Raw genomic sequence first — 57,671 nt, forward strand, 5'->3', positions numbered from 1 at the left:
CTGAAATACTTTCGATTTCGTTCGGGTCGATTTGTGAAAACTCACGTTCTATTCCGTCTACTAAAACCAGGGGCTTGGATTGTGAATCATTTAATGAACCGACGCCACGTACGTAGATGGCAGCAGCATCTTTACCTGGTTGTCCGGTAGTCTGTACGGAAGATACACCCGGCAATGATCCTGCGAGGAGGTTCGTGATACTTGTTGCCGGAGATTTGATCAGCTCTTTGTTGTCGATGGAGGAGACGGCACTGGTAAGCATGCGCTTGTCCTGATTACCGTAGGCGATAGCTACAACTTCCACTTCACCGAGGTTCTGTGCATCTTCTTTTAAGGAAACATTGATGATTGTTCTGTCTCCGACCACGATTTCCTGGGTTGCATACCCGATAAAGGAAATGTTCAATACGGATTTTTTGCTTGGGACGACGATCGTAAAGTTACCGTCAAAGTCTGTGATTGTCCCAATACTCGTGCCTTTCACAGTCACATTAGCTCCGGGAATGCCTTCTTTGAGTGTTTCATCCGTTACTCTACCCTTAATTGTGATACCTTCCGGGGGCAAGGCATACATCAACGGTATGAATAAAAGAAACGTAACAAAAAAGCAGAATCTTAAATTGAGCGCGTTTCTCATACTGTTTAATTTAATTAATAATGAAAGATGAATAATATGTTAAACTAATAATCTGCTTGATTTAAAGTAAGGTCAACACTTGATGTATTTGTTGGCTTTTAACAATGTTGCAAAGTTAGATGAGGTGTGGAAAACGGATGTGCAATATTCTCCAAATAAGGTGCACAAATAGCTATAAAACGGTTTGTGAGAGGGTGTACAGCCATTTATCTGAAATTGTTGGTAGGTAAGGAGGAAACGATTGGCAGAGTTAAATAGGCACTATTTTACTTTCCCCTAACGGGGTGAAAAGTATATAAGTATCTGCAACAATGCAACACTGCAACAATGTTACTGTATTTTATTGGTAAACAAATAGTTATAGTGTTGTAGATAGCTGTTGCAGATGGTAGTAGATGCCCTTTATCTGCAACAGGGTATAAACAACAAATATTACTTTGTAAATGCTTTATCCTATATATGATATGTAGGTTGCCTACATCGAAACGTCAGTTCCAAGGCTGGAAATTCCAGTTTCCCCATATGGAAACGCCAATTTCTATATAGGGATACTCCAGTTTCTCTGTATGGACTGACTGTGACATAAACGTAGATATAAACTTTTCTCTAATGAGAAAGCTTTCCTAAACTGCATGATGTATGTTGCAGATAAAGAGTATCTGCAACCATCTGAAACAGGTATCTGCAACGTCATAACGATCTATTTACTAATAACATACATCGATATTGTTGCAGCGTTGCAGATACTTGCACACTTTTCAACTTTATTGTTATGAGAAAATCGCACGAATCAACTCAATATAACTTTGAGTAATTGACGTTAATTTAGAACCGGAAACTCAATCCTCCCAAGAAATTGACTCCTTCTGTAGGATAGCCCCAATAATATTGATATTTCTTATTCAGCAGGTTATGTGCTTGCGCATAAACGGATACTCCTTTGAATATATTACAGCTGGCTCTGATATGCAAATCATTAATTGCGGTCATTTTTGCATATTCTTTCACTTCTTTGCGGCCGACATAATCATAACCCAGATTGATGTTAAGAGCGGAGATCGGATGAACGCGTACATTGAAAGACATTTCACTGACCGGTTTCACAGCCAACAGATATTTCTCTGTTTGGCTGTCCCAATTACGGTAAGTATATTTAGCTGATATTCCGAGGATATCTTTGTAATCGTAACTGATTTCACCGCCAAGATAGAGATTATTTGTATTATCTTGAGCAAAAGAAAGATAAGATATATTACCTGGGTCGAAACCTAAATAGGATAAGTCGTTCTTTAGATTCTGATAACCACCGAACACGTTGAACCAGAGTCCCGGATAAGGGCTTGCTTTGAATCCGATACTACCGTTGATTTGTTCGTAAGTATCATAAGGACGTTGTACGTATCCCAAAGTAGCAGTGGTATTTGCCTCCGGCAGTTCACCGTAAGGACAGATACTTTCTAATCTGCGGAAATCATTCAGTTGCTTACCGCCAGTTGCTTTGGCATAAACAATGTAGCTGTCAGAAAAGATATACTGTGCAGTAATATCGGGTGAGATACGGAAAGACTTGTCAAATCCGAAAGATAAATCTACATTGGCTCCGATATGTAACTTCCAGTCATCATTATCCAGTTCATAATATGGATTTAAAAGAAGTGTGGTGTAGTTCTTGAAATATTCATCTTCGGTAGCAACATCCTTTGTATATCCGCTGTAGAGAAGATTGTTCATTTCCAAAGCGATAGTTATCGATTGTTGGTCACCGATAGCTCCCGTGACATCACCTTTGGTACGTATGATTGTCTCCCTGATACCTGTATTGGCTTCAGATTCGTTGAACATGTTATGCTGACGTTCATACATCAACAGATTGGTTTCTGCATGGAAACGCAACGGAGCAGTTTCGTCAATGTGGTGAATTCCGGCATGGAAATCTCCGGATGTGAATTTCTGCTTGCTGTTTACGCTTTTCGGTTGGAAGTTGAAGTTGCTCAATCCGAAGTTCCCGGCAATATTTAAATCGAATTGATCGAATTGATGCGTATAATCCACATTAGCACGTGTGCGGTAGTAGAAAGCGTTCCATTTCTCTCCATCTGTGAAGGGAAGAGTTAGCTTACCATCCATTCCATCCATTTGGAAACGAACATTCAGCTTATCTTTCTTCGACAGGCGGAATAGATAATTACCCAGAACATCTAAATTGCCATAATTACCATATCCGGCACGTACATATCCCGGGGGAGTGCCGGGTTGAACTTCTTTGCCGGTATAGGGGCGCATCAGGCCTGCCGGAACGGAAGTGGCCGGAAAGAATGTGGTAGCATACTCTACCTCTTTCTTGCTCACTGTCGGTTCTTCTACTTTAGGCAGGACGTTTATTTTCGAAGCGTCCATAATGTCCGGGTTATATTCTTGTTCCACAACGACTGTGCGGGTCATTGTGGTATCTTTCGGTTGGGTGGTTTGGGCTTGAAGGGAGGATGGCATTGAGATTGCCAATGCGAGTCCTCCTATTATATAATGAGATCGTTTCATACTGTTTTTTTTTAATTCTCAATTCTCAACTTTCAATTTGCGAAGTCTGCTTTCAATCATGCTTTCAATATCGTCATTCCCTTGATAATTCTGTTGGAGGCTTAGCAGATATTGGCGTGCGTCCAGGTCTTTGCCTGTAGCATGATAAACGTCGGACAGAAGGACAAAGCTACGTGCCAGCCAATACGCATGTGGCGTACTCTGTTCTATATAGTTGAGCAGTTCTTTCTCTGCAGCGGCATACTCTTTGGCATCGTAGAGGGATTGTGCAACCTGATATTTCGCTTCGGCACCGTAAGGGTTACGTGTGTCTTTGGCCAGTTCACGATAGTCTTCCATTGCTTTTTTGTCAGCTTTTTGCTTGGCGTAGGCTTTAGCACGGTAATAAAGAGCTTCATTTCTTAGCTCCGGACTAAGTTTGGCCTCTGCAAGCAAGTCGGTAGCTGCATGGATGGTTTCTATATCATCTCGCAGCAGGAAGGCGCAACGCAGAATACCCGTTTCGGCAAGTTGGCGACGCTCTACGTTAGTTGCTTTCTCTTTCAGCATTTTGTAACTGGCCAATGCTTCCGTCCTATTCTGCTGGTTGAATTGTACTTCGGCACGCAAAATCAGTGCTTCTTCTGCAAACGGATTGTTAGGATATTCCAGCAACTTACCGGAATGGAGAAGAACCATATCGTAATTTTTCTGTTCGCTACCGATCAGGCAGAGGTAATAATGCGCATTCAAGCTGAAAGCACCTTCCGGAAAAGTCTGCAGGTATTTGTTGAGACTTGTTTTGGCTTCTTCCATTCTGCCTCGTGCATAAATCTTTTCTGCGGCGGCGTATGTAAGTGAGTCTTGTTCGTTAGCATCGAAGCGTATATGTCCCGGCATGGCATTGGCTAAAGCAGCAAATTCGTCGATGCGGTTGAGGTCTACATAAATAGATTTCAAGTCACGCATGGCAAGGCGGGCTTCTTCGCTGCCCGGATATTTCTCGATCACTTCCTTATAAGCTCCGATAGCCTGATTGTAGTCTCCTTTCTGATAGTACAATAATCCGATTTCTGCAGCGGCTTTCCGGCTGACAGGACTTTCGGGGTATTTGCTTAGCAGCTCTTTGAAAGAGGTAATGGCTTGATTGTTGTTATCCATCAAAACATAGGAACGCCCTTTCTCATAAATAGCATTTACGGTATATGGGGAAGCAGGGTACTTGCCTACCAGTCGGTTCAGCAAAGTAATCTTACCGGTATAGTCTTTCTGCAGACCGGATACAAGAGCCAGTTGATAGAAAGAATAATCGCCGGAAGAGGTATTCATCTGTTCGGCTTGCGAATAATAATGTTTGGCTTCTTCGAAATTACGTACATGCAGGTGGCAGTCACCAACACGATTGTAGGCATCGGCAAGTGCGGTTGCATTTTCACCTTTCTCCAGTTGAACGTATTTTTGGAAGTAATTGCTTGCTTGCGTATAGTCTTTCCGATGGAAAGCGATATAGCCCAAGTTATAATTGGCAAGCGCATACGTTTCGTTATTGGGTTGGGTGGTCAGTTGCAGATAAGCATTAAAATCACGTGCCGCTTCTACCATTCGGTTTAAACGGTAATAGGATTCTCCACACCAGTAGTAAGCGTCTGCCTTGGTCTGACGATTGTATTGTCCGATGGCAATGGATTGGTTCAGATATTTTAGAGCTTGTTCGAAGTCAGCGTTAGCGAAAGATTGAGTTCCCAATTGGAAAAGTATCTTCTGTTTGGCTTCCAATATTTGCGTACTTGGTTGGGCAATCCGGTCGATGGATTTCAAAGCCGCATCGTAGCTACGGGTATTCATGTAGACTTCCACCAGATAGCTGCTGACTTTTTCAGCATACGGAGAAGTCGGGAATTCATTCAGGAATTTCTCGAAGGCAGTGACGGATTCGCCGAAAGCGGAGAAGGAAGTCTCGTGCAGGCAAAGAGCGTAATTGTAAGCTGCCTGTTCCTTGATTTGCATATTGGCACTGGAGGCGGCTGCCTGTTCGAAAGCCATGCGGGCTTTGCTTTTTTCCGCCAGTTGCAGATAAGAAAGCCCCATGTGGAGGAATGCATTTTGAGTAAGGGCATCATTGGCGGTCGTGACTTTGCCTAATGTTTCGGCTGCTTTGGAATAGACTTTCGTCTGATAGTAGGAGAGCCCTAACATATAAAGAGCATCGCGACGGGAAGCCGAACGATTTTTGTTCAGGTAATTGTTGAATGCTTCTACAGCTTGGTGATATTGTCCGAAGTGGTAGTAGGCATCTCCCAGAATGCGGTACATCTCTGCGGCGTGCTCATTGTTCGGATAAGCCGACAGGTAGTTTTGTGCCACAATTTGTGCCTTGTCGTAGTTTTGAAGCTGTGTATAAATTTCGGCAATGTAGTAGGGGACAAGTGCCTTGTACTTCGAATCGTCCTGCAGTGGCAGGAAACCTTTCAGTGCTTCGTTATAACGCTTTTGCGTATAGCGGATATAAGAGAGATAATAATCACAGTCTTTGGCATATTGGGGACTGTTGGCACGTAATGTCTCAAACCAGATGGCTGCTTCTCGTAGGTTATCGGTTTTCAGATAACAGGTAGCCAATTGGTACGTGCAGTCGTCCCGTTCCTCATTACCCAGTAGACCGAGGTCGGCAGAATTGAAGAGTGCCAGTGCCTCATCGTATTTTCCTTCATAGAAATAGCAGGAGGCTAATAGTGCATAAATACGGTTGGCATAAGGGGTGTCAGGATAGCGGTCGAGATACTTGCGCAGGATTTCGATCCGGTTCTTGTCTTTCAGTTCATAAGCGGAACTGGCCAGCATGTATTCTGCGTCTTGAAGAAGGCTGGCGTCCGGCTTTTGTTTTACAAATGCTTTCAGTGCCGGCAGGGCGGCTGCATAATTTTTTCCCTGGAAAAGTTCTTTCCCTTCTTTGTAAAGGTTGGCGGTCGACGTGAACTTATCACTTGTCTGGGCAAATCCTATCATAGGCGTGCAGCAGATAGCCGCACAAATAAATCTGGTAATTTCTTTCTTCATAATCGGGTGTTTATGCAAAAGTACAGAATGAAAAGGGATATGTTTCTGTAGTTTGTTATATTTTAACGAATTATCTGCCAGATAAGAACTTTTTAAGTCCTCGCCGGATAGAATCCAGTCCGAAATCTTCCGGATGAATCTCGGAGAGAGGTAGGAAGAAAGAATCTGCTACATCATCCATGGCGGAGAAATGGCTCATGTCTTCTACAGTGCAGAGGAAAAACAGATCGAGAGTATGTACAGGAAAACCTGAATAGACATAAATATTGGGAAGTGTGAACTGATAAACGGCTTTTTTTATTTTCAACCCTGTTTCTTCCAGTACTTCGCGGGCAACACCTTCTTCACCAGTTTCATTCATATCGATGAATCCGCCGGGTAGGTCGAGAGTTCCTTGGGCCGGCTCTTTGGCACGTCGGCAGACAAGCAGTTCATTTTTCTCATTCAAGATGAATGCTACTGTGGCGGCAGAAGGATTGAAGTAATAGACAAAACCGCAATCTGCACATTTTTTAGATTTCTCGTTGTTGACCTCAAAATGAGAGGAACCGCATTCGGGGCAATATAGGAACTGGGTAAGAGGATGTTTCATGATCGTATATACTTTCCGGTTTTTGTTTATACTTGCAAAGTTATAAAATGCTTTTATTAATTTCATCTATCATAGCATAGAAATATTCGATTGGACTTTTTTTGCAAAGGCAGGGTTTCTGCCTTTATCTTTGCATCAAAACAAAAACAAAACGTTGTTTCTGATGTTATAAGTCGAATCAATTAATAACAATAAAAGCAATAAAGATTATGGAACCAATTTTAAATTCTCAACTTCCTGAATTCAGCGTTCAGGCTTTTCACAACGGAGCTTTCAAGACTGTAACCCACAATGACCTGAAAGGTAAATGGGCGATTTTGTTCTTCTATCCTGCCGACTTTACTTTTGTTTGTCCTACCGAATTGGTGGATATGGCTGAGAAGTACGATCAGTTCAAAGCGATGGGGGGAGAAATCTATTCGGTAAGTACTGATTCTCATTTCGTGCACAAAGCTTGGCATGATGCTTCTGAAAGTATTCGCAAGATTCGATATCCGATGTTGGCAGACCCGACTGGCTCTTTGAGCCGTGCACTGGGTGTATATATCGAAGAAGAGGGTATGGCTTATCGCGGTACATTCGTTGTCAATCCGGAAGGAAAGATAAAAGTGGTTGAACTGAATGATAACAATATTGGCCGTGATGCAAGTGAATTGCTTCGTAAGGTGGAAGCTGCACAGTTTGTAGCGACTCACGACGGAGAAGTTTGTCCGGCCAAATGGAAGAAGGGTGAGTCTACCTTGAAACCAAGCATCGACCTGGTAGGTAAGATTTGATAGATCTTGATAATGGTGATTATGGGAGGTCGGTAACGGAAGACGCTGCCGGCCTTTTTTTCTCAAAAAACGAAAGGAAAAAGATATGTTAGAATCTGCATTAAAAGAACAACTGAAGGGGATTTTTGCTGGGCTGGAGGCAAACTTTACTTTTGATATATCCGTATCATCCGGCCACGAAAACAAAACCGAACTGGTGGAACTGCTGGGAGATGTAGCGGATTGTTCCGATCACATCACTTGTGTTGTGAATGAAGGAGACGCGTTGACGTTTACTTTACTGAAGAATGGCAACCGTACCGGAATCACATTCCGTGGTATTCCTAACGGACATGAGTTCACATCGTTGCTTCTGGCTATCCTGAATCTGGATGGCAAAGGGAAAAACTTTCCCGATGAGGGCGTTTGCAACCGTGTGAAAGCACTGAAAGGACCGATACATCTGACCACTTATGTTTCGTTGACTTGTACGAACTGCCCTGACGTAGTGCAGGCTCTGAATGCAATGACCACGTTGAATCCGGCTATTACGCATGAAATGGTAGACGGCGCGCTTTATCAGGATGAAGTAGATGCTTTAAAGATACAGGGTGTGCCCTCTGTCTTTGCAGACGGTAAATTACTTCATGTAGGCCGTGGGGAGTTCGGTGAGTTGCTTGCCAAGTTGGAAGAACAATATGGCATTGACGAAACCAAAGCGAATGCAGAGGTGAAAGAATATGATGTGATTGTAGCCGGTGGAGGACCTGCAGGAGTATCGGCAGCCATTTATTCTGCCCGTAAAGGACTTCGTGTAGCTATCGTAGCCGAGCGTGTCGGTGGACAAGTGAAAGAGACGGTGGGCATTGAAAATCTAATTTCTGTTCCGGAAACGACAGGCAGCGAACTTGCTGATAACCTGAAAACACATCTCTTGCGTTATCCGGTGGATTTGCTGGAACATCGTAAAGTAGAAAAAGTGGAAGTGATTGGAAGACTAAAGCAAGTGACTACTTCTGTCGGCGAAAAGTTTTTGGCTCCGGTACTGATTATTGCAACCGGTGCAAGCTGGCGTAGGCTGAATGTTCCGGGAGAAGCCGAATATATCGGTCGTGGTGTTGCTTTCTGTCCTCACTGTGACGGTCCGTTTTATAAAGGAAAGCATGTAGCAGTAGTCGGTGGAGGAAATTCCGGCATTGAGGCAGCCATCGACTTGGCCGGTATCTGCTCCAAAGTGACTGTTTTTGAATTTATGGGTGAACTGAAAGCGGACAGTGTACTTCAAGAGCGACTTAAATCATTGCCAAATGTGGAAGTGTTTGTAAGTTCACAGACTACGGAAGTGATAGGAAATGGGGATAAGTTGACCGCCTTACGCATTAAAGACCGTCAAACGGGAGAAGAACGTTTGGTTGAGTTGGCTGGTGTATTTGTACAGATCGGGCTTTCTGCGAATAGCAGTGTATTCCGTGACATCGTGGAAACCAATCGTCCGGGCGAAATTCTGATTGATGCACATTGCCGTACGAATGTGACGGGTATCTATGCGGCCGGAGATGTGTCTACGGTTCCTTATAAGCAAATTATTATCTCTATGGGAGAAGGAGCGAAAGCTGCGCTTTCCGCCTTTGACGATAGAATGAAAGGAATTGTCTGATATATTCAATTATAAAAAGTACACAAACAAGACATTAGTGGGGCCGCGAAGGTATGAATCCATATCTTTGTGGCTTTTTATTCATCTTTGCTACCCTATTTTTTTCAGTACAAGCTTAGAATACGTTGAGACTGATGAGTTGCAATATCAATAATTATAATACATGTATTTAATTTTAATAAATAATCAGGCTAACCAAACAAAAAACATAGAAGAATGTTATATATCAGAATAGAAATATTAAGAATTAACAATGAGATTGAAAAGTAACAAAGTAGTGGGCGCTCTACTTTTGGGAGTTGCCTTCTTATTGACGTGTATACCTGCAACTGCACAGCAGAAACCGAACTGGATGAGACAGAGCGAAGCATCGCTGAACAAGAAACGCTCAAATGACGGGTATCGCCTCAAGGTATTCCATACACATGATGTGGATATGAATAAACTCCATGCCGGTCGATTGGCTGGACTATTGGCTTTTGTGGGTGAACAATACGGGGTCTCTACGAACGCCATGCGAGTAGATAGCCTGCGGATGGGAACCGATTCGGTAACTACCTACCGGATGACTTGGGAGAACCCGACCGGGGAATCTGTGGTATATGCCCGTAAGATAGATGAATATTGCGTGTATGAGGATTATGCCGACAACAGTTATGAGTTCGAATATTACCAACTCTACGCGGTGGCTGCGAATAACCGAACTCCAGATGTTTTTGATGAGTTTGAACTGACTCGGAGCTACAACGGTCGTGCCACGGCGCTTTCCATTATCCCCGGTATAGGACAATTATACAAGGGACAGAAAGCAAAGGGGTATACGTTACTTGCCTCTGAAGTGGCTTTGGTGACAAGTGCCATCGTTTTCAACATGAAGAGCCGTTACTGCTTCGACATGATGGATGAACAGCCGCAATTTAAAAACAGTTGGCAGAGTAAGGCTCGAGGCTGGCGAAACATGCGCAATATCAGCATCGGCTTGGCCGGCGGGCTGTATCTCTACAACCTCATTGATGCCGCTGTTTCCAAAGGTTCCGCCCGATTGGTTGTGAAGAAGCCCAAAGCTACGCAGGTGGCCTTGGTACCCATGGCAACAGAGGATGGAACGGGATTTTCATTGGTGCTCAAATTCTGATACCCTCCAACCGATGCCGGGAAAGAAAAAGATAGTGCGCTTATCCACCATACCTCTCTCCATGAATATCTTTTGCAGAGGATTGCTGACTGAGTTGGCAATGCGGTATGAAGTGGTGGCTGTCACCTCGCCGGGTGAGGGCTATGAACAAATAGCCCTTCGCGAGGGCGTACGTGCGGCTGCTGTATCCATGAAGCGCAACATTGCCCCGTTGCACGATATCATTGCGCTGTGGAAACTGTTTCGCCTATTCCGTGTCGAACGTCCGCAATTGGTGCACAGCATTACCCCGAAGGCGGGACTCCTGTCCATGGTGGCAGCGCGACTTGCCGGGGTTCCGGTACGAGTGCACACGTTCACCGGGTTATTGTTCCCGACCGCCAAAGGTGTGAAAAAACGACTGCTGCAACTGACGGATAAGCTGACTTGCGTATGCGCCACTGATGTGCATGCCGAAGGCGAGGGAGTGAGGAAAGATTTGCTGGATGCCAAAATCACCAAGAAATCCATACGCATTTTGGGGTACGGCAGCCTGCGGGGCATCGATCTAAACTTATACGACCGTACTCCCGATGTTCTGGCACAAGCAGCAACAATCCGTACTTCGTTGAATGTATCTCCGCAGGCTATCGTCTTTCTTTTTGTAGGTCGGCTGGTACCCGATAAGGGCATCGCCGAATTGGTGGACGCATTCTGTAGATTGCAAGCATTGCACCCCGAAACGCATTTGTTGTTGGTGGGAGGTGAAGAGACGCAAGGTCCTGCAATTGCCAACGAAACACGTAAGGAGATGGCACGGAACACCGGCATTCATCTCATACCATGGCAAGACGATGTGCGTGCATGGTATGCTGCTTCGGATATATTTGTCTTTCCGAGCCACCGTGAAGGCTTCCCTAATGCAGTGATAGAAGCGGGGGCGATGGGATTGCCGGCTATCGTGACAGACATCAATGGTTCACGAGAGATTATTACAACGGGAGAGAATGGAATCATATTGCCTGTGGCAAATACCGAAGCACTTCAACGGGCAATGCAAGAGTTAACGGAGAATGCAGCAATGAGAAATCAAATGGCCGGAAAGACGCGTTCACTTGTGGCATTGCGATACGACCAAGGCTATGTGCGTGGTTGTCTGAAATCATATTATGAGGAGGTATTGCCATGATTGCCCTGCTGATATACCTCAAACATCGCTTTCCCTTCTTGTGGCGGATGGTGGATGTCATCAACGGATTGCTTTTCGGATTGCGCTATGGTATGTTCCGATTTCAAGTCGCCCGCATATTGCAGGCCTATCACGCCACAGACTTTAGGCTCGCACCGCTTGAGGAAGCCGATTTAAGCACATTGCACGTTTTTTTGACCTCCCAACCGGAGGAGAGCCTGCGCTATTTTGCACCTCATCCGTTCGACTTGCACACCTTGAAGCGTTTGCATAGCAACCGTGCTTTCTTAATGATGAAAGCCATCGATAAGTCTACCGAACGTTTCGCAGGCTATTTCTTCTTGCGCGGTTTTTTCATCGGCAGAGCTTTTCATGGGCTGATTGTCGATGCGGCAATGCGGGGTAAAGGAATAGGTACGGCCATGTGGGGTGTGTCCGAGCAGATTTGCCGTGCTTGCGACATTGCCATGTATGCCACCATTTCTCGGCACAATCCGGCTTCGATCATATCGGCCGCAAGAGGTACTACGCTGAAACTGGAAAAGATATTGGCCGACGATTTCCTCTTGGTGAGATGTTTACCTCAAATGTCAAAGAACCATGAGTAAGCGTATGTTTGATATGGTATTTGCCGCTCTCGGGCTGGCGGTGCTGTGGCCCGTACTGCTTGTAGTGGCACTGCTTATTGCCGTGAAGATGCCGGGCGGACCGGTGCTGTTTCGGCAGAAACGGGTGGGACGGTACGGCGAGCTGTTCACTCTGGTGAAGTTCCGCACCATGCAGGTCAACTCCGGCAAGAATACCGTGAGCGTGGCCGGCGACAGGCGAATCACACCTTTAGGCAGGTTGTTGCGGAAACACAAGATAGATGAGCTGCCCGAATTGTGGAACGTACTCAGAGGCGACATGAGCTTTGTTGGTCCGCGTCCCGATGTGCCAGGGTATGCCGACCGCCTGCAAGGAGACGACCGGCGCATGTTGTTGCTCCGACCGGGAATCACCGGACCGGCCACATTGAAGTACCGCAACGAAGAAGAGCTACTCGCAGCACAAATCGACCCGAAACGATATAACGACGAGATACTGTGGCCCGACAAGGTGCGCATCAACCTCGACTATTTAAACAACCATTCACTCTGTGGTGACATAGAGATTATAATAAAAACTGTGATATGAAACATACCAAGATACATTTATGTCTCGCTCACATGAGCGGACAAGAGCAGCGGTTCATTCAAGAAGCGTTCGACACGAACTGGGTTACACCTCTCGGTCCCAGCGTCTCCGGATTTGAAGAATCCTTGGAGCACTTTTTGGGCGAAGAGAAGCATGTGACTGCCCTTATCTCAGGTACGGCAGCCATTCATTTGGCACTCCTGATGTTGGGGGTCGGGCCGGGCGATGAAGTCATTTGCCAAAGTTTTACCTTCTCGGCCTCTGCCAACCCCATCGTGTACCAAGGTGCCGCTCCTGTGTTCGTGGACAGTGAGCCCCACAGCTGGAACATGTCGCCCCAATTGCTTGAGGAGGCCATAGAGGATCGCATACGGGTAACCGGACGCAAGCCCAAAGCTTTGGTAGTGGTACACCTTTACGGTATGCCCGCAATGATGGACGAAATCACCGAAATAGCCCGCCGTTACGAAATCCCCATTGTGGAGGATGCTGCCGAAGCCATGGGAGCATCCTATAATGGCAGACAATGCGGCACAATGGGCGATTACGGCATACTGAGCTTCAATGGCAATAAAATGATAACCACCAGCGGTGGAGGAGCGTTGATATGTCCGTCGGAGGAGAGCAAGCTTCGCGCCCAATTCTATGCCACGCAGGCAAGGGAACCGTTTCCCTATTACCAGCACGAAAAGATAGGCTACAATTACAGAATGAGCAACATTTGTGCAGCCATAGGCAGAGGGCAAATGACCATTGTGGATCAGCATATAGCTCATCACCGTAGCTTGCATCAATTATACAGTGAGCTGCTTGCCGATGTTCCCGGAATAACGGTGCATCAGAATCCCACTTCCAAACAAAACAGCAACTACTGGCTGACAACGATACAAATTGATCCCGACAAAACGGGTACTGACTGTAACGCTGTACGTGAATATCTTGACACATGCGGGGTGGAAAGCAGACCGTTGTGGAAGCCCATGCACCTGCAACCGGTATTCGCAGGCGCGCCGACTTATGTCAATGGCATCAGCGAACACCTGTTTTTACAAGGACTCTGTCTACCCAGCGGCCCTTGTGTAAGCGAGGAAGACGCACGCTGCATCGTTGAAGCAATGGTACACTGCATAAAGAAATAACATCATCGAAATATACTTAATAATCAATTTTTACAAATTGTATCAACAATGAAACAAATTACTTTTGTACACAAAACTTGGGTGCTTTTACTCGGGATATTGGCGATATACGCTTTACCTGTCCAATCCCAAGAGAAGAAAGACGAGTTCTACAATCGGTATAAAGACTATCGCGAAGTACTCCGTGATACCGCCGACTATGTGGCACCGTTGGAGACACAAGTCCGAAGAGATTCAATTCTCGACCCCGTGCGGGTAGTGACAAACAAGTTCGGCAAGAACTGGTTCTTCTTTGCCACAGGAGGTCTGCATACTTTCCGCGGCGATTACTCTAATTGGGGCAAATTCAACGGGACGCTTTCGCCCGAATGGAGCGTTGGTATGGGTAAGTGGTTCACACCGGGTATAGGTCTGAAAATGGAGTTCATCCGTTCTCAATCCAAAGGTTACACTGCCTATACAAAGGGTGGATACTACGGATATGGCGACATTCTCAATGGGTCGAAAGGAGAATATCGCAAGATGAAAACCGGATGGTGGGACATCAGTGCCAGTGCCATCCTGAACCTTTCACGGCTCTTCCTCGGCTATGAGGGATACTACAGTCCCAAACGCATGAACCAATTCATGCTGAATGCCGGTATCGGTGGTGTGCACCACTTGGGGTATGAACATAGTCATGGTTCGGACAACGAATGGAGTGGACACTTGGAGCTTCAGTACAGCCGGTTCTTCAACAAAAAGAAACGGGTGTCGCTCGACATTAAAGCACGCGGACTGTTCTATCAGACCAACTTCGACCTTGAATACGGGCAAAACAATTATGCCGCACACAAATGGGACTTGAATGCCGGTATCCACGTAGGATTCACGCTGTATTTGGACAAGGCACGCTCCAACGGATGGGCACATGGACGCACACAACTCTACCAACGCGACTACCGCGAACGCAAGATTCTCGTGGTACGCGAACGCGAGAAGATGGTAGACTACGGAACCATGACGTTCTATGTGTTCTATCCCAACAACTACTCCGGACGCGATGACGCACCGCAAAATGCCACAGCAACAGTCAATGCTATCGACTATCTGGCGGGCGGTATATTCACGCAAAAGAAGTATGTCGATGACAAAGCAGTAGATACCCGCATGAATAAGGGGCTGGCACTCGAGGGCTTGTCAATAGCAGACCTGCCGACCGAAAACGCCGACAAGAACTTCGACATTAACTATGTGCCACGCGGTTACGAGATGTTGAAAGACCGACCCCTGTCTCTCAGTCTGAACACCGATGACATGAAGGCATTTCGGCAGAAAGCAGGGTTCTACTATGCACCTATCTTCGACGGGTTGCATGCATGGCAGTACCGCATCGATAATGCAACTCAGCGTCAGCAGTTGTTGAGCAGCGATAACTACATGGAAACTGCCAGCTTCGGATTGAATGCACACAACGGACTCGACATTATCCGCCGTCACATGAGTGTAGATGAAAAGGACGAATTGGTGAGTTTCGCCGATGTGTATGCAGCCATGAACTCAAACGAAGGATATATTGCACAATTTACCGATGCAGCCACCGTGGAACGCATCAAAGATATTTTGGAAAACGGATACATCACCATGATACAGGCAGAGGGCTTAGCAACCAGTCAGGACAACTATACGGGCGCAAATGCCGATCAAGTGGGTATCCAACGTAACTCGGCATTGTCGCAAAACCGTGCAAACACCGTGATTTCCTGGCTCAAGGGTAAGAAGCAGCTCAACGAGGTCGCTTCGCAGATATACCTTGTAAATAGGATGGACAACGGCATCAGCCCGGTAGAAGACAGAAGTACACGCGGTCTGGATGCCAAGTTGAACCGTTGTACCAAGATCCGCATTCACTACATGCTGAAGAGCGATAAATAAACCGTACTTCGAAGCGCATTCGTGCAACGACATAAGACCCCGTTTCCGATTCTTGTCCAAAATCGGGAATGGGGTCTTTCCTGATTTCATCATCGGCAATTCTCTTTCATATTAGGACATTCTGCAAGATTTAAATGAGAATGCCGTGATTGAGCAATCTATTTCAGTTACTTTTTGCACTTAGATTTTGAAACTTCACAAAAAACATCTATCTTTGCCCCGATTTTGATTATCTGTTTACATATACAAAACAAAACTTCATCTGAGGAGGCACGACACTGCTGACCCGTATTTCACACGTCCCGAACCGACTTGATCCGACGGGGCTTTTTATACAACAAAGACGAAGGTCGAACAACGTACGGACAGTGGCGCCATGACTCTTCAAACTTAGTAGGTTACATAGTATAACTGCTTGATATTCTTAATTTAGAGTTCAAATGCAGGATTAATTTTATTACACAAATCAAACAAATGATTTCCATAGCCACCGAAACAGCGGTCGCCCCCGACGGCCTCCTCTCTTCTGCCTCTCCGGTTGAGGACAAACAAAGACATTGGTATGTGATGCGCGATCTCAAACGTCCGAATGCCGCGCTTCCGGCTTACCGGCTGTTTCGCGAAAAACAAGTGGAAGTATTCACTCCGATGAAATGCTGTTTGCGTAACGTGGGCGGAAAAATGATACGTGAGCAGGCGCCTTTTATCCCCGACTTGCTTTTTGTATGCGGTACCCGCGAAGAGATTGATGCCATTGTCGATAAGAACCGTACCATCCAGTACCGCTATCTCAAGGGAGGATACAAGATACCGATGATGGTGCCCGGTGTCGAGATGGATCGTTTTATCCGTGCCGTAGGCGAGGCGGAATCGCCTCGTTATTATCTTCCCCAAGAGGTTACTCCTGATATGTTGCGTCGCAAGGTTCGTATCGTGGGCAGTCCGTTGGATGGCTACGAAGGACATCTGCTCAGCGTGCGCGGCTCGAAAAAGAAATACCTGCTCGTTGAGCTGCCGGGATTTTTTTTCGTCGCTGCAGAGGTATGTCCTGACTACATCGAATTACTGCCGCCTGTTGCCGGTCGGTGACAGGGTGTCCTTTTCCCGGAACAAGAATATACTCAACCACAATCAATCCTTTTTCAATCCGTTTAATTATGAAACGATATTCATGTTCGTCCATCCTGCAAACAGCGGCCATGGGCATACTTGTATTCTTATTGTCGGCTTGCGGCGCTTCGCACAACATCGTCTACATGCAGGACATCCAACCCGATGTCATGGTGGCGCTGCAAGAGAACAAACCCATCACCCTGCAACCCGGCGACAAGCTGCGCATCGTGGTGCACAGCCGCGACAACGAGTTGGCCCAGATGTTCAACCTCAACGGTGGCGCACAGAACCTCGGCGGCACGAACAACGCCTCCTATTACACCATCGACAAGGAGGGCAAGATAGACATGCCCATATTGGGGCTCATCAGCGCCGAGGGGCTGAGCCGGATGGATCTGGCGAACCTCATCAAGTACAGGCTGGTCTCCGGCAAGCTGGTGCGCGACCCCGTAGTGACGGTAGAGTTCAGCAACCTGAGCTTCTATGTGTTGGGCGAGGTCAACAAACCGGGACGCCACCTGATAGACCGCGACCGTGTCACCCTGCTCGAGGCATTGGCGGAGGCGGGCGACCTGTCCATCAACGGCAAACGCGACAATGTGCTTGTGCTGCGCACCGAAAACGACCAACAGATACCCTACCGGGTCGACCTCAGACAGGCATCGAACATTTACGCTTCGCCCGTCTATTACCTCAAGCAGAATGACATGATTTATGTGGAGCCCACCGAAGTACGCGCCAACCAGTCGAAGCTGAACGCCAACAGCGCACGCACGCCGGCTTTCTGGTTCTCCATCTTCTCTATGCTCACCTCCGTCATTTTGTTCATTACCAAATAATCCGCATCCGACATGGAAAGAAATATCCGGAACAACAGAGAGGGCGGAGCCGCCCGTCCTTCCGCCGCCGCATCGATGGGCGTGCAGATAAAGGATGTCATTTACCTCTGCCTGGGCAATTGGAAATGGTTCGCGCTCTCCCTGCTCATCACCCTCGGAGCGGCGGTCTATTACATCAAAAGCACGCCCGCCGTATACACCCGCACCCTCTCGATGCTGCTGAAAACGGGCAACAAGCAGAGCGTGTCCGAAGAGATGATGAACGAACTGGGCATGGGACAGACTCCCGTGAACATCACCAACGAAATACTGGCACTCAAAAGCAGCCAACTGCTGCTGGAGATTGTGAAACGCCTCCATTTAGATGTGGATTACGCGCACGACGGTTCTTTCCACAAACTGGTGGCGTATGGGACCGACCTGCCCGTGACCGTGAGCTTCCACGACTTGGGCGACAAGGAAACCGCCGCCTTGAAGCTCACGCTGAATGCCGACAGCACGGTGGCGGTGCGCGACATGAAACGCAACGGGAACCGCGTGGAGGGAGCGTTGACGATGAAGCTGGGGAGTACCGCGCAAACGCCTCTCGGCAAACTGACCGTGGCTCCCTCACCTTACTATAAACAGGGCGAGACGGACGAACTCGAAGTCGGCCGGATACCCGCCTCGAGCGTGGCGGGCGGAATGGGCGGACGATTGTCGGTATCGCTGCGCGACAAGAACTCCACCATCATCGACATCGCATACAAGGACTTATCCATTGCCCGTGCCGAAGACGTGCTCAACATGCTGGTGGCGGTGTACAACGAGAACTGGGTGAAGGACCGCAACCAACGCATGGTCAGCACCAACGAGTTCATCCGCGAGCGGTTGGGAGTCATCGAGCAGGAACTCAGCGGCGTGGAACAGGACATATCCGACTATAAGGCGGAGCACCTGATGCCCAATGTGGAGCAGATGGGAAGCATGGCTGTGGCGCAAATGAATTCCGCCGAGCAGCAGTCGCACGAACTGAGCAACCAGATCTATGCCATCCGATACGTGCGCGACTACCTCACCAACGGGCAACACGACAACCAACTGCTGCCCTCCAACTCGGGCATCAACAGCGCCAACATCGCCGGACAGATCAACGAGTACAACAGCATCATGCTGCAACGGAACAATCACCTCGCCAACTCCTCTTCGCAGAATCCCTTGGTCATCGACCTCACGCAGCACCTCAACACGCTCCGGGTCTCCATCGTGCAGTCGCTCGACAACGAGCAGGCGATGCTGCAAGCCAAGCAGCGAAGTGTGCAGGCGAATCGCAGTCAGGCTGTCGCCAAGATCGCTTCCAACCCGGGACAGGCGAAGTACCTGCTTTCGGTGGAACGCCAGCAGAAGGTCAAGGAGTCGCTTTACCTCTATCTGCTGCAAAAGCGGGAGGAGAACGAGCTGTCGCAGACCTTCACCGCCTACAACAGCCAGTTGCTGGAAGCCCCCCACGGCAGCATGGCTCCCACCGAGCCGGTGAGCCGCAACATCCTGGCCATTGCGTTCATGCTGGGGCTGGCGGTGCCCGGCGGTCTTCTCTTCCTGCGCGAATGGATGACTACCACCGTGCGGGGGCGCAAGGACCTGGAGCAGATGCGCACTCCTTTCGTCGGCGAGATACCGCTGGACGACTCCGATAAGAAAACACGCCGTAAAGGTGCCGGCTCATCGCCCCGGGTGCTCGTCATGGAGGAGAACCGCAACGCGATGAACGAGGCTTTCCGGGTGGTGCGCACCAACCTGGAGTTCATTCTCGGATTCGACAGCAGCCACAAGGTGGTGATGACGACCTCCATGCACCCGGGAAGCGGAAAGACTTTTACCACCGCCAACCTCTCGGCGGCCCTTGCCATCAAGGGGAAACGGGTGCTGATGATCGACCTCGACCTGCGCAAGGGGTCGCTCTCGCGTTATCTCGAGGGCAAGCACCGGGGCGTATCCAATTACCTGAGCGGTCAGGAGCCCGACTATCACACCCTTATCCGCCCGTTGGGACAGGTCGACATGCTGCCTTGCGGCACTCTTCCGCCCAACCCCACCGAGTTGCTTTTCGCGCCCCGTTTCGAGGAGCTGATGCGCCGGGCACGCGCCGAGTACGACTATGTGTTCATCGACTGTCCGCCGGCGGAAATCGTCGCCGATGCCGCCATCATCAGCCGGTATGTGGACCTGACGCTCTTCATTGTCCGCGCGCATAAGATGGAGCGGGTATTCCTGCCCGAAATAGACCGCTGGTATGAGGAGAAGAGATACAAGAATCTCTCCGTTTTGCTCAACGGAACAGAATCATTCGGCCGTTACGGCTATCACAAATACGGCTATCGCTACGGATACCAATATGGAGGATATGGAACAGGAAACAAAAAGTGAAAAGACAGCGCACGCCGGTTGGACCATCGAGATAAAGCCTCGCCGGCGTTGGTACGACATCGACCTGCGCGGGGTGTGGCGGTATCGCGACCTCTACCGCATGTACGTCAAACGAGACATTGCCGTATTCTACAAGCAGACCATTCTCGGGCCTTTATGGTTCTTGGTACAGCCCATGCTCACCACGGTGATCTACATGTTCGTGTTTGGCGGACTGGCGGGCATCTCGACCGACGGCATGCCCCAGCCCTTGTTCTACATGGCGGGCATCATGCTGTGGAATTATTTCAACTCGGTGTTCAACGAGTCGGCGGAGGTGTTCACGAAGAACGCCCATGTGTTCGGCAAGGTCTACTTTCCCCGCCTGGTCGTACCGTTGTCCGGCGCCACCTCCAACCTGCTGAAGCTCGGCATCCAGCTGTTGCTGTTTATCGCGCTCTACCTCTACTTCTGCTTCCGGGGAGCGGCGTTGCACCCGCGCGCCGAGCTGCTGCTGTTTCCCTACCTGGTGCTGCTCATCGCCCTGTCGGCGATGTCGTGGGGACTCATTGTCTCTACGCTTACCACGAAATACCGGGACCTCAACTTTTTGATCTCCTTCGGGGTGCAGCTCTTCATGTACGCCACGCCGGTCATCTACCCGCTGAGCGCCGCCCCCGAGAAATACCGCGCGCTCATCTCCTTCAACCCGCTGACCCCGGTATTCGAGGCGTTTAAATACGGCGCTTTGGGAACCGGCTCGTTCGATTGGGGCGGATTGGCCTACAGCACGGTGTTCACGCTCGCTTCGGTGTTCATCGCCGTGGTGGTGTTCAGCAAGGCAGAGCGCAACTTCATGGATACCATTTGAAAGAAAAAGAAACAACGATTATGGACAATACAGCCATTCAGTTCGACCGCGTGGGCAAGCTCTACCGCTTGGGATTGGTAGGCACGGGCACACTGAGCCACGACCTCAACCGCTGGTGGAAAACCACCGTCTTAGGCAAGGAAGACCCTTACCTGCGCATCGGAGAGTCGAACGACCGAAGCAAGAAAGGCTCATCCGACTACGTATGGGCGTTGAAAGACATCAGCTTCGATGTGCGTCAAGGCGATGTGGTGGGCATCATCGGCAAGAACGGAGCGGGCAAATCCACCCTGCTCAAAATCCTGTCGCGCGTCACGGCTCCCACATCGGGCGTCATCCGTGCCAGGGGACGCATCGCCTCGCTGCTCGAAGTGGGCACGGGCTTTCATCCCGAGCTCACGGGACGGGAGAATATCTACATGAACGGCTCCATCATGGGCATGACGCACGACGAGATCGGCCGCAAACTGGACGAGATAGTCGACTTCGCCGGTGTGGAGCGTTACATCGACACACCCGTAAAACGTTATTCCAGCGGCATGATTGTCCGCCTGGGATTCTCGGTGGCAGCCTTCCTCGAACCGGAAATCCTGGTGGTGGACGAGGTGTTGGCGGTGGGCGACGCGGAGTTCCAGAAGAAAGCCCTCGGCAAGATGCACGACGTATCGCAAGGCAGCGGACGCACGGTACTGTTTGTCAGCCATAACATGGCGGCGGTCAACAGCCTGTGCACGCACGGTGTGGTGTTGAGCAACGGGCGGGTCGATTTTATCGGAAAGACCGCGGCCGCCATCGAACATTATTTGGCAAGCAACAGGGTGCAGAGCGAGAAAACGATGAAAGAGCAAATCACCTTTGTCAAGCCGGGTATCCGCATCCATCAGATTTCGCTGAACGGCAGCGAAAGCGCGTCCGTACACATTGCCAGCGGGCAACGCGAGATAACCCTGCGCATCGAGGGCGAGACCGAAGAGGAGATGTGGGCCGAGGCGATGCTGATTCTGAAAACCCGCGACGAGGTACCCATGGCATCGTTTGCGGAGGGAGACTGTAAAGGTAGCGGACAAAAATTTGGAAAAGGCAGGTTTGTCATCGAACGCACCATCGAACTACCCAAATTCCTTTGCAGCGGCGACTTGGTTGCTGATATCCACCTGCATTACCCCATGTTGGAATGGCTGATGAAGGCCCCCGCCTGTGCCGAGATCCATTCCGACGGATATCAGGAAGGCATGGGAAAGCCCGTGCTACTGAAAGAGCAAGGATTCATGGGACTGGAACGGATAGACAGAACCGATTCCGGATTGCGATGAGAAGGTCCGATACCCTATATACACGGATTGAGCCTACTAACGATGATGCAAGTGCACGTCGTTCTATTTATTTTTCACGTACCGGTATGCAGAAGCGTATTTCCATCATCATTCCCATATACAACGTAGCATCGTATCTGAATGAGTGCCTGAACAGCGTTTATCACGGATACGATGCCGCCACCATGGAAATTATTTTGGTGAACGATGGCTCTACCGACGACTCTCTTGCCATCTGCAAGCGATATAAACAGCGGTATCCCGATACCATCCTCATCGACACGCCCAATGGAGGACTGAGCGCGGCACGCAATAAAGGTGTCGAGGCGGCCTCCGGACGGTATATTTATTTCTTGGATGGAGATGACTGGACTTCTGAGGATGCACTGCAACAGCTTTATGATTTTGCCGAGAAGTACCGCTGTGAGGTTGTTCAGGGAGGATTCTATTATGCCTACGACACCCACCTGCTCTACGACACCCGTCTAAAAAAAATAAAGCCCGCACCCATCTTGCTGACAAGAGAAGAGGCTATGAAACTGCTCGTCAGGAACGAGGAGATCAAGAATTTCGCATGGGGGAAACTATATCGGGCAGAGATTGTCAAGCAGTTTCCGTTCAAGGAAGGAGTCTGTTTTGAAGACGCTTTCTGGCAGCATCTCATCATAGACAAAAGCGTGAGATACGGTATTATTCCCGAACCTTTGTATTATTATCGTCAGCGGAGCACCGGCATTTCATCCGCATTTTCTTTGCGCAATGCCGATTTGCTGAAAGGCTACGAAGAGAGAATAGCATTTATCATAGCACATTATCCCGTTTTTTTAGATGAACTGATGGCGAAATACTGGCACATCACCTATTCCTTTTACCGTTCTTCCCTATCGCATCCGGAAGACGCGGTAAGGAAATGCTATCTCGACTATTGGACGTACGCCAATGACGTGTATGGCGATGATTTCAAGAAAGCACTGAGGCACTCATTGACTTACCGGCTGGTCGGACACCATTCGCCGTGGCTTTCTCCATATCTGTTTCTGAAACGTGTCCGGAATCGTTTCCGCATCTCTCCTTTTCAGAAAATCCCTATCCGATGAAAGAATTCATTTACCTCGCTGTCATCCGTTTCTTTAACTTGCTCTGCCCCATCCTCACGAATAAGATCTTGTTTATGAGCTATTATGGGGCACAGTACGGATGCAACCCCAAATACCTGAGCCGATACCTCGTGCGTCAAGCCAAGAATTGGGATGTGGTGTGGGCTTTTGTCAACCCCGGACAATATGATATAGAAGGCATACGGAAAGTGCGCTATCTGTCGTTACGCTATTTCTACGAGTTGTGTACCAGCAAAGTCATCGTCACCAATTACCGGATGACAGCCTTGTTCAGGAAACGGAAAGAGCAGCTCTACATTCAGACTTGGCACAGTTCATTACGGCTCAAGATGATAGAACGGGATGCAGCCGACACCTTGCCCGCACATTATGTGGATATGGCTCAAAAAGATTCCAAGAACATCGACCTGCTACTATCGGGATGCCGCTACAGCACCGCCATTTTCCGATGCAGCTTTTGGTACGACGGCGAGATAGCCCCTACGGGAACTCCGCGCAACGACCTGTTGTTTGAACAGGATAACGGACTGAAAGATAAAATACGGGAACGGATAGGCGTTTCGGACAATGAACGGCTGATACTTTATGCACCTACGTTCCGTAAAGGAAACTCACTGGAATGTTATGACCTGAAATACGAAGAGCTGATCCGTGCCTTGGAAGGGAGGTTCGGAGGCAGATGGCGTGTGGCTGTCCGCTTGCACCCTCATCTGAGTAATATGTCGCGGCAATTGGGCATCGACGGCACAGCGGTCATCGATGCGACCACCTATGACGATGTACAGGAACTGCTTTGGGTGTCCGACGCGCTCATCACCGATTATTCCAGCCTGATGTTCGATTTTGTCATCATGAAGCGTCCTTGTTTTTTGTACGTACCCGATTTGACGGAATATCTGTCAAAGGATCGGAAGTTATATTTTGAAATGGACGAATTGCCTTTCCCTATTGCCAAAAGCCATACCGGACTGATAGAGGAAGTAGCCACATTCCGGAGCGAAGCCTACACGGATAAGGTATCGGAGTTCCTCGAACGGATAGGCTCGTATGAGACCGGTTGTGCCGCAGCGAATGTCGCAAATCTCATATCACAGTCAACCGGAAAATAATACGGTCATATAAAATGGAAGAGAAAAAGAAAAAAACAGTGGGATACACCACAGGCATATTCGATATGTTTCATGTGGGACATTTGAATATCTTGCGCCGCGCCAAGGAGCAATGCGATTATCTTATCGTGGGAGTCAGCACGGATGAGCTGTGTCTTTCCTACAAACATAAGAAACCGGTGATTCCTTTTGAAGAAAGGAAGCGGATCATACAAGCCATCCGCTATGTGGACGAGGTCGTCGCGCAGGAGGACAGGGATAAATTCAGAGCTTGGGAAACCTTGAAGTTCGACAAGATGTTTGTCGGCGATGATTGGAAAGGTTCTCCCCTGTTTGCCGCACTGGAAGAGAAGTTCCGTCGGGCAGGTGTGGAGATAGTGTACTTCCCGTATACCCAAGGGACATCCTCGACCATGCTTCGGGAGAAATTGGACAAATTGGAAAATGAAACAGTATGAGCAAGAAGAGACTTTTATTTGTCATTGAGTCGTTGAATAGCGCCGGCGCTGAAAAAAGCCTCATCACATTGCTTTCCGTACTGGATTATTCAAGGTATGAGGTGGATCTGCAATTGTTCTCCTATGGCGGAGCATTTCAGCGTTACCTGCCTCCCGAGGTACATCTGTTGCCGGCTTTCAACTATACCGACTTTGCAGAGAAGAGCGTTTGGGAACAGATTGCCTCCGCTGATTTCAGGAAACTTCGGGCGAGGTCGGCATACTCCATTCTGATGCGGTTGCACCGCACCACACATGCTGACAAGGCACGCATCTTTTGGAAACATGTATCTCCCTGTCTTCCCGGGAATCTTGTCGAATATGATGCGGCTATAGCCTACTCGCAGGGATTACCGACTTTCTATGTGGCGGAAAAGGTGAAAGCGCGTAGAAAAATGGCGTGGGTAAATGTCGGCTATAAATTAGAAGGAAAGAACGCGCTCTTTCAAGAGCCGTTCTATCAGCAAATGGATCACATTGTGGCAGTATCAACTTCCGCTTTGTCCATATTTCAAGAAGTCTTCCCGAAATCCTCCGATAAAATGACAGTGATATGGGACATGCTCGATGCAAAGACCATCCGGAATATGGCATCCGAGAAGCCTCCTTTTCCCTTCTCGCAAGACATTCCGTCTCTGCTTACAATCGCGCGTCTTAACTCCGCTCAGAAAGGGTATGACATCGCTTTGGAAGCGTGCCGAATATTGAGAGACAGAGGTGTCCCGTTCAAATGGTATGCCTTGGGAGAAGGACCTTACCGAAAAGAGATGGAGACGTTTATCCGGGAAAACCGGTTGGAAGATTCTTTCGTCCTGTTAGGAACAACGCCCAATCCTTATCCCTATATCGACGCGTGCACACTGTATGTGCAAACTTCCCGCCACGAAGGGTTCGGGCTTGCCATAGCCGAAGCCCGAATATTGAATAAACCGGTGGTGACAACGGAATTCGATGCGGTATATAACCAGATGCGCCCCGGGAAAAACGGGTTGGTAGTATCGCAAACGCCGGTCGCGGTCGCTGATGCTATCGAGCGTTTATTAAAAGATAAGCAACTGTATGCTTCGTTGGTGGATAACCTTCAAAAAGAGAAGAAAGGCAATACGGAAGAGATTGAAAAATTGTATCGCCTGATCGAATACACTGAATGATATATAACCAAGGAAACCCATGAAGCCGCGCATATTCATCAGCATGCACTACCTCGAGATAGGCGGTGCCGAGACCAGCCTCATCGGGCTGTTGAAGGCACTCGACCCGGCACGGGTGGAGGTGGATCTCTTCCTGCATGCCCATCGGGGCGAACTGATGCGTTTCATCCCCCCGTGGGTAAACCTGTTGCCTGAGATTCCCGTATACGCTTTCATCGAGCGCCCCCTGACAGAGGCTTTGAGACACGGTTTCCTGCGGTTGGTATGGGCACGGTTGCGTGCCAAATGGCACTTCCACCGCTACATAAAAAGGAAGCGCCCGACCGATGGCAGCGCCATCTTCGGCTACATCGGTCGATACGTCACCCCCACACTGCCCTCACTCCGCGGGTTAGGCACGTACGACCTCGCCATCTCTTTCCTCACTCCGCACGATCTGGTGTTGCGGAAAGTGTCGGCACGCAAGCGGGTGGCATGGATTCACACCGACTATACCCGCATCGATGTGGATGGCGGGTTAGAACTGCCGGTGTGGAACGGATACGATTATATCGCGAGCGTCTCGGTAGAGGTTACCAAGACTTTTCTTCGCGAATTCCCTACACTGGCGGACAAGGTCATCGAGATAGAAAATATCCTTTCGCCCGCATTCGTCCGAAAACGGGCGGATGAAGAGCCACTCCCCGCGGACATGGCGCGGAAAGACAATGAAACGATTCTGCTCACCATAGGACGCTATTCCTTCCCCAAAAAGCTGGAGGAGATACCCTTGCTTTGCCGTCTGCTCATCGAAAAAGGACAGGATATCAAGTGGTATATCATAGGCTACGGGGGAAGCGACCTCTATATCCGCCGCGCCATATCCGCCGAAGGCATGGAGGGGCGTGTCGTGCTGCTTGGCAAACGTGTCAATCCCTATCCGTATATAAAGGCATGCGACTGGTATGTGCAACCTTCGCGTTACGAGGGAAAATCGGTGGTGGTGCGCGAGGCTCAAATGCTGGGTCGCCCCGTCATCATTACCGCATATCCCACAGCCGCCTCACAAGTGACCCATGGGGTGGACGGGGTTGTTGTACCTCTGCCCGCGGAGTCGTGTGCGGAAGGCATGTCACGCGCATTGACCAATGAGACCTTGCGTCAATCCATCATCAGCCATCTCGTCTCACACGACTACGGCAATGAAACCGAAGTGAACAAAGTGATTGCACTAATCGGATGACCTGTATGCACCATGCTCCACCACCCACCGACATATCCTTAGCTTCGATGTGATACGGGTGTTCCCGAACGCATCATGTGAATACGAAAAAATAAAATGGAAAAAGAACGTATCAGTGTCATCATTCCGGCACACAACGTAGAGGCGTACCTCGAAAGATGTATGGACTCTGTACTTGGTCAAACCTATAATGAGCTTGAAATCATTCTCGTGGAGAACGGCTCGACCGACCGCACACCCGAACTATGCGACACGTATGCCCGGCGCGATTCCCGTGTACGGGTGGTGCATTTGGAGATAGGAGATGTGTCTACGGCACGCAACGTGGGCGTGCGCCTTTCCACCGCTCCCTACATCTGCTTTGTGGACAGTGACGATTACCTCGATATACGCTTGTGTGAAGTTTTGATGGATAAACTGACCCGCTGCACTGATGCCGATATGGCGTACTGTTCTTACTTCTCTACGTATGAGGACGGGCGGAAAAAGGAACAACAAATAGTTCGACATAAAGATTTATATACTTATTCCGGCTGTGAACAAGTGCGAATGTTGCTTTTGGATAAAACTTTTTGTACACTATGGCCTGGTATTTTCCGTAAGACGATTTTTGAAGGAGTACAGTTCCCCGAAGGTTTTTTCTACGAAGATTATATCACCTTACTGTTCTTGTCCGAGAAGTGCCGTAAAGTGGTTTATACTCCCGAGCCATTATATTATTATTGGCAACGTAGTGACAGTATCACTCACACATATAGTATCAGGCATATGTATCAGCATTTCCTTATAGGCTTCATGGCATGGGAGTTTGCAAAGCAAAGACAGATGTTAAATCGCGATGATTACAGGCAGTTTGTCAACCGTATCATCACTCAAAACCACTTTTTTTATAAGAAAGTGGTCGATACCTCATCTTCTCAGCATCCTTGCAAAGCGGAAATAGCCGACATGAAACGGAAAACTCAGGAGATGCTTCATGAGGAGTGGTGTAAGCTTTCTCCCCGGAGCATGTTTGAGTTGTTTAAGCATACAACTGCAGGATGCCTGCTTCGCCGGTATTACCACCGTTTGAGGAATAGACAATTTTAGCGGTTGGCAAAAAGGAATAAACTAAAATGGAAAAAGAACGTATCAGTGTCATCATTCCGGCACACAACGTAGAGGCATACCTAGAAAGATGTATGGACTCTGTGCTTGGTCAAACCTATCATGAGCTTGAAATCATTCTCGTGGAAAACGGATCGATCGACCGCACACCCGAACTATGCGACGCGTATGCCCGACGCGATTCCCGCGTGCGGGTGGTGCATTTGGAGATAGGAGATGTGTCTACGGCTCGAAACGCGGGTGTACAACAATCTACTGCTTCGTACATCACTTTTGTGGATAGTGACGATTACCTCGTTCCCACGATGTGCGAAATCTTGATGGATCGGCTGAAGCAATGCACCGATGCCGACATGGCATTCTGTTCTTTTTCGTTGGTGTATGAGGATGGTAGGGAAGTGGAACAGAGCATATTCCGACAGTCGAAAAAGGAGGTTTACACGGGTATGGAGATGCTACGGCTGGGACTCTTGCAGAAGACCACTTGGATTCCATGCGCAAGGATTTATCGCAAGAAGATTGTAGAGGCTGTTCCTTTCCCCGAAGGATATATGCACGAAGATTATTTCACCTCGCTGTTATGGTTTGAAAATTGCCGCAGTGTGGTCTATACTCCCGAGATTTTATATTATTATTGGCAACGGAGTGACAGTGCCTCGCACACGATGACCGTTAAATCCCGATATCACAGCATTCTGATGACTTATAAAAAGTGGGATTACGGGAAGTGGAAGCAAATTCTTTCCGCCAAAGAACAAAAAGAGTTTGCGAACATCATGCTACTTCATGGCTATCTGCACTATAAACGCGCGCTCAGAGATAGCGCGGTACAACAGCTCTACAAGTCAGAAATAGCCGATATGAGACAGAAAATCCGAACCATGTTTCGTGAGGATTGGAGCAAACTTTCTTTTAAAACCCTGATAACGATGTTTATAAGCACCGATTCCGGTCAGTGGCTTTACGCAGGTTATTGTCGGATTAGGGGAAGAAAATCCTCCTGACGGGAACCTATCGGCAAATCGAACGGAAAAAAGAAGAGGCATACATTACATGACTATGATTCCCAAGACCATTCATTATTGCTGGTTCGGACACAATCCGTTACCGCGTTCCGCCCGGAAGTGTATCGCTTCGTGGCGGAAATACCTGCCCGATTACGAGATTAGGGAGTGGAACGAAAACAATTTCGATGTGAATGTGGTTCCCTATACCGCCCAAGCCTACACCTTGGGCAAGTATGCCTTTGTGAGCGATTATGCCCGCTTTTGGATACTGTATCGGGAGGGGGGATTGTATTTCGACACCGATGTGGAGGTGATACGTCCCTTGGATGATCTCATTGCACAGGGAGTCTTTATGGGTATAGAACAGTCTGCTCACCTTGTAGGAGTAAATCCCGGATTGGGATTGGCAGCTGAGCCCTATCATCCGTTTTTCCGGGAAGTGCTGGAACACTATGCGACCCTTGTCTTTACCGATGCCGCAGGTGTGCCCTTGCCCGGTACGGTAGTCAGCCATACCACCGACTGCCTGCGCCCTCATGGCTGGGTGGCGGAGAACCGTTATCAACAGGTAGCGGGACTCCACATTTATCCCAACGACTATTTTAACCCCTTGGACGATGCCACGGGACGGCTGATCATCACCCCGAATACCCGGAGCGTCCATTGGTACGCCAAGACATGGGTGCCTCATTACGGACCGGTACGCCGATGGGTCACCCGCCGGGTGCACCGCCTGTTCGGGGTGGGCAGCCTGACATGGCTCAAACGATTCATACGCATCTGACACACACTGCACATGGACGCTACACTCTACCAACCTCTTTTCCTCGCGGGTGTCATGCTCTTTGCCATCGGCATCGGTGGGCGTTACCTCGCATCGGCGGGTTACGCCCTGCAAGAGCGGTGGCACGATTTCATGCTACCGCTCGCCATAAGCGTTGTATTGGTGCTTTGGATCGGCATGCGCCCCGTCAGTCCGGCATTCGGCGACACGGTAAACTACGCCCGGGAATACAGGCTTATGGGCGTTACCGATGTACCGATGGACTGGAAGGGTGAATGGATTTGGCAACTGTTCATGGCGAGTTGCAAAAACAGCGGACTGAGCATCCATGTGTTCTTCACGTTGGTGGAGGCGGGATACATCCTCTCTGTGCTGTGGGCGGTGAAACGGTTCATGCCGGGGAATCCGGGGTTGGGCATGCTGTTTGTCTGCGCCTCGCTCATGTTCTTCAGTTTCGGCACCAACGGACTGCGCAACGGTCTGGCGTGCCACATCGTGCTGCTGGCAATGGGTCTTCTCTTTGCCGACAAATATGCGGCTGCCGCCGCACTATCCCTATTGGCTTTCGGAATCCACCGCAGCGTGGCTTTGCCCATAGCCGCCACCCTGGCAGGCATGTATCTGTTAAGGAATCCCAAACATGCCGTCTATGTATGGATAGCGTCCATCGGCGTGTCATTGGTGGCGGGAGAGAGCATTACCGGATTTTTCGCCTCCTTGGGGTTCGACGACCGCATGACGAGCTATACCGATGACACCAACGACATGGAACAGTTCTCGCGAACCGGCTTCCGCTGGGATTTCCTGCTTTATAGCGCCATGCCGGTGCTGATGGTGTGGTATGTCTGTGTCAGGAAAGCGGCATCGGACTCGTGGTATAACGTCATCGCCGTGGTCTATTGCCTGTGCAATGCCTTTTGGGTGATGGTAATCCGCAGTTCGTTCAGCAACCGCTTCGCCTATCTGTCGTGGTTTCTCTACCCCATCGTCATAGCCTACCCGCTTATCAACCTTCCCGTATGGGAAGACCAGGACCGCAAGACCGGACAGATTCTGCTGGCTTATTGCGGCTTTACCCTATTCATGCAATTTTTCGTTTGGTCCTGATGAAGACACTGACCGTTTTTACCCCTACTTACAACCGGGCACATACCTTGGAACGTACCTATCGCAGCCTGTGCAGCCAGACCTGCAAGGACTTCGAATGGATGGTGATAGACGACGGGTCTACCGACGACACGCGTACGCTCATCGCCCGCCTTGCCAACGAAGACCGGCTGACGATACATTATATCCATAAGGAAAACGGCGGACTCCATACCGGATACAACACCGCCTACGCCAATATCCGCACGCCGCTCTGTGTCTGTGTGGACAGCGATGACTACATGCCTCCCCGTGCCGTGGAGCTGATATTGGACACGTGGCGCAAGCGGGGCAGCGACCGCTATGCAGGCATCATCGGTTTGGATCACTATGCCGAAACCGACCGCCCCATAGGGGGCGGGTTTCCCGATGGATTGAAGGAATGTTACCTGCTCGACCTTTACACGCACGACATCCACTATGGTGACACCAAACAGGTGATGCGCACGGAACTGATGCGCCGCGTGGCGCCGCAAACGGGATTTGAAGGCGAAAGGTTCTTCAACCCCATCTACATGTTGCTGCAAGTATGCGATGAGTATCCCTTGCTGGTACTTAACGAAAATCTCTGCATGGTGGACTACGGGGTGGGCGACAACATGTCGCGCGCCATCTTCCGCCAGTATACAGACAGCCCGCGCAGCTTTGCCAAACTCCGCTTGCAAGCCATGAGTCTGAAACGGAGCACGTTCGCCTACAGGCTTCGCGCCGCGATCCACTATGTGGCGGAATGCCTCATCGCACGCGACGGCGATTGGCTCAGGAACTCACCCCGAAAGCTGACAACCCTCTGCATGGCACCTCTCGGTATGGCACTTTGGGCATATATACGCTATCGCGTGTGGCGGATGGAAAGAGGAAAGAAAACAATAATAGAAAACAATAAATGAAGGACTGTCGCATGAAAATTGTGTATATCATAAATCAATTGAATCTGTTCGGAGGTGTGGAGCGGATCATAGCGGATAAAGCAAATGCTCTTGCCGAGGAATATGGTCATGAGGTCACCATTATCTGCCTCTGCCAGAAAGAGGGGGTGGGTAACGCCTATCCTTGTTCCCCACTCGTCAAACAAATCAATTTGGGACTCGAAAAGTTTGAATTCCCCGCTTTACCCCGTGAAAAGCCCTTTATGTATATTTATGCCATCCTTCGATGGTACTACCGATGCTTACATCGGGTTCGGACCGTATTGCGGGGTATTAAGCCGGATATCACAATCGTACCCACACAGGTGGGACGTCCGGGCGTATATTTCCGCACTTATTCCATCATCGAGTCACACATGTACTTTCCTAAGAAAAAGCTTCGATGGCGACACGTCTTGAATTGGGGACCTTTGGAATATGCGACACGCCGCTGTAAGGCATTGATCACATTGACCCACCACGAGGTATCCCACTGGGACAAAGCACGCCGGGTAGAGGTGATACCCAACTTTACCAATATTAAACCAATCGCTCCATGCAACGTGGGAGCAAAACGTGCCATGGCTGCCGGGCGATTGACCGATCAGAAAGGATTCGACCTGCTGATAGATGCTTGGCGTATCGTAAAGCAACAACACCCCGACTGGCAGCTCGATATCTATGGAGAAGGTTCGGAGAAGAACCGACTGATGCAACAAATCGAAACCAATGAACTGGCCGATGCGGTTTTGCTACATCAGCCCACCAAGGAGATAGCACGCGAATATGCAGTCCACAGCATGTTTATCCTAAGTTCTCGCTCCGAAGGTTTCCCATTAGTGTTGCTCGAAGCCATAACCTGCGGCATGCCTTGCGTGGCGTTCGATTGCCCCACCGGACCTGCCGAGATGATAGACCACGAAATGAACGGCATACTGGTTCCATTCGAGAATCTGCCGCGAGAGGAACAGGTGAGCGGGTTGGCTGCCGCCATCTGCCGCATGATGGAGAAAACCGACGAAGAACGTGCGCAAATGGGTAAAGCGGCCATGGAAAAAGCAAAACTATTCGGAAAGGATGTGATTATGGCAAGGTGGGATAAGCTGTTCCATGAAGTGGCAGGAAAGTAACTTGGAGTAAGAAATGAAAATATTGCATTTTATCACGTCTCTGCGTACAGGCGGAGCGGAACAACTGATGAGTGACCTGCTGCCTCGATTACGCGATGCCGGAAATGCCGTGAAGCTGTTGTTGATGGACGGCACACATACGCCTATCTACGAGCAGATAGAGCAAATGGGTATTCCCATCCATTCGTTGGGCAACGGCGAAAGTGCCATGCACAACCCCTTACTCTTGCTTCGGTTGAGGCGCTATCTCAAAGCAAACGCTTTCGAGGTGCTTCATGCGCACAACACGCCCTGCCAACTCCTACTCGCTTTGGCAAGCGACTGTTGCCCCACCGCAAAGTTCGTGACCACCGAACACAACACCACCAACCGCCGACGGACATGGCGTTGGTACCGCCCCGTCGACCAATGGATGTATCACCACTATAGCTGTATTATCTGCGTCAGCACCAAAGCCGAAGAGACACTCCGCACCTCGCTTAGCAACAATTTCCCAGCGGATCGCATCTGCACCGTGCCCAACGGTGTAGACACCGAACGGTTTGCCCATGCCCTCCCCAACAGCGAGCTGGACGAACGGTATGCCGGCAAACACTTGGTGCTGATGGCAGCGGCGTTCCGTAAACAGAAAGACCAGCCCACCCTGATACGTGCCATGCGGTGGCTACCCGCGGATTATCAACTACTGCTGGCAGGCGAGGGGGAATGTCTCACTGCCTGCAAGGAGTTGGCAAAGCAGACGGGAGTAGACGATAGAACGACTTTCTTAGGGCTACGGAGTGATGTGCCGTCGTTATTGAAAACGGCAGAGGTAGTCGTGATGTCATCACACTACGAGGGGCTTCCTCTCTTTGCCATCGAAGCTATGGCATCGGGAGCGCCTTTCGTGGCTACCGATGTGGACGGGCTGCATGAGATAGCCTCGGGTGCGGCAATTGTTTTCCCGCATGAAGACGATCGTTGCCTTGCCGAACAAATCGAGAAATTATGTGAGGACGAGACATCGGCGCGGGAGGTTGCCGCCCGTTGCCGGGAACGCGCCGGGCTGTATGGCATTGAGCGTATGGTAAAAGGCTATCTGCAAGTATATGAATCGTTATTTAAGGATTCCTTATAAAAGCCCGGACACCCACCGCTTGATCAGGCGGGTGGCACGTCCGTTTCTTACCTGTCGGAGTGCTATATCGTACACTGCAGGGGCATCGTTTGCCAACATCGCCCCGACAATGGGTTCTTTCAAAAAATCCGGGTGGTCGGTGACTTCACCAAGTTTCTGATAAACAGAATCCGATAGCTCCTCACGAATTTGTCTGCAAATTTCCTCTTTGCTGCCTGTACGATGAATGATACGCTGGCATATATCCGAACGAAATACATTTTTCAACTCAATACGGATAAAGTCGGCAGCCCGAGTGTAGCCGTATCGTTCAATCAGCTCCTTTTTCAAATGATAAAGTACCTTCAAGTCGGGAAGGAGATGGGGATTGTATCTGTTGGTCATTACACCGAAACGGTAGGCATAGCCTACTACATCGAGTATATAAATACGCCTCAAGTGAGGAAATAGCTGAATGTTAAAAGCCAAATCTTCGCCCATAAATACACCGGAAGGCCGTAATCCGGCATTTCTTACGGTTTCCATTCGGTATAGTTTGCCCCACGCTGTAACAGATAGAATATTTACACCGAAGAAACTGATGTAATAGGTATCGAAGAGTTCGGGACGCGCGATCAATCCTTGAACGGGTGAGATTGTCCGTCGCTTGATCCGGATATGCCTGCCCATCACTCTTTGCGATGCCATTTCCATATAATCGGCATCCGTATCTTCCGCTTTCCGGTACATGATGGACAAGATGTCCGGATTGCACAGATAATCGTCCGAATCCACATACATCAAATACATTCCCTGGGCATGATCCATGCCTGTAAACCCGGCTCGTTCCACCCCCCTCATTGACAGGCTTGTCGATCACTCTCACGCGAGAATCCTTGGCGGCGTAGGCGTGGCAGATGGAACGACTGTTGTCGGTAGAGGCATCGTTCACCAATATCAGTTCAATATCGCGATAAGACTGATTGAGACAAGATTCGATGCATTGACCGAGCCATCGGGAAGTGTTGTACACAGGGACTATAATGGAAATCATAAAATAATATGTTGGTTTATTTAACTTAAGAAAATGCTTTTGCCTGTCTTTATAAGGCCGGATGTTTCAAGCCTATAAGAACAATATTCATATATTTAGCAAGCAACATTAACATCACGTTCAATTACATTAAACGGAATTTTATTTTGTTTGACAGCAATAAGTGACTTAATGACATCTTTTTCATGATTTTTTCTGTTTTACATAACAAAAATATGATTTTTCCCTGAATTAAAGAAAATAAGTTGCAAAAACTTTCCTCTAATATCGGTTATGTTTTATTGAATCCGGCTGTCTAGAATAGTTATTCCATATACTTTTTAGAGCTATGTACGAACCTCTTTTTTGAAATCATCTCTGAAATAGCGTTGTTCCGAATTCCCCTCCATACCTCTGTTAATGCTTCTATCTTTTTAAATATACCACCGTTTTGCCTCCTTTGTCTTTTCGTATAATTCCCTCTTTTCAATAGTTTACCCTCTCTATTTTTACTCTTAAAAATATACTTTTAAAGTGTTTTTCTTTTCAAATTAATATTCATTAACTTATTTGCTATAATACTTTTTAATATCTCTTGTGTATTAGCTAATAGATATCGAACTATAAACTTTAAATGACTAATATTATGGAAAAAGATTTTCCTTTTTCATCCACCGGCAGGAGGTGTATTGTAGCCCTAATGTGCATATTTGTCTCAGCTCTTGTTTATGCACAGCAGCAAAAAATATCAGTTAGTATCAAAGAGCTTCCTCTTAAAGAAGCTATCAGTCAGATAGCAGAGAAAGCATCGATGAATGTAGCCTATAGCAAAGAATTTGTAGATACGAGTAGGAAAGTGTCATTGGAGGTGAAAAACACAGATGTAAACAAAGCATTAACTCTTTTGCTAAAAGGGACTAAGATTGGGTTCCGTTTCCTGGATGACAGCATTTTATTTTATAATAAAGAATTTCAAAATAAAAGCACGTCTGAAACTGCTGATTCGCAAGAGAGTAAGAGGGAACTGTATGTGAAAGGTAAAGTTACTGATGAGAATGCAGAACCGATAATCGGAGCCACCGTGTCTGTGAAAGGATCGGCTACAGGTACAATAACTGATATCAATGGTCAGTATTCCATCAAAGTACCCTATGGGAGTACACTTCGGTATTCATACGTCGGTTATCGTGAAGAAAGCATCATAGCGAAAGAAACGACAGTAAACGTAGTGATGAAAGAGAATGCTGTCAGCTTGGAAGATGTAGTAGTTGTGGGTTATGGCGTACAAAAGAAAGTGAATGTAACAGGTGCTGTATCTATGGTTAAAGCGGAGGCTATTGAGAATAGACCTATTGCTAACGTAACTACGGGGTTACAAGGGTTGTTGCCTGGAGTTAGCATCGTTTCTTCTTCGGGACAGCCGGGTGCTGTGCCTAGTATCAACATTCGTGGCACGGGAACCATCAACAGTAGTACAGCGCCTTTGATCTTGATTGATGGGGTAGCTGGGGGAGACATCAATTTATTGAATCCTTCGGACATTGAAAGTGTATCAGTGCTGAAAGATGCCGCCTCATCAGCCATTTATGGAGCACGTGCCGCCAATGGTGTTATTCTTGTAACTACTAAAAAGGGAGAAAAGAAAGAACGGGTAGTATTCCAATATAACGGATATGCCGGATTTCAGACTCCCACAGCATTACCGGAGCTTGTTAACGGAAGAGAATACATGGAACTCTCCAACGAAGCCATGAGTGCTGCCGGATTTTCCAAGCCCTATACACAGGAGGCTTTCGATAAATATGGTTCGGGACTGTACTCCAATGAATATTCCAATACTGACTGGATTGACGAAATATACAAAAGTCGGGCTTTTCAGACGGGGCATAATGTGAGTGCACGGGGTGGAAGCGAGAAAACCGGATTTTTTATGTCGTATGGTTTCTTGGATCAGGATGGGCTGATTGTAGGTGACGGATATAGTTCCAAAAGACATAATGCGCGTATCAGTGTAAACACAGAAGTGTACAATCGTCTGAAACTGAATGGACAGATGAGCTATGTCGATTTCTACAAAAAGGACTTAGGTTATAGTGGCACATCAGGGGTATTTCGCCTGTCACAGCGTATGTCTCCGCTACTTCCTGTCAAGTGGCAAATTCCTGACGAAAACGGCCGGATGGTAGATAGCGAGAATTGGTCGTATGGTTCGGTGCGTAACCCCTTGCAGGTAGCCTATGAGTCGGGAATGGAAGAACGGAAAACTCGTGTGCTCAATGGAATATTCAATGCAGATCTCAAAATTATAGACGGATTGAATGTCGGTATGCAGTACTCTACTAATATATACACCCGCCAGGTGGATGAGTTTAACCCGAAGATGTTGTCTTATTATTCGGACGGTAGCCCGTTGAAAGCAAATGAAGATGCCAAAGACTATATTTCCCAAAGCCATCTCGATATTATGACCCAAACGTTGCAGTTCACCCTGAACTTTAATAAAGCTCTAGGATGCCACGAGTTAGGAGCGTTGTTGGGATTTTCGCAGGAATGGGAAAACCGAAGCACATTGGGTGCTACGCGTGATAATGTGATGGTTGAAGATATTCACGTTATCAGCGCCGGAATGATTAATTTCATGAATAGCGGAACAAAAGATGAGTGGGCTTTGCGCTCTTACTTTGGCCGTGTCAACTATGCTTTTGACGATAAATATTTGTTTGAAGCCAACCTGCGTGCCGACGGAACTTCAAGATTTGCTAAGGGGAATCGTTGGGGATATTTTCCATCGTTCTCGGCAGGATGGAACTTTTCACGTGAAAAATTCATGGAGTTTGCTACTTCGGTATTGAGCTCGGGTAAGTTGCGTGCTTCTTGGGGTGAGTTGGGAAATCAAAATATTCCCGGTAATTACTATCCCTACTTGTCGCCTATCATTACCGAGGAGTCCTATCCTATCGGAGCTTCTAATACACCTGTTATGGGACTTTGGCAGAACAAAATCGGTAATCCCGATATCAAGTGGGAAACCATTCGCATGATTAATTTTGGAGTAGACCTTAGTTTTTTGAGTAATAGACTGAATGTGGACTTTGATTGGTATAAGAAAGAAAATATTGACGCGTTGGTTCGTCCCGATGTTCCGGCTATTGTCGGGGTTTCCAGCAGTAACGTGGGCTATGTCAATCTTGGTAAGATTGATGTCAAAGGATGGGAACTCAATCTGTCATGGCGTGATAAGATCGGAAATGTAAATTACAATCTCGGGTTCAATCTGTCGGACGCCCGTAATAAGATCACCGATTTGGGCGGAACTCCGGAGTCTCTGACCAGTACGGCTTCCGGTTCGTATCGTCGGGTAGGTGATCCGATAGGTGCTTTCTATGGTTATCTTACGGATGGGTTGGCACAAGTGTATGACTTCGAATCGGTGAATACAACTACAGGTAAGTATCAGAAACCAAAATTTCCTCTTGTTGCCTCACAAAATGGCATTGTACAGCCCGGAGATATTAAGTATCGGGACATCAGTGGTCCTGACGGTGCTCCCGACGGGGTGATTGATGACTACGACAAAGTGGTGTTTGGCGAGAAAGAGCCCCATTACACCTATGCAATCAAGGGTGGTTTGGAATGGAAAGGTATAGACTTCAGTTTCTATTTGCAAGGTGTAGGTAAAGTTGCCGGTTACCTTGAGGATGAGGCTCGGCATGCATTTATTAATGACTACTCGATCCCTAAAAAAGAACATCTTGACAGGTGGACGCCTATGAATCCAGATGCTTCTTATCCCAGACTTTATCAGTCGCAGGAGCACAACAGGCTCTTCAGTGACTACTGGAAAGAGGATGCATCGTACTTGCGTCTGAAGAATATTCAGATAGGTTATCGTCTTCCTGCCCGGATGGTGGCACCTCTTGGTATTAATAGTCTTAGAGTATATGCCTCGGCAGATAACTTGTTTACTAAAACCAATTACTTCGGGGCTTATGATCCTGAAGTGAGGACCACCAGCGGAGATGTCTATCCGCAAGTAAAAACCTATGTTTTTGGATTATCAATAACATTCTAACCTATTAAACGACTATAAAGATGAAATACTTAAAATACTTTTTAATCATTGCTTTATTTGGTATAGTTACCTCATGTAGCGATTTCCTGGATAGAACGAACCCTAACGAGCCGGACAATGTAACATTCTGGGTAAATGAAGAGCAGCTTAAAAATGCTTTGCCACCCTGCTATGAAGCTTTACAAAAAGACTATCTCGTGAATTGGAGTGAATCGACGGCCGAAACAGTTATGTGGGGGAATATTACTAGTGGACTAAGTAAGGTTTCGGGAGGCAAGCACTCTTATACTGACGGTTTTCCTTTTACTACCTATTGGACAGGAGCGTATAGCTATATTTATCGCTGCAATAATTTTTTAGACAATTATAATAAAGCTCAAGTGGTTCAAAACAAAAAAGACGTTTATGCTGCAGAAGTAAAAACTATCCGGGCGCTTATGTACTTTTACCTCACGACATTTTGGGGAGATGTACCTTGGGTAGGAGAAGTTATCCAACCCGAAGATGCATATATCGAACGTACTCCCAGAGAGAAAGTCATTGACCAACTTGTCGAGGATTTGAAATGGGCAGCAGAGCGTATGCCTGAAGAAAGGTATACAGGCGATAAACTGGGAAGATTTGACCGCTGGGGCGCTTTAGCCATATTGGCACGTATCGCTTTGCAGAACGAAAGGTGGGAACTGGCTGCAAAAACGAGTGAATATATCATCGAAAACAGCCCCTATGGCTTGTATGAATACGAAAAACTATTTCATCACGAAGGGGATGTCGAGAATGATCCGAAGAATATCGAAGCCATCGTATATAGCCTTTTTGTACCCGAGGTCCGTACACAAAGTTTACCTAATGAGACTTGTAGCCCGACAGACTATATACGTCTCAATCCAACGAAGTCGTTGGTGGATGCTTATTTGTGTACAGACGGTAAACCGGCAAAAACCGGATTGGAATATTATAAAAAGATTGGTGTGCAGACCTCATCATTATACAAGTCGCCTGAAGAGCATTATGCTGATTATTTCCAAAACAGGGATCCTAGAATGAAGATGACTTTATATGCTCCGGGTGACAAATGGCCGGGAGGAGATGACGGTGACCCTGATACAGATAAGGCCAACGAGATATTTAATCTACCTCGTTTTGCTTCATTACAAGACAATAACCGTGTGGGAGCAAATAGCCGTACAGGTTTCTATCTGAAAAAGTATAACGACATTGATTTGGCCGGCTCAAGTGTAGGTGGACACGGTAATCTCAATGTCATCCGTTTTGCCGAAATCTTGCTGATTTATGCTGAAGCCACCTTCGAACTACAAGGCAAGAAACTGACACAAACACAGATTGATTACTCCATCAACAGACTTAGAGATCGTGTGAATATGCATCGTATGAACCTTGACGAACTTAGTGCATGGGGGATGGATCTCGAAACCGAATTGAGAAGAGAACGTCGTATTGAATTGGCGGGTGAAGGTACAAGATATGCCGATGTGATGCGCTGGCGTGAAGGTGAACTTCGTTTTGGACGTGCCATCACCGGTCCCAGCCTGAAAGTATGTATGAACGATTTGGGTGCCAACCCGTATCCCGATACCGGAGTAGATGAATTTGGCGATGTAATTTACGAAAAGTCTACCGCAGAAGGTGGAGCACGCTACTTCGATGCAGCGAAACATTATTTGTGGCCTGTGCCTAATCCCGAACGTCAGAAAAATCCTTTGTTAGGACAAAATCCAGGATGGGAAAAGTAATCATTAAAAAATAGAAACCATGTATTTAATGAAGAAATATTTATTATTGTTTTTATGCCTGACTTTGGGCGTTGCCTATGCACAAGACACTCTACGGGTGCGGGTAATGACCTATAATTTGAGATTTGGCGAACTGGCATCTTTAGAAGAACTTGCTCATCACATCAAATCCTTCAAACCTGATTTTGTGGCGCTTCAGGAAGTGGACAGCAAAACAGACCGTAAGCGTACCCCGCAGCAGAAGGGAAAGGATTTTATATCCGAACTTGCCTATTATACGGGGATGTTTGGGCTCTATGGAAAAACGATTGATTATTCTACCGGTTATTACGGCATTGGAATGTTAAGTAAATATCCATATATTTCTGTTCAAAAGACAATGCTGCCACATCTGGTCAAAGAACATGAGAGACGGGCTATGCTGGAGGGATTATTCGAAATGGGTAATGATACCATTGTTTTTACCTCTACGCATCTGGACGTTAACTCTCAAGAAACACGGGCGGAGCAAATAAAATTTATTACCGGCCATTTCAAGAATTATAAATATCCTGTAATTTTGGGAGGCGATTTCAATGCGCGTCATTACTCCGAGGCAATACGCGGTATGGATAGTTGGTTTGCCGCGAGTAACGATGATTTTGGAATGCCGGCATGGAAACCTGTGATTAAGATAGATTACTTGTTTGCATACCCGCAAAAAGGATGGCGTGTGATTAATACACAAACTGTCCAGTCGCTTTTGTCAGATCATTTACCGATTATTACGGAACTGGAATATGTGAAAGAAGCATCGAAAAAGAAATATTGATACTCACTTATAACATTCTGATTTTTTATGATACATACGATAATCAAGTATTTATTAATTTCAACAACGCTTTTTTTCTGCTCATGCCACAAGCCTAAGACGGATATTATCACCCCCGCCAAACTGCTAATAGAACGTCAGATTGGGGAAAGAGCAAAGTCTATCCACTTTGAATATATTGAACCATCCGAAGGTAAAGATATATTCGAAGTGATAGCAAGTGACGGCAGGCTTACTTTAAGGGGAAGTAGCTCCGTTGCTATTTGCTACGCTTTTCATACTTACATGAAAGAAGCTTGTAAGAGCATGAAAACATGGAGCGGTGAACATATAACATCGGTGATGCCGTGGCCCGATTATGAATTGTATGAACAAGTGTCCCCTTATGAGTTGCGTTACTTCCTGAATGTTTGTACATTCGGCTACACGACCCCTTACTGGGACTGGGAGCGTTGGGAAAAGGAAATTGACAGGATGGCCCTTTATGGTGTAAATATGCCCTTGGCTACAGTGGCCAGCGAAGCTATTGCGGAACGGGTATGGCTTCGTATGGGATTGACCAAAGAAGAAATCCGTGAATTTTTCACTGCCCCTGCACATCTTCCCTGGCATCGTATGGGTAATCTGAACAAGTGGGACGGTCCTTTATCTGATGCCTGGCAACATAATCAAATCGGCTTGCAACACCAAATCCTGATCCGTATGCGCGAGTTGGGCATGCAACCCATAGCACCCGCGTTTGCAGGTTTTGTGCCGGAAGCATTCGCACAGAAACATCCCGACACACAATTCCGGCATATGCGGTGGGGTGGTTTTGATGAAGAGTACAACGCCTATGTATTGCCACCGGACTCGCCTTTCTTCGAAGAAATAGGCAAACTGTTTGTCGAAGAATGGGAAAAAGAGTTTGGAGAAAATACTTATTACCTGTCGGACAGTTTTAACGAAATGGAACTACCTATAGATAAGGAAGATAAAGAAGCGAAATATAAGTTATTGGCCGAGTATGGAGAAACGATTTATAAATCAATTACAGCCGGAAACCCTGATGCTGTTTGGGTTACACAAGGATGGACATTCGGATATCAACATTCATTCTGGGATAAAGAATCGCTTAAAGCCTTGTTAAGCAATGTACCTGATGATAAAATGATTATCATTGATTTGGGCAATGATTATCCCAAATGGGTATGGAACACCGAACAGACATGGAAAGTACACGATGGATTTTACGGAAAGAAATGGATATTCAGCTATGTACCCAACTTTGGCGGGAAAAACACAATGACAGGAGATCTGGACATGTATGCTAATTCTTCGGTCAAAGCGTTACGTGCTGCAAATAAAGGTAACTTGATTGGGTTTGGTTCTGCCCCTGAAGGACTCGAAAACAATGAGGTTGTTTACGAACTGTTAGCCGATATGGGATGGACATCAGATAGCATTGATCTTGACGATTGGATGAAAATATATTGCGAGGCCCGTTATGGAGGATATCCCGATGCCATGGAGGAAGCTTGGAAACTCTTCCGGAAGACAGCATATAGTTCTCTCTATTCATACCCCCGTTTTACTTGGCAAACTGTAGTACCCGATCAACGGCGGATCAGTAAAATCGACCTTAGTGATGATTACTTGCAGGCTATACGTTTGTATGCTAGTTGCGCTGGCGAACTGAAAAGCTCTGAATTATACAGAAATGACCTCATTGAGTTTGTTTCGTATTATGTAGCGGCTAAAGCTGAAAATTTTTATAAGCAGGCCTTGAAAGATGATTCGGAGAATCGTGTTCTCGCAGCGCAACGTAATCTGCAACAAACCGTTGATTTGTTGATTGACGTTGACAGGCTGTTGGCTTCTCATCCTTTATATCGATTAGAAGAATGGGTGGAACTTGCACGTAATAGCGGAACAACTCTTCAGGAAAAAGATGTTTATGAAGCAAATGCCAAACGCTTGATTACAAGTTGGGGTGGTATTCAGGGAGATTATGCTGCTCGTTTCTGGAGCGGGTTAATTAAAGATTACTATATTCCTCGCATACAGCTCTATTTCACAAAAGATCGGAATAAAATTCGAAAATGGGAAGAACAATGGATTACATCTCCCTGGAGCAACACTACAACTCCGTTTGATGACCCGGTCAAGGCTGCATTGGGTTTAATAGAGAAAACAAATAAGTTATAGCTTTTTATGAAAAAGATTGTATTGGCATTCGACTCGTTTAAAGGTTCGGTCGGCTCTTTTGAAATAGCGAAAGCGACCGAAAAAGCGATTCAGGAGGAATTACCTGACTGTCAGATTATACGTTTCCCCATAGCTGATGGTGGCGAAGGGACTACGGAAGCCTTATGTTCTGCTCTTAATGCTCAAACGGTGTCATGTCGGGTGCATGATCCATTCATGAAGCCAATTGATGTATCGTATGGTATCGTAAACAATGGTGCGATGGCTATTATCGAAATGGCTTCGGCCTGCGGTCTTCCATTGATTGATTCAAGCCGAAGAAACCCAATGAAGACTACGACTTATGGAGTTGGAGAAATGGTTGCTGACGCATTAAAACGAGGGTGTCGGGAATTCATTATTGGGATTGGCGGAAGTGCGACAAATGATGCGGGAATGGGTATGCTGAAGGCTTTAGGGGCACGTTTTCTGGATAGAGAGAACTGTGAACTGGAACCTGTCGGCGAAAGTCTGATAAAAGTTCATCAAATAGATATTTCTCAATTAAATCCGGCATTGAAGGAGAGTAATTTTACGATCGCCTGTGATGTTAGTAATCCATTTTGGGGAAAAGAAGGTGCAGCCTATGTATATGCTCCTCAAAAAGGTGCAACTATGCTGCAAGTGATAGAGTTGGACAATGGGTTGCGACATTATGCACAGGTGATAAAGGAATATACAGATATGGACATATCGCAACTTCCCGGTGCCGGAGCAGCCGGAGGAATGGGAGGCGGCCTGCTTCCGTTTCTGAATGCAAAATTGCAATCCGGGATAGAAGTTATATTGAAAACGCTTCGTTTCGAAGAAGTCGTTCAACAGGCAGACCTGATACTGACTGGAGAAGGGAAACTGGATCGCCAGACTTGTATGGGAAAGGCACTGGACGGAATCTTACGTGTCGGTGACAGATGTCAGGTTCCGGTGATAGCATTAGGGGGAGCGGTCGAAGCCACTGAGGCACTTAATAGGATGGGTTTTACAGCCGTACTTCCTATCCAGCCTTTCCCGGTAACACTTGAAGAGGCGATGCAACCGGAGTTTACGAAAGAAAACATAGAGAGAACGGTGCGACAGGTGGTGAGAATCATCAAACAATTTACTAAATAATACTCAATGACAGCGATAGGTGCATTAATCGGGCTTTCATTATCCATACTGTTAATCATAAGAAAGCTTTCTCCGACATACAGTCTGATTATCGGAGCGATAGTTGGAGGATTGTTGGGAGGACTATCTTTAAATGAGACTGTAACGGTGATGACCGAAGGGGTGAAAGAAATCGCTCCGGCGGTATTGCGGATTATGACGGCCGGAGTCTTATCAGGTATATTAATACAAACCGGAGCTACCACTGTCATCTCCAATGCAATTATACATAAAATGGGTGAGAAGCGGGTATTTATGGCATTGGCACTCGCAACTATGTTACTTTGTACTGTAGGTGTATTTATTGATGTGGCTGTGATAACTGTTGCACCAGTGGCTCTTTCGATAGGTAAGCGTTTTAACCTGTCTCCATCCGTGTTACTTATTGCTATGATCGGGGGAGGTAAGTGTGGAAATATCATATCACCTAACCCGAATACCATTATAGCAGCCGGAAATTTTAATACAGATCTATCGGCTGTAATGTTTGCCAATATTTTACCGGCAGTGATCGGTTTGTTTTTCACCGTTTTCGTTATTGTCCGTCTAATGCCTCAAACAGTAAAAAATAAAAAGGTGGTGATACAAACTGTGAATAAAGAGAAAGAGAGAAATCTGCCGTCGCTAATAGCTAGTCTGATTGCTCCTGTTGTTACTGTTGTTTTATTGGCATTACGCCCTATAGCAGGAATCAATATTGATCCTTTGATAGCTTTGCCGGTAGGTGGTTTGTGTGGCGCTATCTGTATGAGACAATGGAAAAATATTCTTCCAAGTATAGAGTATGGACTGCAGAAGATGTCTGTGGTAGCTATTCTGTTGATAGGAACCGGAACTATTGCCGGTATCATAAAGAACTCTTCTTTGAAAGACTGGATTCTTACAGGATTGGATCATGCTCATATTAGTGATGTGTTGATTGCTCCTATATCAGGCGCATTGATGTCAGCGGCTACGGCATCGACAACAGCCGGAGCGACATTGGCTTCTTCTTCGTTTGCTGAAACAATATTGGCTATAGGGATTTCTGCGGTTTGGGGGGCAGCTATGATTAATTCGGGAGCTACAGTTCTTGACCATTTGCCACATGGTTCGTTCTTTCATGCGACAGGAGGCGTATGCGAACTCAACTTTAAGGAACGTCTGAAGTTGATACCTTATGAATCTCTTATAGGGATAGTGTTAGCTGCCGGAACGACTATTTTAGATATAATAAGTAATTAAAAGAATAAAATATATGAATCCGAACAAACGGTTACTTTCGCTTGATGTACTTCGGGGTATTACTGTTGCCGGGATGATCTTGGTTAACAACACAGGAAAGTGTGGGTATAACTTTGCTGTTTTTACACACGCCAAGTGGGATGGCTTTTCGCCAGCCGATCTGGTATTTCCGATGTTTATGTTCCTGATGGGTATTTCGACCTACATCTCTTTGTGTAAGTATAACTTCCTGTGTCGACCGGCTATTGCGAAAATCATAAAAAGAAGTCTCTTATTAATATTTATAGGTCTGGTTATGGAGTGGTTCATTACAGCAGTGGATAGTGGTAACTATTTTGATTTGAGTCAGCTCCGGTTAATGGGAGTGATGCAACGGCTTGGAATTTGTTATGCCATTACAGCCCTATTAGCTGTAACAATATCGCATAAGCGGTTTATGCTATTAGCTATCATCTTGTTGGCTGTCTACTTTATTTTTCAGTTATTTGGAAACGGGTTTGAGAAAAGTGCGGATAATATCATCGGGATGATTGACTCGGCTGTTTTAGGGTCTAATCACATGTATCTTCAGGGTCGTCAGTTTGTCGATCCGGAGGGGATATTTAGCATTATTCCCGCCGTATCTCAAGTGATGATAGGTTTTGTTTGCGGAAAAATAATCATCGACATTAAAGACAATGACCGCCGGATGCTAAATCTATTCCTTATGGGTACTACTCTGTTGTTTGTCGGCTATTTGTTAAGCTATGCCTGCCCTTTGAATAAACGTTTGTGGTCTCCTTCGTTTGTTTTGGTCACTTGTGGGATTGCAGCATTGTCATTGGCTTTGCTGCTCTATATCATTGATGTGAAGCAGAATAAAAAGTGGTTTTCGTTTTTCGAAGCATTTGGAGCGAATCCGCTTGTAATCTATATGTTTAGTTGCATAGCCGGAGGATTGCTTGTGCATTGGCATATTCATACAACTATATTCAGCAATTTGCTTAACCCATTATTCGGAAATTACTTCGGTTCATTGATGTATGGTGTGTTTTTTCTGTTGTTCAATGGGCTGTTGGGATATGTTTTATTAAAAAGAAAAATCTATATAAAATTATAAATCAGAATGAAGAGAAAAAGTGTATACATGTGTCTGGTTATGTTTTTTATGTCGTTGGTTCTTCAGGCTAAAGACAAAGACGTAGCTGTTGCCGAAGCATTAGTGAAACGTTTGCTGCCGTCATACATCGAGAGTTTTCAGTTTCAAAAGTTAAAAGGAGCTAAAGACTGCTTTACGATAGAATCCGTAAAAGATAAAATTGTAATAGGTGGAAACAACGCTAACTCAATGGCGATGGGGTTGAACCATTACCTGAAGTATTACTGTCTCACTACGGTGTCATGGTATGCGGATATAGCCGTTGAAATTCCTGCAGAATTGCCAATGCTTGGTGAGAAGGTCGTTTCGGAAGCGAGAGTAGATACTCGTTTTTTCCTGAATTACTGCACGTATGGTTACACTATGCCTTGGTGGCAATGGAAAGAATGGGAACGTTTTATTGACTGGATGGCCCTTAATGGCATAAATATGCCTTTGGCAATCACCGGACAAGAAGCAGTGTGGTATAAAGTCTGGTCGAAAATGGGAATGTCGGACATCGAAATACGCTCTTACTTCACGGGCCCCCCGTATCTGCCTTGGCATCGGATGGCTAACATCGATCGTTGGAATGGTCCGTTGCCGATGGAATGGCTGGAACATCAGGTAAGTTTGCAGAAAAAAATACTTGCACGTGAGCGTGAATTGAATATGAAGCCCGTATTACCAGCCTTTGCCGGACATGTTCCTGCCGATTTAAAACGGATTTATCCCAAGGCCGATATCCAACATTTGGGCAAATGGGCTGGCTTTACTGATACATACCGTTGTAACTTTCTGAATCCTAACGACGCTTTATTTGCGAAAATTCAGAAGCTATTTCTTGATGAACAAAAAAAACTTTTCGGAACCGATCATATTTATGGTTTAGACCCTTTCAATGAGGTGGACCCACCAAGTTTCGAACCCGAATATTTGCGGAAGATAGCTTCGGATATGTACGCTACATTGACGGCTGCTGATCCCAAAGCCCAATGGATGCAAATGACATGGATGTTTTATCATGATAAAGAGAAGTGGACGTCTCCACGAATAGAAGCTTTATTGACGGGTGTTCCGCAGAATAAGACATATCTGCTTGATTATCATTGTGAAAACATTGAGCTTTGGAAAACTACCGAGAAATTTTATGGACAACCTTATATTTGGTGTTATCTAGGCAATTTCGGAGGAAACACAACCTTGACAGGTAACGTCAAAGAAAGTGGCGCACGACTTGAGAATGCTATCATTAATGGTGGAGACAACCTTAAGGGAATCGGCTCTACACTGGAAGGATTGGATGTTGTACAGTTTCCTTACGAATACATCCTTGAGAAAGCATGGAGTCTGAATGTGGATGATAATAAATGGATTGAATGTCTGGCAGACAGACATGTGGGATGCGTGTCGCAACCTGTGCGCGATGCTTGGAAAATATTATTCAATGATATTTATATACAGGTGCCGCGCACATTGGGCACTTTACCCGGATATCGCCCCGTATTGAATAAGAATAGTGAAAAACGGACCAGTAATGTGTACAGTAATGTTGAACTATTAGAGGTTTGGAGAAAACTGAACGAAGCGCCTTCTGACCGGAGGGATGCTTTTCGTCTGGATTTGATTACTGTAGGCAGGCAGGTGCTTGGAAACTATTTTCTTGATGTGAAAATGGAGTTTGACAGGATGGTCGAAGCTAAAGATTATCAGGCTTTGAAAGCTTGTGGCGAAAAAATGAAAGAAATATTGAATGATTTGGATAGACTGAATGCCTTTCATCCTTACTGTTCTCTGGATAAATGGATTGATGATGCGCGGAAGATGGGGGATTCTCCCCAGTTGAAAGACTATTATGAAAAGAACGCTCGCAACTTGATTACTACTTGGGGAGGAAGCCTGAACGATTATGCCAGCCGTTCATGGGCAGGACTGATAAGTGATTATTATGCAAAACGTTGGGAGGTGTATATCCATACATTTATCAATGCGGCTGGGAAAGGTGTGGAAGTGGATCAGAAACAACTTGAAGATGAATTAAAAGAAATAGAAGCAGGTTGGGTAAATGCAACGGGTCGGAAAGATATCCGGAAAGATGTTCATTCAACAAATGACGGATTGCTATCATTCTCCACCTTTTTATTTAGCAAATACCAAAGACTGGTGAAATAAACAAGAGGCCTGCTTGTTTCATTTATTGTTTGCGGTTCATGCTATATCAGAAAGAATTAATATATTTGAAAATAAGGACTTGATATAATAAGCTTTTTATTTTCATATTTAAAATGATTAAGATGTCCCAGAAATACTCACAGGATGAAGCCCAAGCTTTGGTTAAGGCTCTGAAAGAGGGGAACCAGCTGGCATTTAGTATTGTATACAAGACATATGCGGCGCAGACCTTTTCTTTGGCATTTAAATATTTGCTCAATAAGGAATTGGCTGAAGATGCTGTGCAGAACTTATTCTTAAAACTTTGGCTGAAAAAAGAAGAGATCGATGAAACAAAACCTATAAACAGATACCTTTTTACGATGTTGAAGAACGATCTGCTCAATACGTTAAGAGATTCAAAGAAAAATATCTATTTACTTGAGGATTGCCTTTCAATGGTTTTGGAATTGGAAGACAATTCTCAAAACGAAAATCTTAAGCAAGAACAAATGAACATCATACAACAAGCTCTTGAGCAACTTTCGCCGCAACGTCGCAAGATTTTTGAAATGAAAGTTTCAGGAAAATACTCCAATCAGGAAATAGCTGATAAACTCAATCTTTCGATAAATACAATCAAATTTCAATATAGCCAATCTTTAAAACAGATTCGCGCAACAGTGGGAGAGCTTAGCCTACTGTTGCTTTATTGTATGATGTAATTCTATCGCTTTTTGCGGATATGAAATGTTCTTTTGAATTAACACGGTTTAACGTAGTCTGTATAATACTTTTTTTGTAACAGTGTGTATTACTAATAGATATTGAAATATGAAATCAAAACAGAAACATACAAGTCAGGACTTTGAAGTAGTTGACGGCATCGGGAAATATATTGATGACGACATTCAGAGGATAGTAGAAGGCAAACAGATCGAACTGGGCGACAGAGAACTGCCTCCTTTTGATGAATATCGCATTTATAAGAATATTCAGGAAGCCGTGATGCAGGAAGAAAAACGAAAGAACAGGAGAATCAGAATACCATTGTTCTTTAAGTGGACGGTGGCCTGTGCTATTGTTTTACTTGTGATAGGTGTAGGATATAATTTCTATCAAAGTCATAGTGAGGCAAATCTTGTTTATCGTGAGGTCTGTGCTGTAAGAGGTGAAAAGTTACTCGTATTACTGCCTGATGGTAGCCGGGTGTGGTTAAATGCCGATTCTAAATTGACTTATCCGGAACAGTTTGCGAAATACAACAGGAATGTTACGCTGGAGGGAGAGGCTTATTTTGAAATAGCAGAAAATAAAAAATCACCTTTTCAGGTGCTTGCCGAGAATGTAAAAATACAGGTGACGGGAACATGTTTCAATGTAAAAGCGTATGCTTCGGATAAAGTCGTAAAAACTACACTCGACGAAGGAAGTATCAATATCGGGCATGTACAAAGCCGTAGACCTATGCAGCAAATGCTTCCCGGGCAAACGGCAGTTTATGAAAAAAGGAGTAATGTAATAAAAATAAAAACTGATAGATATCATGATGATGCTTCGAGTTGGAAGAGTAATCGGCTTATTTTCAGAAATGCATCGCTAAAAGAAGTGCTGACAACACTTTCACGGCATTTTGATATAGAGATTACAGTTCAAAATGAAAAGATTGCTTCATTTACGTACAACTTCGTTTGTAAAGGGAACGACTTGAACTATGTCTTGGAGGTGATGCAATCAATAACACCGGTTAGCTTTAAAAAGATATCAGAATATACATATACTGTTGAATAAGTAAACTTAATCTAATAACAAAATTTTATGAAAACACTTTTGAAGCCCATTGTATGGGTATGCCTTTTCTTCTTTGCATATCAAAGTACGTATGCACAGGCTCTTAAAATAATGAGCTATAATTGCCGGATGTCCGGACAGATGACTGGTTACTCGGTGAAAGAGTATGCGGTATTTATCAGGAAATACAATCCGGATGTCGTCATGTTGCAAGAGATAGATTACAACACAAAAAGGAATAAGAATCAAGATTTTACCACTCAGCTGGCTGCAGAATTGGGATTGTTTTCCGTATTCGGGAAAGCGATGAATACTGGGGATGGAGAATATGGAGTAGCCATACTTTCAAAATATCCTTTTGTTTATATCAATAACAAAACCTTTGAAGGTATAGACGGAGCCAAAGAACCCCGGACGCTATTATATGTGGATATTCAGGAACCCGGAACTTCAGATGTAATCAGAATAGGAACGACTCATCTGGATCACTCGACGGATTTGATAAGGAGCGCAATGGCCGAACAGATTAATGAGCGGATCGGTACGGGAGATACCCCGACGTTGCTGGGGGGAGATTTTAATGCCAGGACCGACTCTAATGTGATTTGTGAAGTAATGAAGAACTGGCAGAGAATCTGCGATGATACATTCACCTATCCGGCAGATCAGCCGACAATCAAGATTGATTATATATTCGGGCTTCCACAGAATAAGTGGAAGGTGAAGTCGTTTGAAGTTTTATCTAATCCGGAGGTATCTGACCACAGAGCTTTGTTTACCGAAGTTGAATTTGTAAAATGAATGAAATATGAAACCAAACTATCTATATCTGCTATTTATATGTATTACCTCTTGCCTGTTCGTTTCATGTAGTGATGAGGATAACAAGAGAGAAGAAATCCCTGAATGGAATCGGTTCAGAACAACTAACGTGTTGGTTTATGCACACTTGTCAGAGCAAAATTTATTTAGTTCTTGTAGTTATAAAGAGGTGGCGGCGTCTATCAGGAACACTGTTCATGCAGTGGCGTTGTTGGATAGAACGAACGCTATTTATGGGCAAACTGCAATCATAAATACGGGTACGGAGACTGCTAGAGAGAGTAAAAAAGTGCCGGTGTTTGTACCTGTCAGCTATAGTAGCGGAGAAAAAAAGATAATCGGTAGTACTGTGCTTTTCCCTTCTACTATTTCCGAGATGACACAATATGTGGTAAAAAACGATTGCAGATATCTTGAAACAAAAACAGAAGCAGTGAACGGAATAGATATGCTCTTCTGTTCTGTGTCGCTAAATAGTGAAGATCTGATAGTTCCGGCCGTTGATGTATTCAAGAAAAGAGTAAACGAACAGACAGTTCTGGTGGGCACTGTTAAACGTGCGTTGTTATCTAATCTTGAGTCGGCAATTACTTCTAACTTAACTTCTGATACTTATTTTTTCTCGGAAGTGGAAAATAGAAATAGAGACTCCGAGTATTGTATATTTGTCCTGACTTCACATAAATGGGCTTTTAGGGGGGTAACCGAAACAAGTGTAAGTGGGGATTTACATTGTTTTCAATTACAAATCGAATCTTTAAAATAAAAAATGAACAGTCATGAAGCAATATATCAAAAACACAATGATCCTGATGCTTACCCTGTCATGGGGTTTGTTATTGACAAATTGTAGTGATAGTGAAGCCGATTATTCGGATGACAATGCATATCCGCCACCTACTGTAGAACTAACTTCTCCTTCCGAGATAGATGTGGTGGAGTATAACTCTACGGTGACTGTATCTGCCAGAAGTTTCTCTGCTGTGGGGATACATAGTATATATGCTACCTTGTTGAAGGTGGATGAAAGTGGAGAATATGAAGAGATAAATGCGAATGAACGCCAACGTTTAAAGATTGATACTCTGGAAACTGATATGACACTTGAATTTGATTTAAATGTCAAGGTCAACACGCGTGAAGCAGCCGGAATACTAGTGACATCGACAGATGTTTTGACAAAAACGACACAAAAGGTAATACCTATTAAAAAGATAACCAAACTTCCGTCCCAGATATTTACAGAACCATCAGATTTACCTGTTTTAGTACCCGATGAAGAGGTTTCTCTGTCTGTAATGATCCGTTCAGCAGTGGGCATTAAGTCCGTAAAACATACTTTGTGTAATAAGGTATTGGGTGATCTGAAGGACTATACAACTATTCCGGTATCAGGTGATCCATTAGAAATGGAATTTATCTTGAAAACTGTCGTAGACAATAAAGATACCGATGGAATCAAGATTGTAGTGGAAGATATAGAAGGGTTGAAAGAGGAGAAGATTATCAATATCGAGGGCATTGAGGGTGTTGACAATAATGTTGCGCTTGTTTTCAACGATATTGAAATGGCACCCGAATGGGAACATTCAATAGAACCGGATCAACCTTATATTTTCTCCATAGAGGGAATAATGATACGTGGTGTGCAGAAGCATGTGTTAAGTTTGAAGGAAATTAAAGGATATGGCTCAAAGGCAAACGGCGTAGACTTTGCTTTCATCAATATATGGAGAAATCCAAGTTTTGTTGCTGTTAAAAACAGAGGGTTTTCTTATGTCAGTGCGTCAAGAATTAGTGGAGGCCCAATAGGGAGAGCTTACGATGTAAATGACTGGATTAAACCGGCCGGCGTAGCCACCAACAAAACGCTGTTTACTCTTATACCTGATGATAAGGTTACTGACCTTGGCATTGATGTAATGATGGCGAATGCGGCTTCGGACGTCAAGACTTTTGAGGCGTTGAACGTATTGGAAAGTATAGCTAAAGGAGGTGCTGATATGTTAATGCAAAGAGTCAATGCGTCTGAAGCGTATCCGAATGATCCTTGTAGCTTGCAGATAAAAGACAATACTTATATTGCTTTTGTTACCGCAATGGGCAAGTACGGTGTGATTCATGTTATTGAGGCCGCAAATGATATGGATGCATTAGTTGCCGGAGGATGTAAAATAGCTACTCCTACAGGAGTGGTAGGAAGCCAGGGGCCAGCCTACTCGGGAGCTGGCATAACAGGACTCACTTATGATGGCGTAGCATTACTCTATGGGCGTACATGCAAGTTGAAAATTGTGGTTCAGAAGTAAAGTTGTTATAATTTAAAGAATAAAGAATTATACATTTATATTTAGATGTAAAAGTTTAGAAAGGTCGGTTCAAAAAAAAGAAAATGAACCGGCCTTGTTTTTTTAGATGTTTCCTCAATATTGATTATGGTAGTTTGGGTGTTACTTCACTAATTAGTGTGTCAAACCAATATTGTCCTAAATAAATTGGGAGAACAAATAAAAAGGAAGTAGAACTAAGGTAAAATGACTACCTTAGTAGCGAGCCACCAACTCATCTACTTCCTATGGCAAATATAACACTTTTCGCACAGGTAATATCACATCTCCCGAAAGAAAATATCAGGAAAATCATAAAATCTTCGGGGTCAGACAAGCATTGTAAGGGCTACAATACATGGAGTCAGTTTGTTAGCATGATTTTCAGCCAATTCTCAGGATGTGATTCAGTCAGAGATATCTCAAACGGGCTGAAATCAGCCACCGGCAACCTCAATCATTTGGGAATCAACCGTGCACCATCCAAGTCAACGGTAGCATATCAGAACGCCAACCGAGACAGTTCGGTTTTTCGCGGCATATTCTACTCGTTGTTTCAGTATTTCGGACAGCAAGCCCTATGGCAACGAAGAAAGTTCCGTTTCAAGATGCCGATAAAACTGCTCGACTCCACATTGGTGTCATTGACTCTGTCAATATATGACTGGGCACATTACACTACCACCAAGGGGGCGGTCAAGATGCACACGCTATTGGACTATGACAGTCTTTTGCCGGAGTTCGTGAATATCACCGATGGCAAAACCACCGACAACAAAGCTGCTTTTGATATTGAGTTACATCCGTATAGTATTGTAGTAGCCGACCGAGGCTACTGTGACTACTCATTGTTGAATAATTGGGACAGCAGCAACGTGTTCTTTGTAGTGCGTCATAAAGACAATATCCGGTACAAAGCCATAGAGGAGTTGCCTTTGCCTGAAAAACACGCTCAGAATGTACTTATTGACGAAATAATCGAGTTCGAACTCTCGGCGGCCAAATCCAAATATCCCAAACGTTTACGTCGCATCGCAGTATGGAACGATGAACACGGTTTTGAAATTGAGTTACTCACAAACAACTTCACATTGGCAGCATCAAGCATAGCGGCTCTGTACAAGGCTCGGTGGAACATAGAAATCTTCTTTCGCAACCTCAAGCAACTGCTACGCATCAAGAGCTTTATCGGCACATCCCGCAATGCCGTAGAGACCCAAATATGGACTGCTATGACTACAATGCTGATTCTGACATGGCTAAAGCACATCGCAAGATACAAATGGGCATTGGCTAACCTTGTGGTCACGCTCCGGCTGAACACATTTACCAAAATCGACCTCCAAAAATGGCTTGATCAACCATTTACACCACCTCCCGAAACCATCGAAAACGATTAGGGGGGATTGATTTTGAACTCTCGAGGCTATACTTAACAGTATAGTCAGTTAGCTCATGCTCAAAATTTATTTAGGACAATATTGGTGTCAAACACGAAAATATTATTTTCTTCTATGCTTTTTGCAGGAAAAGTTATAACTTCGGAGCACTTTTTAATTTGAGTAATAAATGTTGGATTTAAAGCAACTTACCACTGATGTATGCCAAATTGCTACAGAGGCTGGACATTTCTTGAAAGAAGAACGAAAGAACTTCCGTCGTGAACATGTGGTGGAAAAACATGTGCATGATTATGTGTCTTATGTAGATAAAGAGTCAGAGGTGCGGGTGGTGAAAGCACTTGCAGCTCTACTGCCCGAAGCAGGGTTCATAACAGAAGAAGGCTCTGTCACTTATCAGGATGAACCCTACTGCTGGGTCATTGATCCATTGGATGGAACTACAAATTATATTCATGATGAGGCTCCTTACTGTGTGTCTATTGCTTTGCGCAATCGCACAGAACTTCTTTTAGGTGTTGTTTATGAGGTTTGCCGGGATGAATGTTTTTATGCCTGGAAAGGCGGAAAGGCTTTTATGAACGGTGAAGAAATTCATGTGTCGAACGTTGAGAACATCAAAGATGCATTTGTCATTACAGAACTACCTTATAATTATCTACAATATAAACAGACCGCTCTTCATCTTATCGATCAGCTTTATGGGGTAGCGGGAGGTATTCGCATGAATGGTTCGGCTGCCGTTGCAATTTGCTATGTAGCTATTGGGCGTTTCGATGCGTGGATGGAAGCGTTTCTCGGAAAATGGGATTACTCCGCAGCGGCATTGATCGTCCAGCAAGCGGGAGGAAAGGTTACTAACTTCTATGGCGAAGATAATTTCATGGAAGGCCACCATATTATTGCAACGAACGGAATTCTGCATTCTTTCTTTCAGAAACTTTTGGCAGAAGTCCCTCCATTGAATATGTAAGTGGTATTGCAACTTTAAAATCTCTATTACTATGAGACACACACTTCTTGTAAAAGACTGGCTTAGTTCTTTTTTATCTTTACTGTTTCCCCGTTGCTGTGTTGTTTGCGGCCGACCGTTAGCAAAGGGAGAGGAATGTATTTGTACGGTATGCAATATCAAACTACCTCGTACGAACTATCATCTTCGAAAAGATAATCCGGTGGAACGGCTTTTCTGGGGACAAATTCCTTTGGAACGGGCTACTTCCTTTTTCTTTTATGAGAAAGGAAGTGACT

46 protein-coding genes and 1 pseudogene (2 of these 47 running past the window's edge) are annotated in these 57,671 nt (G+C 46.1%); 41 read left to right on the top strand and 6 right to left on the bottom strand.

Annotated features, from left to right (window positions below; genetic code table 11):
* The 4 genes from AB9N12_RS08505 to AB9N12_RS08520 form a co-directional block, all read right to left on the bottom strand.
* Positions 1–637, bottom strand: partial view of a SusC/RagA family TonB-linked outer membrane protein gene (locus AB9N12_RS08505; RefSeq protein WP_369891387.1) — the start only. 2,537 nt of this gene lie to the left of the window's left edge; the window shows 637 of its 3,174 coding nt (coding positions 1–637); its start codon is at positions 635–637; its stop codon lies beyond the left edge, outside the window.
* An 825-nt stretch (positions 638–1,462) separates the two neighbouring features.
* A complete protein-coding gene (locus AB9N12_RS08510; RefSeq protein ID WP_369891389.1) occupies positions 1,463–3,175 on the bottom strand; it encodes a TonB-dependent receptor in 1,713 nt (570 codons plus the stop codon).
* Between the two features lie 18 nt (positions 3,176–3,193).
* A complete protein-coding gene (locus tag AB9N12_RS08515; RefSeq protein ID WP_369891391.1) occupies positions 3,194–6,211 on the bottom strand; it encodes a tetratricopeptide repeat protein in 3,018 nt (1,005 codons plus the stop codon).
* 70 nt (positions 6,212–6,281) lie between these two features.
* Complete coding sequence (locus AB9N12_RS08520; RefSeq protein WP_369891392.1) at positions 6,282–6,803, bottom strand: NUDIX domain-containing protein; 522 nt, start codon at positions 6,801–6,803, stop codon at positions 6,282–6,284.
* A 209-nt stretch (positions 6,804–7,012) separates the two neighbouring features.
* On the opposite strand from AB9N12_RS08520, the gene ahpC reads away from it, so the two are divergent.
* The 25 genes from ahpC to AB9N12_RS08645 all read left to right on the top strand — a co-directional run bounded on the left by ahpC (position 7,013) and on the right by AB9N12_RS08645 (position 34,564).
* Complete coding sequence (gene ahpC, locus AB9N12_RS08525; RefSeq protein WP_369891394.1) at positions 7,013–7,579, top strand: alkyl hydroperoxide reductase subunit C; 567 nt, start codon at positions 7,013–7,015, stop codon at positions 7,577–7,579.
* An 85-nt stretch (positions 7,580–7,664) separates the two neighbouring features.
* Positions 7,665–9,215 carry an alkyl hydroperoxide reductase subunit F gene (ahpF, locus tag AB9N12_RS08530; RefSeq protein ID WP_369891396.1) on the top strand — a complete coding sequence of 517 codons (1,551 nt, stop codon included), beginning with the start codon at positions 7,665–7,667 and terminating at the stop codon, positions 9,213–9,215.
* A gap of 253 nt (positions 9,216–9,468) precedes the next feature.
* The gene (locus AB9N12_RS08535) at positions 9,469–10,350 is read left to right on the top strand and encodes a DUF5683 domain-containing protein (protein ID WP_369891398.1); all 882 of its coding nucleotides are present in this window, start codon (positions 9,469–9,471) and stop codon (positions 10,348–10,350) included.
* Positions 10,316–11,518: a glycosyltransferase family 4 protein gene (locus AB9N12_RS08540; protein WP_369891399.1), complete on the top strand. Its 1,203-nt coding sequence runs from the start codon at positions 10,316–10,318 to the stop codon at positions 11,516–11,518. Before AB9N12_RS08535 ends, AB9N12_RS08540 begins: the two co-directional genes overlap by 35 nt.
* Positions 11,515–12,126, top strand: coding sequence for a GNAT family N-acetyltransferase (locus AB9N12_RS08545; protein WP_369891401.1), 612 nt, complete (start codon positions 11,515–11,517; stop codon positions 12,124–12,126). Before AB9N12_RS08540 ends, AB9N12_RS08545 begins: the two co-directional genes overlap by 4 nt.
* A complete protein-coding gene (locus tag AB9N12_RS08550; protein WP_369891403.1) occupies positions 12,119–12,694 on the top strand; it encodes a sugar transferase in 576 nt (191 codons plus the stop codon). Before AB9N12_RS08545 ends, AB9N12_RS08550 begins: the two co-directional genes overlap by 8 nt.
* Complete coding sequence (locus tag AB9N12_RS08555; RefSeq protein WP_369891405.1) at positions 12,691–13,833, top strand: DegT/DnrJ/EryC1/StrS family aminotransferase; 1,143 nt, start codon at positions 12,691–12,693, stop codon at positions 13,831–13,833. Before AB9N12_RS08550 ends, AB9N12_RS08555 begins: the two co-directional genes overlap by 4 nt.
* Positions 13,834–13,881: 48 nt before the next feature.
* Positions 13,882–15,747: a hypothetical protein gene (locus AB9N12_RS08560; RefSeq protein ID WP_369891407.1), complete on the top strand. Its 1,866-nt coding sequence runs from the start codon at positions 13,882–13,884 to the stop codon at positions 15,745–15,747.
* Between the two features lie 567 nt (positions 15,748–16,314).
* Entirely contained in the window at positions 16,315–16,836 is a 522-nt protein-coding gene (locus AB9N12_RS08565) for a UpxY family transcription antiterminator (RefSeq protein WP_369892846.1), read from the top strand.
* Between the two features lie 110 nt (positions 16,837–16,946).
* Positions 16,947–17,699, top strand: a complete 753-nt coding sequence (locus tag AB9N12_RS08570) for a polysaccharide biosynthesis/export family protein (RefSeq protein WP_369891409.1) — start codon at positions 16,947–16,949, stop codon at positions 17,697–17,699.
* Between the two features lie 12 nt (positions 17,700–17,711).
* Positions 17,712–20,105: a GumC family protein gene (locus AB9N12_RS08575; protein WP_369891410.1), complete on the top strand. Its 2,394-nt coding sequence runs from the start codon at positions 17,712–17,714 to the stop codon at positions 20,103–20,105.
* Positions 20,083–20,955 carry an ABC transporter permease gene (locus AB9N12_RS08580; protein ID WP_369891411.1) on the top strand — a complete coding sequence of 291 codons (873 nt, stop codon included), beginning with the start codon at positions 20,083–20,085 and terminating at the stop codon, positions 20,953–20,955. The genes AB9N12_RS08575 and AB9N12_RS08580 overlap by 23 nt, the downstream gene beginning before the upstream one ends.
* Positions 20,956–20,975: 20 nt before the next feature.
* The gene (locus AB9N12_RS08585) at positions 20,976–22,268 is read left to right on the top strand and encodes an ABC transporter ATP-binding protein (RefSeq protein WP_369891413.1); all 1,293 of its coding nucleotides are present in this window, start codon (positions 20,976–20,978) and stop codon (positions 22,266–22,268) included.
* On the top strand, positions 22,265–23,365 hold the full coding sequence (locus AB9N12_RS08590) for a glycosyltransferase family 2 protein (protein ID WP_369891415.1): 1,101 nt from the start codon (positions 22,265–22,267) through the stop codon (positions 23,363–23,365). The genes AB9N12_RS08585 and AB9N12_RS08590 overlap by 4 nt, the downstream gene beginning before the upstream one ends.
* Positions 23,362–24,495, top strand: a complete 1,134-nt coding sequence (locus AB9N12_RS08595) for a CDP-glycerol glycerophosphotransferase family protein (RefSeq protein ID WP_369891416.1) — start codon at positions 23,362–23,364, stop codon at positions 24,493–24,495. Before AB9N12_RS08590 ends, AB9N12_RS08595 begins: the two co-directional genes overlap by 4 nt.
* A gap of 14 nt (positions 24,496–24,509) precedes the next feature.
* Positions 24,510–24,953, top strand: a complete 444-nt coding sequence (locus AB9N12_RS08600; protein WP_369891418.1) for an adenylyltransferase/cytidyltransferase family protein — start codon at positions 24,510–24,512, stop codon at positions 24,951–24,953.
* Positions 24,950–26,143 (top strand): glycosyltransferase, encoded by a 1,194-nt coding sequence (locus tag AB9N12_RS08605; RefSeq protein ID WP_369891419.1) that lies wholly within the window; start codon positions 24,950–24,952, stop codon positions 26,141–26,143. The genes AB9N12_RS08600 and AB9N12_RS08605 overlap by 4 nt, the downstream gene beginning before the upstream one ends.
* Before the next feature lie 19 nt (positions 26,144–26,162).
* Complete coding sequence (locus AB9N12_RS08610; RefSeq protein WP_369891421.1) at positions 26,163–27,365, top strand: glycosyltransferase; 1,203 nt, start codon at positions 26,163–26,165, stop codon at positions 27,363–27,365.
* 96 nt (positions 27,366–27,461) lie between these two features.
* On the top strand, positions 27,462–28,454 hold the full coding sequence (locus AB9N12_RS08615) for a glycosyltransferase family 2 protein (protein WP_369891423.1): 993 nt from the start codon (positions 27,462–27,464) through the stop codon (positions 28,452–28,454).
* 26 nt (positions 28,455–28,480) lie between these two features.
* On the top strand, positions 28,481–29,476 hold the full coding sequence (locus AB9N12_RS08620; RefSeq protein ID WP_369891425.1) for a glycosyltransferase family 2 protein: 996 nt from the start codon (positions 28,481–28,483) through the stop codon (positions 29,474–29,476).
* 49 nt (positions 29,477–29,525) lie between these two features.
* Entirely contained in the window at positions 29,526–30,263 is a 738-nt protein-coding gene (locus AB9N12_RS08625) for a glycosyltransferase family 32 protein (protein WP_369891427.1), read from the top strand.
* A gap of 12 nt (positions 30,264–30,275) precedes the next feature.
* Positions 30,276–31,370: an EpsG family protein gene (locus AB9N12_RS08630; protein WP_369891429.1), complete on the top strand. Its 1,095-nt coding sequence runs from the start codon at positions 30,276–30,278 to the stop codon at positions 31,368–31,370.
* Positions 31,370–32,299: a glycosyltransferase family 2 protein gene (locus tag AB9N12_RS08635; RefSeq protein WP_369891430.1), complete on the top strand. Its 930-nt coding sequence runs from the start codon at positions 31,370–31,372 to the stop codon at positions 32,297–32,299. Before AB9N12_RS08630 ends, AB9N12_RS08635 begins: the two co-directional genes overlap by 1 nt.
* An 11-nt stretch (positions 32,300–32,310) precedes the next feature.
* The gene (locus AB9N12_RS08640; protein ID WP_369891432.1) at positions 32,311–33,447 is read left to right on the top strand and encodes a glycosyltransferase family 4 protein; all 1,137 of its coding nucleotides are present in this window, start codon (positions 32,311–32,313) and stop codon (positions 33,445–33,447) included.
* A 13-nt stretch (positions 33,448–33,460) separates the two neighbouring features.
* On the top strand, positions 33,461–34,564 hold the full coding sequence (locus AB9N12_RS08645; RefSeq protein WP_369891433.1) for a glycosyltransferase: 1,104 nt from the start codon (positions 33,461–33,463) through the stop codon (positions 34,562–34,564).
* Here the strand turns inward: AB9N12_RS08645 and AB9N12_RS08650 are convergent.
* A complete protein-coding gene (locus tag AB9N12_RS08650; protein ID WP_369892904.1) occupies positions 34,559–35,371 on the bottom strand; it encodes a hypothetical protein in 813 nt (270 codons plus the stop codon). The genes AB9N12_RS08645 and AB9N12_RS08650 overlap by 6 nt on opposite strands.
* Positions 35,372–35,393: 22 nt before the next feature.
* A pseudogene (locus AB9N12_RS08655) lies at positions 35,394–35,597 on the bottom strand (glycosyltransferase family 2 protein); the annotation flags it as partial.
* A gap of 625 nt (positions 35,598–36,222) precedes the next feature.
* On the opposite strand from AB9N12_RS08655, the gene AB9N12_RS08660 reads away from it, so the two are divergent.
* From AB9N12_RS08660 to AB9N12_RS08735, 16 genes are all read left to right on the top strand, one after another.
* Positions 36,223–39,648, top strand: coding sequence for a TonB-dependent receptor (locus AB9N12_RS08660; RefSeq protein WP_369891435.1), 3,426 nt, complete (start codon positions 36,223–36,225; stop codon positions 39,646–39,648).
* A gap of 20 nt (positions 39,649–39,668) precedes the next feature.
* Positions 39,669–41,402: a RagB/SusD family nutrient uptake outer membrane protein gene (locus tag AB9N12_RS08665; protein WP_369891437.1), complete on the top strand. Its 1,734-nt coding sequence runs from the start codon at positions 39,669–39,671 to the stop codon at positions 41,400–41,402.
* Between the two features lie 19 nt (positions 41,403–41,421).
* Complete coding sequence (locus tag AB9N12_RS08670; RefSeq protein ID WP_369891439.1) at positions 41,422–42,213, top strand: endonuclease/exonuclease/phosphatase family protein; 792 nt, start codon at positions 41,422–41,424, stop codon at positions 42,211–42,213.
* 27 nt (positions 42,214–42,240) lie between these two features.
* On the top strand, positions 42,241–44,400 hold the full coding sequence (locus AB9N12_RS08675) for an alpha-N-acetylglucosaminidase (RefSeq protein WP_369891441.1): 2,160 nt from the start codon (positions 42,241–42,243) through the stop codon (positions 44,398–44,400).
* A gap of 6 nt (positions 44,401–44,406) precedes the next feature.
* Complete coding sequence (locus AB9N12_RS08680; protein ID WP_369891443.1) at positions 44,407–45,549, top strand: glycerate kinase; 1,143 nt, start codon at positions 44,407–44,409, stop codon at positions 45,547–45,549.
* 6 nt (positions 45,550–45,555) lie between these two features.
* On the top strand, positions 45,556–46,812 hold the full coding sequence (locus tag AB9N12_RS08685) for a GntP family permease (RefSeq protein WP_369891445.1): 1,257 nt from the start codon (positions 45,556–45,558) through the stop codon (positions 46,810–46,812).
* A 13-nt stretch (positions 46,813–46,825) separates the two neighbouring features.
* On the top strand, positions 46,826–47,911 hold the full coding sequence (locus tag AB9N12_RS08690) for an acyltransferase family protein (RefSeq protein ID WP_369891447.1): 1,086 nt from the start codon (positions 46,826–46,828) through the stop codon (positions 47,909–47,911).
* Positions 47,912–47,917: 6 nt separating this feature from the next.
* A complete protein-coding gene (locus tag AB9N12_RS08695; protein WP_369891449.1) occupies positions 47,918–50,101 on the top strand; it encodes an alpha-N-acetylglucosaminidase in 2,184 nt (727 codons plus the stop codon).
* A gap of 122 nt (positions 50,102–50,223) precedes the next feature.
* A complete protein-coding gene (locus AB9N12_RS08700; protein WP_369891451.1) occupies positions 50,224–50,805 on the top strand; it encodes an RNA polymerase sigma factor in 582 nt (193 codons plus the stop codon).
* Positions 50,806–50,914: 109 nt separating this feature from the next.
* Complete coding sequence (locus AB9N12_RS08705; protein WP_369891453.1) at positions 50,915–51,871, top strand: FecR family protein; 957 nt, start codon at positions 50,915–50,917, stop codon at positions 51,869–51,871.
* A gap of 27 nt (positions 51,872–51,898) precedes the next feature.
* Positions 51,899–52,672 (top strand): endonuclease/exonuclease/phosphatase family protein, encoded by a 774-nt coding sequence (locus tag AB9N12_RS08710; protein ID WP_369891455.1) that lies wholly within the window; start codon positions 51,899–51,901, stop codon positions 52,670–52,672.
* A 7-nt stretch (positions 52,673–52,679) separates the two neighbouring features.
* Positions 52,680–53,459 (top strand): hypothetical protein, encoded by a 780-nt coding sequence (locus tag AB9N12_RS08715; protein WP_369891457.1) that lies wholly within the window; start codon positions 52,680–52,682, stop codon positions 53,457–53,459.
* 13 nt (positions 53,460–53,472) lie between these two features.
* The gene (locus tag AB9N12_RS08720; RefSeq protein ID WP_369891459.1) at positions 53,473–55,002 is read left to right on the top strand and encodes a hypothetical protein; all 1,530 of its coding nucleotides are present in this window, start codon (positions 53,473–53,475) and stop codon (positions 55,000–55,002) included.
* A 266-nt stretch (positions 55,003–55,268) separates the two neighbouring features.
* Positions 55,269–56,420 carry an IS4 family transposase gene (locus tag AB9N12_RS08725; protein ID WP_369888970.1) on the top strand — a complete coding sequence of 384 codons (1,152 nt, stop codon included), beginning with the start codon at positions 55,269–55,271 and terminating at the stop codon, positions 56,418–56,420.
* Positions 56,421–56,589: 169 nt separating this feature from the next.
* Positions 56,590–57,393: an inositol monophosphatase family protein gene (locus tag AB9N12_RS08730; RefSeq protein WP_369891461.1), complete on the top strand. Its 804-nt coding sequence runs from the start codon at positions 56,590–56,592 to the stop codon at positions 57,391–57,393.
* A 31-nt stretch (positions 57,394–57,424) separates the two neighbouring features.
* On the top strand, positions 57,425–57,671 hold the 5' portion of the coding sequence (locus AB9N12_RS08735; protein ID WP_369891463.1) for a ComF family protein. It continues 461 nt past the right edge of the window; the window shows 247 of its 708 coding nt (coding positions 1–247); the start codon lies at positions 57,425–57,427; the stop codon falls past the right edge of the window.

Source organism: Bacteroides sp. AN502(2024), assembly GCF_041227145.1.
Taxonomy (GTDB): Bacteria; Bacteroidota; Bacteroidia; order Bacteroidales; family Bacteroidaceae; genus Bacteroides.

Excerpts from the sequence above, each read along its gene's own strand:
- AB9N12_RS08545 (WP_369891401.1), top strand. The coding sequence starts at position 11,515 with ATGATTGCCCTGCTGATATACCTCAAACATCGCTTTCCCTTCTTGTGG.
- AB9N12_RS08580 (WP_369891411.1), top strand. The coding sequence starts at position 20,083 with ATGGAACAGGAAACAAAAAGTGAAAAGACAGCGCACGCCGGTTGGACC.
- AB9N12_RS08560 (WP_369891407.1), top strand. The coding sequence starts at position 13,882 with ATGAAACAAATTACTTTTGTACACAAAACTTGGGTGCTTTTACTCGGG.
- AB9N12_RS08510 (WP_369891389.1), bottom strand. The coding sequence starts at position 3,175 with ATGAAACGATCTCATTATATAATAGGAGGACTCGCATTGGCAATCTCA.
- ahpF (WP_369891396.1), top strand. The coding sequence starts at position 7,665 with ATGTTAGAATCTGCATTAAAAGAACAACTGAAGGGGATTTTTGCTGGG.
- AB9N12_RS08620 (WP_369891425.1), top strand. The coding sequence starts at position 28,481 with ATGGAAAAAGAACGTATCAGTGTCATCATTCCGGCACACAACGTAGAG.
- AB9N12_RS08710 (WP_369891455.1), top strand. The coding sequence starts at position 51,899 with ATGAAAACACTTTTGAAGCCCATTGTATGGGTATGCCTTTTCTTCTTT.
- AB9N12_RS08605 (WP_369891419.1), top strand. The coding sequence starts at position 24,950 with ATGAGCAAGAAGAGACTTTTATTTGTCATTGAGTCGTTGAATAGCGCC.
- ahpC (WP_369891394.1), top strand. The coding sequence starts at position 7,013 with ATGGAACCAATTTTAAATTCTCAACTTCCTGAATTCAGCGTTCAGGCT.
- AB9N12_RS08535 (WP_369891398.1), top strand. The coding sequence starts at position 9,469 with ATGAGATTGAAAAGTAACAAAGTAGTGGGCGCTCTACTTTTGGGAGTT.
- AB9N12_RS08640 (WP_369891432.1), top strand. The coding sequence starts at position 32,311 with ATGAAAATTGTGTATATCATAAATCAATTGAATCTGTTCGGAGGTGTG.
- AB9N12_RS08695 (WP_369891449.1), top strand. The coding sequence starts at position 47,918 with ATGAAGAGAAAAAGTGTATACATGTGTCTGGTTATGTTTTTTATGTCG.
- AB9N12_RS08635 (WP_369891430.1), top strand. The coding sequence starts at position 31,370 with ATGAAGACACTGACCGTTTTTACCCCTACTTACAACCGGGCACATACC.
- AB9N12_RS08555 (WP_369891405.1), top strand. The coding sequence starts at position 12,691 with ATGAAACATACCAAGATACATTTATGTCTCGCTCACATGAGCGGACAA.
- AB9N12_RS08610 (WP_369891421.1), top strand. The coding sequence starts at position 26,163 with ATGAAGCCGCGCATATTCATCAGCATGCACTACCTCGAGATAGGCGGT.
- AB9N12_RS08730 (WP_369891461.1), top strand. The coding sequence starts at position 56,590 with ATGTTGGATTTAAAGCAACTTACCACTGATGTATGCCAAATTGCTACA.
- AB9N12_RS08700 (WP_369891451.1), top strand. The coding sequence starts at position 50,224 with ATGTCCCAGAAATACTCACAGGATGAAGCCCAAGCTTTGGTTAAGGCT.
- AB9N12_RS08590 (WP_369891415.1), top strand. The coding sequence starts at position 22,265 with ATGAGAAGGTCCGATACCCTATATACACGGATTGAGCCTACTAACGAT.
- AB9N12_RS08595 (WP_369891416.1), top strand. The coding sequence starts at position 23,362 with ATGAAAGAATTCATTTACCTCGCTGTCATCCGTTTCTTTAACTTGCTC.
- AB9N12_RS08515 (WP_369891391.1), bottom strand. The coding sequence starts at position 6,211 with ATGAAGAAAGAAATTACCAGATTTATTTGTGCGGCTATCTGCTGCACG.
- AB9N12_RS08625 (WP_369891427.1), top strand. The coding sequence starts at position 29,526 with ATGACTATGATTCCCAAGACCATTCATTATTGCTGGTTCGGACACAAT.
- AB9N12_RS08705 (WP_369891453.1), top strand. The coding sequence starts at position 50,915 with ATGAAATCAAAACAGAAACATACAAGTCAGGACTTTGAAGTAGTTGAC.
- AB9N12_RS08550 (WP_369891403.1), top strand. The coding sequence starts at position 12,119 with ATGAGTAAGCGTATGTTTGATATGGTATTTGCCGCTCTCGGGCTGGCG.
- AB9N12_RS08725 (WP_369888970.1), top strand. The coding sequence starts at position 55,269 with ATGGCAAATATAACACTTTTCGCACAGGTAATATCACATCTCCCGAAA.
- AB9N12_RS08720 (WP_369891459.1), top strand. The coding sequence starts at position 53,473 with ATGAAGCAATATATCAAAAACACAATGATCCTGATGCTTACCCTGTCA.
- AB9N12_RS08715 (WP_369891457.1), top strand. The coding sequence starts at position 52,680 with ATGAAACCAAACTATCTATATCTGCTATTTATATGTATTACCTCTTGC.
- AB9N12_RS08685 (WP_369891445.1), top strand. The coding sequence starts at position 45,556 with ATGACAGCGATAGGTGCATTAATCGGGCTTTCATTATCCATACTGTTA.
- AB9N12_RS08675 (WP_369891441.1), top strand. The coding sequence starts at position 42,241 with ATGATACATACGATAATCAAGTATTTATTAATTTCAACAACGCTTTTT.
- AB9N12_RS08665 (WP_369891437.1), top strand. The coding sequence starts at position 39,669 with ATGAAATACTTAAAATACTTTTTAATCATTGCTTTATTTGGTATAGTT.
- AB9N12_RS08650 (WP_369892904.1), bottom strand. The coding sequence starts at position 35,371 with ATGGATCATGCCCAGGGAATGTATTTGATGTATGTGGATTCGGACGAT.
- AB9N12_RS08565 (WP_369892846.1), top strand. The coding sequence starts at position 16,315 with ATGCGCGATCTCAAACGTCCGAATGCCGCGCTTCCGGCTTACCGGCTG.
- AB9N12_RS08575 (WP_369891410.1), top strand. The coding sequence starts at position 17,712 with ATGGAAAGAAATATCCGGAACAACAGAGAGGGCGGAGCCGCCCGTCCT.
- AB9N12_RS08630 (WP_369891429.1), top strand. The coding sequence starts at position 30,276 with ATGGACGCTACACTCTACCAACCTCTTTTCCTCGCGGGTGTCATGCTC.
- AB9N12_RS08670 (WP_369891439.1), top strand. The coding sequence starts at position 41,422 with ATGTATTTAATGAAGAAATATTTATTATTGTTTTTATGCCTGACTTTG.
- AB9N12_RS08600 (WP_369891418.1), top strand. The coding sequence starts at position 24,510 with ATGGAAGAGAAAAAGAAAAAAACAGTGGGATACACCACAGGCATATTC.
- AB9N12_RS08680 (WP_369891443.1), top strand. The coding sequence starts at position 44,407 with ATGAAAAAGATTGTATTGGCATTCGACTCGTTTAAAGGTTCGGTCGGC.
- AB9N12_RS08540 (WP_369891399.1), top strand. The coding sequence starts at position 10,316 with ATGGAACGGGATTTTCATTGGTGCTCAAATTCTGATACCCTCCAACCG.
- AB9N12_RS08690 (WP_369891447.1), top strand. The coding sequence starts at position 46,826 with ATGAATCCGAACAAACGGTTACTTTCGCTTGATGTACTTCGGGGTATT.
- AB9N12_RS08570 (WP_369891409.1), top strand. The coding sequence starts at position 16,947 with ATGGGCATACTTGTATTCTTATTGTCGGCTTGCGGCGCTTCGCACAAC.
- AB9N12_RS08585 (WP_369891413.1), top strand. The coding sequence starts at position 20,976 with ATGGACAATACAGCCATTCAGTTCGACCGCGTGGGCAAGCTCTACCGC.
- AB9N12_RS08520 (WP_369891392.1), bottom strand. The coding sequence starts at position 6,803 with ATGAAACATCCTCTTACCCAGTTCCTATATTGCCCCGAATGCGGTTCC.
- AB9N12_RS08660 (WP_369891435.1), top strand. The coding sequence starts at position 36,223 with ATGGAAAAAGATTTTCCTTTTTCATCCACCGGCAGGAGGTGTATTGTA.
- AB9N12_RS08645 (WP_369891433.1), top strand. The coding sequence starts at position 33,461 with ATGAAAATATTGCATTTTATCACGTCTCTGCGTACAGGCGGAGCGGAA.
- AB9N12_RS08615 (WP_369891423.1), top strand. The coding sequence starts at position 27,462 with ATGGAAAAAGAACGTATCAGTGTCATCATTCCGGCACACAACGTAGAG.